Source organism: Streptomyces sp. NPDC043878 (assembly GCF_056435735.1).
Genome location: NZ_JBWKDW010000019.1, coordinates 50,470 through 107,183, shown reverse-complemented (window position 1 = coordinate 107,183; position 56,714 = coordinate 50,470). Strand labels below are relative to the sequence as shown.

Here is a 56,714-nt window from a genome sequence, read left to right as displayed (position 1 = left end):
GTCGGAGTTGAGGGGGGCCTTCACGTCGCGGATGCCGAAGTTCTCGTGCGCCGCGTCCGAGACGGTGCCGGCGACGGACGCGGTGAGGTCGAGGGCGTACAGCGGCTGTCCGCCCATGCCCGCGGGCCACCACACCTTCGGCGAGGTCAGGTGCAGCCCGGGGACCTCGGCCGGAGCGAAGGTGACCGTCTTGGTCGCGTGAGCGGCCAGGGAGACGGACTTGCTGAACGAGATCGCGCCGACGCCGCCCGAGACGGTGGCGGTGACGGGCGAGTCCGAGTCGTTGCGGGCCCGGGCCTTGACCGTCAGGTCCGCGGTGGAGAGGGACGGCACATCGAGATCGGTGACGACGTGCGCGTCGCGCAGGGCGACCGGGCCGCCGCGCCGCACCAGCACATCGCGCACGATCCCCATGTTCTCGTCGGGCGGCGGCTGCAGCCAGTCGATCCAGCCCATGGTGAGGTTCTTGCCGGGGTTGTTGGGCTGGATGCGGAAGGCCACCGTGTTGGTGCCCGCGTCCACCAGTGAGGTGACGTCCAGCTCGTGGCGGGTGTACGCGCCCGCCACGTCGGCGGCCTTGGCGACCTGCTGCCCGTTGACGTAGACGTCGGCCGCCGAGATCACCCCGCTGAAGTCGAGATACGTGCGCTCGGAGGTGTCGGCGACCGTGAAGTCCGAGCGGTACCACCAGGGAACCTGGAAGTCGGCCTTGGGGATCTGCTGCTGGTTGGTCGAGTAGAACGGGTCGGCGTACTTGCCGTCCGCCAGCAGCGCCGCGAGCACCGTGGAGCGGGAGCCCGCCGGATACCAGCCACTCGCCGGATAGCCCGGGGAGGAAACGGCGGCCGCGGAGTCGGTGACCTTCGCGGTCGACTGGATGGCGTAGCCGGACAGGGCGGTGGCACTGCCGGCGCGGGAGGCGACGGCGGTGGTCTGCGTCCGGTGGCGGGGCGGTGACGCGTCGCGGGCGCCGGCCCACGCGCTCGTGGAGAGCGTACAGAGCAGGCCCAGGGCGACGGCTGCCGTGGCGAGGCGGCGTCTGGCGGCAGGGCGGTGGAACACGTCTGTCTCCTAGGGAGTGGGGGGAGCATCCGCGCTACGGCACTGCAAGTTAGGAAACTTTACTAACTGCTTCTCAAGCTAGGGGCGCGGGCGAGACGTGTCAATCACCGTTGCCGGTGGGCGAGTTGGTCAGGACGCCGATCGTCGCTCGAACACCACGTCCCGCGCGGTCCCCAGAGCCGTGGCCACCGCGCCCAGCAGCACCGCGTCCTCACCGAGCCGGCTGGGCACGATCTTCGGCCGCAGGGGGGTGAGCGCGCGCAGGTTCTCCCGTACGGGGCGCAGCAGCAGGTCCACGCTGTGCCCCACCCCGCCGCCCAGGACGACGAGATCAGGGTCGAGCACAGCCGCGGCCGCCGCGACCGTGTGCGCGATCCGCTCGCTCTCCAGCTCGACCGCCTTGACCGCGGCGGGATGTCCCTGCCGGGCCGAGTCGAAGACCGCCTTCGCGGTGAGCTGCCCGGTCATCCCGAACCTCCGCGCCGACTCCACGACCGCCACCCCCGAGACGGCGTCCTCCAGCGTCCGAAGCCGCTGCTGCCCGGGCCACGGCAGGAACCCGATCTCCCCGGCACCGCCGTGCGCCCCGGTGAACACCCGGCCCTCGCTGACCACGCCCATGCCGAGCCCCGTACCGATCATGATGTACGCGAAGAGCCTGCTGCCCGCGCCGACGCCGTACGTGTACTCGCCGAGCGCCGCCAGATTGGCGTCGTTGTGGACCTCCAGCGGTACGCCCAGCTCCTCACGCATCCGGTCGACCAGCCCGGCCCGCCCCCAGCCCGGCAGATGCATCGCGAAGCGCACCCGCCGCCGATCCGCGTCGTAGACGCCCGGCGTGCCCACCACGGCGTGGGCCACCTCGGCATGGGCGACACCGGAGTTCGCGACCACCTGCCGGGCCGTGGCGACCACCAGATCGGCCAGGGCGCCGGAGGAGCGGGCCCGGTTGCGCACGTCCGCGCGGGCCACCAGCTCGCCGTCCAGGTTGGCGAGCGCCACCCGCAGCCAGCCGCGCCCGATGTCGATGCCGAGCGCGTACCCGGCGGACGGGTCCGGGGCGTAGAGGACGGCGACCCGGCCGCGTTCCGGCGCGTGCGTGCCGACCTCGTGCACCAGGCCAGCCTCCGCCAGGGCCGCCAGCGCGCTGGAGACGGTCGGCTTCGACAGGCCGGTCTCCCGGGCGAGTTGCGCGCGTGAAGCGGCGCCGGCGGAACGCAGCCGGTCCAGGAGCAGGCGCTCGTTGGTGCTGCGCAACCGCTGGCGGTTCCACGGCTGGTCGGGCTGCGCTGCGACGTCACTGGCGGGCATCGCACCATTCTCACGCATGTGGGACACCCTCTTGACGCATCTAGTAAGGCTCCTTAACTTTATCGCGCAAGCGAGAGTCTGTGCCTGAGAACAGGCTCTCAGCCTCGCCGGGCGAGCCAAGGGGAGCCCTGCGTCGGCCGGATACCCGCCGCCCTTGATCCGTCGGCCGCCGAGTGGCGTCGGTCGGCACGTCTGCCTCTCCCCGCGTCCCGCTTCAGGAGGACCCATGTCCGGTAGCCCGCCGCCCGAGGGTGGCTTCGTCCGCCGTCTCGGCCTGTTCCAGGCGACCACCATCAACATGAGCCAGATGTGCGGCATCGGGCCGTTCGTGACGATCCCGCTGATGGTCGCCGCGTTCGGCGGCCCGCAGGCGGTGATCGGCTTCCTCGCGGGCGCGCTGCTGGCCCTCGCCGACGGCCTGGTCTGGGCCGAACTGGGCGCGGCGATGCCCGGCTCCGGCGGCAGCTATGTGTACCTGCGCGAGGCCTTCCAGTACCGCACCGGACGGCTGATGCCGTTCCTGTTCGTCTGGACGGCCATGATCTTCATCCCGCTGATCATGTCCACCGGCGTGGTCGGCTTCGTGCAGTACCTCGGCTATCTGGCACCGGACATGGGCAGGACGACCGGCGACCTGGTCGGCCTCGGCATGATCCTTCTGGTGGTCGTCCTGCTGTGGCGGGGCATCGAGCACATCGCCCGGATCACGGCCGTGATGTGGGCCGTCATGATCACCTCGGTCCTCCTGGTGATCGTGGCCGCGGCCACCGACTTCAGCGCGGACCTGGCCTTCACCTACCCGGCACACGCCTTCGACCTCACCGGCAACCACTTCTGGCTGGGCTTCGCCGCCGGCCTGACGATCGGCATCTACGACTACCTCGGCTACAACACCACCGCGTACATGGGCGCCGAGCTCAAGGACCCGGGCCGGACGCTGCCGCGCTCCATCATCCTCTCCATCGTCGGCATCATGGCCATCTACCTGCTGCTGCAGATCGGCACGCTCGGCGTCATCGACTGGCACCGGATGACGGACGCGGACGACATCGCCTCGACCTCCGTCGCCTCGGCGGTCCTGGAGAAGACCTGGGGCAAGGGGGCGGCCGACACGGTCACGGTCCTCATTCTGATCACCGCGTTCGCCTCCGTCTTCACCGGCCTTCTGGGCGGCTCCCGCGTCCCGTACGACGCGGCCCGCGAACGGGTCTTCTTCCGCCCCTACGCCAAGCTGCACCCCAGGCACCGCTTCCCCATGCTGGGCCTGGCCACCATGGGGGTGGTGACGGCGATCGGTTTCCTCATCGGCCGCCACACGGACCTGGCGACCCTGATCCAGCTCCTCACCACGGTGATGGTCCTCGTCCAGGCGCTCGCCCAGATCGCCGCGGTGACGGTCCTGCGCAGGCGGCAGCCGCACCTGCGCCGCCCGTACAAGATGTGGCTGTACCCCCTGCCCAGCCTGCTCGCCCTCGTCGGCTGGCTGGTGATCTACGGCTACGCAGACAAGAACTCGCCCGGCCGCCATCCCATCGAATGGTCGCTGGCCTGGCTGGGTCTCGGCATCGTGGCGTACGTGTTGTGGGCGCGCTTCGAGAAGGTCTGGCCGTTCGGACCGAAGGAGATCACGGAGGAATTCCTCACCGCGCCGGTCCCGGACGCGGAGCCCGCGCAGTCGTAGGAGAGGGGCGGGCGCGCGTACGCCGGGGTGGTCGGCCCGCCCGGGTCCGAGCCGGCCATCCCCGTATGCACGCCCGATGACGGCGGGAGGTACGGGCTCGGCTGCTCCGCGCAGCGCAGCGCACCGCACCGCACCGCCCGGCGGATCTCCGTCGTCGGACCGCCCTCGTGGGACGGGCGCTCCGGCGGCTCGACACCTTGCCGGGTGGCTCGGTTCCGAACCGTTGACGGCTGAGGGCTGTGTCGTGTGCCGGTAGTTGATCGTCAGTGGTTGCGTGACTTCCGCTGCTGGTGCGTCAGTTCCTCGCCGGGGCCCGAAGTTGGAAGCCTTGCCCGGTAGCTTTTGGGTGCACCTACCCCCTGCAAAAAATCATGGGATCGGTCGCTGATCTTGGGATCGGGTCGGGGGTGCGGGTGGCGCCCGGCGACGTGTCCCCGGTGCAGGCCGCGGTCGGCGATGCCGTGGACGGCGTCTAGGCAAGCGGTACCGGCGACGCCAAGGACGCCAAGGACGCCAAGGGTCAGGAGGCGGGATCCGCCTTCACCGCGTCTCGTTCCCCCCTGGCAGGAGTCGTGGCGCCCAGTCGTCGCACCGCCCCTCGCTCCAACCCCCGGGTGGTGGATCACACCGCCACACTCTTCGGTAACGTATGGATATGAGCCATCCGCACCCAGAACTCAAAGCCGCCCCACCGCTGCCCGAAGGCGGGCTGCGGGTGACCGCCTTGGGCGGCTTGGGCGAAATCGGTCGCAACATGACCGTCTTCGAGTACGCAGGCAAGCTGTTGATCGTGGACTGCGGCGTGCTGTTCCCCGAGGAGAACCAGCCCGGGGTGGACGTGATCCTGCCCGACTTCACCTCGATCCGGGACCGCCTGGACGACATCGTGGCCGTCGTGCTCACCCACGGCCATGAGGATCACATCGGGGGCGTGCCCTATCTGCTGCGCGAGCGGGCGGACATCCCGGTCGTCGGCTCGAAGCTCACCCTCGCGTTCCTGGAGGCCAAGCTCAAGGAGCACGGAATCAGGCCCCGCACGGTGCGCGTGCGTGAGGGCGATCGGCGTGGCTTCGGCCCGTTCGACTGTGAGTTCGTGGCCGTCAACCACTCCATCCCGGACGGACTCGCGGTGGCCCTGCGGACCGGAGCCGGCCTGGTGCTGCACACCGGCGACTTCAAGATGGACCAGTTCCCCCTGGACGACCGGATCACCGACCTGCGCGCCTTCGCCCGTCTCGGCGAGGAGGGCGTGGACCTGTTCCTCACCGACTCCACCAACGCCGAGGTCCCCGGCTTCACCACCTCCGAACGCGAGCTGAACCCCGCGATCGAACAGGTCATCCGCACCGCGCCACGCCGTGTCATCGTCTCCAGCTTCGCCAGCCATGTGCACCGTATCCAGCAGGTGCTGGACGCCGCCCACCAGCATGGCCGCAAGGTCGCCTTCGTGGGCCGCTCGATGGTTCGCAACATGGGCATCGCCCGCGATCTCGGCTACCTCAAGGTCCCGTCCGGCCTGGTCGTGAACGCCAAAGAGCTGGAGCAGCTCCCGGACCACCGGATCACCTTGGTATGCACGGGCTCCCAGGGTGAGCCGATGGCCGCCCTGTCGCGGATGGCCAACCGCGACCACGCGATCCGCATCGGCAAGGGCGACACCGTACTGCTCGCCAGTTCCCTCATCCCCGGCAACGAGAACGCCATCTACCGGGTGATCAACGGTCTGACCCGGTGGGGTGCCAACGTCGTCCACAAGGGCAACGCCAAGGTGCACGTCTCCGGCCACGCCAGCGCCGGTGAACTCGTCTACTGCTACAACATCGTCCGGCCCCGCAACGTCATGCCCGTCCACGGCGAGTTCCGCCACCTTCGGGCCAACGCCGACCTCGCCATCCGCACCGGTGTCGATCCCGACCGGGTCGTCATCGCGGAGGACGGTGTCGTTGTCGACCTCGTCGACGGGCGCGCCTCCATCACCGGCAAGGTGCCCGCCGGAAACGTTTACGTGGACGGCATGGAGGTCGGCGGCGCGACCGAGGCATCCCTCAAGGACCGGGTGACCCTCGCCCAGGAGGGCGTCATCACGGTCGTGGCCATCGTGGACGCCGACACCGGAGCCCTCGCCGAGGCCCCCGACTTCCTGGCGCGCGGCTTCGTCCACGACGACACCACCTTCGAGCCGGTCATCCCCGTCCTCGAGAAAACGCTGGCCAACGCCGCCAAGGAAGGCGTAGGTGACGCCCGCCAGCTGGAACAACTCATCGCCCGCGCCGTGGCCAACTGGGCCTTCCGCACGCATCGCCGCAGGCCGCTGATCATCCCCGTCATCATCGACGCCTGACCGAGTCCCCGCCGCGGATCCCCGCTCCCCCGCCGGGGCGGGGATCCGTCGCCGTCGGCGACGGCGCCCGCGCATCAACGAAGGCCAGAGAGGTGACCGGATGGGCCCGCGCTTCGAGGAGATCGACTGGCGACCGACACCGATCGGCGAGATCAGTCTGCGGCGCCGCCGCCACCCGGTCTCGGGAGAGAGCGTGTACGAGGTGAAGCTCGGCGACGAGTTCCTCATGTCCAGCCTCTTCACCACCGGCGAGATCGCGCTCACAGAACTCGGACTGGCCGAGCTGCCCGACACCGGACGGCCCGAACTCGACGTGGTCGTCGGCGGACTCGGGCTCGGCTACACCGCCCTTACGGCCCTGAACGATCCCCGGGTGCGCTCGCTGACCGTGATCGAAGCACTCCCCGAAGTCATCGACTGGCACCAGCGGCACCTGGTACCCCTCGGAGCCCAGCTCACCTCTGACGCCCGATGCCGCCTGGCGCACGGCGACTTCTTCGCGCTGGCCGCCGACCCCCGCGGCCTGGACACCGAGGCCCCCGGCCGTCGCTTCCATGCCGTCCTGCTGGACGTCGACCACTCACCACGCCATGTCCTGCACCCACGCCACGCGGCCCTCTACCAACCGGCCGGGCTCCGTGCCCTCGCCGAACACCTCCACCCCGAAGGAGTGTTCGCCCTGTGGTCGAACGACCCGCCCGACGAGGAGTTCACCTCCGCGCTCCAGGAGGTCTTCGCCCTGGCGGCGGCCCATGTCGTCGACTTCGCCAACCCGCTGCAAGGCGGCACCTCGACCAACACCGTCTACGTGGCCCGCAAGGCACCGGGCGCAGCGTAGGACGACGGCTCGGCCGGATCTGCCGTGCCACTCCAGTAGGGCACAACGACAGCTCCCGGTAGTAGCCCGGCACCAGCACGGCCCATGCGAGGACACGGCCGTTGTGGGGCGGCAACATCAACCTGTGCAGCGACTGCCCTGCGCTGAACCGGCCGTACAAGCCGTCACCGGCCTACCCACGGCCCCGGTCGACCACCCGGTCCGGAACTCGGGGTTTCCAGGCACGTCAGGGTTGTGAGGTACGTCAGGGTTTCCAGGTACGCAGGCAGGAGGCGATCCGGTCGGCGGTGCATCGAGGACTGTTCAGCTCATGAGCGAGCGCGGTGAGCTGTTCACGGGTGGGGTTGACGGGGACGTTGCCGGCCTCGAGGTACATGACGGCGACGGCACAGGCGACAGTGAGGTTGGAGCGCTCCAGCCAGCGGCAGCGGCCCAGGCTGTGCACCAGGGCGGCGGCTCGGGCGTAGGGACCGTCGTAGACGGGGGTGTCGAGGAGCTCAGCACGGTGGCGGGCGACTGCGGCGATGGGCACGCCGTAGTCGTCGGGGGCAGGGTCGCGATGCCCGGCCCGTTCCGCCACTTCGAGGATCCAGGATTCGTCGACGTGCAGGATCACGCGGTGGTACCCGGCTGAGGATCGGCGTACGGGGCGTCGAACTGCTCTTCCAGACCGTCGAGGAAATCGCCGTGCCCATCGATGAGCCGCTGGGCAGCCGTCATACCGGCGGCCCGGGCGCCGGTGGTGTCCTCGACGATCAGCCGCTCCACGTACTTGTTGAAGTCCAGCCGCCGGGCGCGCGCGGCGGCCTTGCCGGCTTCCAGTACGTGCTCCTCCAGCCTGATCTGCGTCTGCTTCTTGGCGGAAGTCACCCTCGGATGGTAGCAGGGTGGTAGCAGGAGAAGTCCTGGAGGAAACGTCGGCCGATCACCGACTCGTGGTTCGGTGCCTCCATGCCGCCGACAGCGGAGATCGCGTCGAGCTCCCGGCATTCCCCGGTACAGCGACGAAACAGGCGCGCAGAGCGCTGTCTCCCGGCCTGGCTGACGCCGTCGTCTGTGGCCACCGGCAAGCGTGCGAACCGCCGACCGGAGGGGCCGATGTGCGCTTGGGGTACTCCGGGTGTCAAGATGAAGCAATGTCCAACAACGTATTCTTCGACATCACCATCAACGGCGAGCCTGCGGGCCGGATCGTCTTCGAACTCTTCGACGACGTGGTTCCCAAGACCGCCAGGAACTTCCGCGAGCTCGCCACGGGCGAGCAGGGATTCGGCTACGAGGGCTCTTCCTTCCACCGCGTCATCCCCGACTTCATGCTTCAGGGCGGCGACTTCACCGCCGGCAACGGCACAGGCGGCCGCAGCATCTACGGTGAGAAGTTCGCCGACGAGAACTTCCAGCTCAAGCACACCAAGCCCGGCCAGCTCTCCATGGCCAACGCGGGGCCGAACACCAACGGCTCACAGTTCTTCATCACGACCATCGTCACCGACTGGCTTGACAACAAGCACGTCGTCTTCGGTGAGGTCGTCGAGGGCATGGACATCGTGAAGAAGATCGAGGGCCTGGGTTCGCGTTCCGGCACCCCTTCGGCGAAGATCACCATCGCCAAGTCGGGCGTCGTCGCGGGCTGACCTCTTCGCGTACGCGTCTGAGCCCGGCGACCTCATGACTCGTCCCGCTTCAGGCGCAGCGAGACGCCCCGGCCACACCAGCTGACGGCGAGCACGAAACCGCAGGCCGCAGACCGCCCCGAAGACCAGGCAGAACCATTGCAGCCGCCCGGGGCGGTCGGGTGCTGGAAGCCGACGGCCACCGCGTCAAAGAGCACCACGCGGCTGTCCGTCACTTCCAGCGACTGCTCTCAACGCGCGGGGCAGCACGCATCAGCTGCCGCCCGCGCCTTGTCTCCTGCTCAAGGATCTCGGGATCCGACCGCCGATCCCGCCGGCACCCGGCCGGGAAACGGATGTTGCCCATCCGCAGCTCCGCTCCCGCCCACTCGCTCCACACCTCGAAGCGCCGCCCGCGTGACTCCACTGCCCTCCTGGTCCATGCCCACGTAAAGCCACCGCCTCGCAGGTCGGCTCGCTAGGGTCACAGGCATGACGACACCCCTTGCCGACAGTGCCTTCGACTCGCTCCGCCTCGACGCCGTGCCCGACGAGGAGGCGTTGCGTCGGGCGTACGAACTCCCCGGCGAAGCGGCCGTCCGCAAGCAGATGACCGAACTCACCGAGCACACGCGGCGATTGATAGGTTGCTCATCGCTGGTCCTGGTCGCCAGCGCGGACGCCGAGGGCAACTGTGACGTCTCGCCGCGCGGCGGCCCTGCCGGGTTCGTCGCTGTCCTGGACGCCCGGACGGTGGCCATTCCGGACGCGACCGGCAACAAGCGGCTGGACACCTTGCAGAATGTCATCGCCACCGGACGGGCCGGGCTGCTGTTCGTCATCCCCGGTCGGACCACCACCCTGCGGGTGAACGGCCGGGCTGTCGTCTCCACCCGCCCGGAACTGCTGTCGCAGCTGACCGCCGTGGGGAAGCCGCCGGCCAGTGCGCTGGTGCTGGGGATCGAGGAGGTCTACCCGCACTGCCCCAAGTCGCTGCTGCGCAGCGGGGCCTGGAAGCCGGAGCAGTGGCTTTCGGCGGACGCCCAGCCCACCTCGGCCGAGGTGACGCTGGCCCAACTGCGGATGCCGGAGCTGACGATCGCCGACATCGAGCAGGCGGAGGCGGACTCGCTGAAGTACCGGTACGAGTAACGGGTCGACCTACGAGTGAACACCAGCCGGCCGAACCCTCAGGCCGGCACCGCCCTGATATCGATCGCGGGTCAGCCCGTTGGTGCCCGGGGCGCGGAGGACGCCGCCATCGCGTTGGCGGCGTCCTGGAATCCGCGGGTGAAGCGGTTCCTGCTTCGCGCCTGAGCCGCACCTTCTCCTCGATGCGCGCGTCCGTTCCTCCCGTGATGTACACCCCCTTCAACCTGTGGCATGCTCCGGTCAAATCTGCGAAGCTTCCTTCCGCGATGACGCAATCGCTGCGCGCACCCCACGCGGCCGCCCGTCGGCACACCCAGTCCGGCCGGGCGTCCACCGAGCAGGCCGGGATCCCGGCCGCCGCAAAAGGAGTTCCGTGTGAGACCGACCCCCCACAAGGCTTTCGCCGCCGGCGTGTTCGCCGTCGCCGCGCTGGCCGCCGTGTCGCTTCCCGTCACCCCGGCCGCCGCCGCGCCCGCCGCGGCGCCCGTAGCCGCCGCCTGCACCCCGGCCCAGGTGGTCGCCAACGGCGGTTTTGAGAGCGGCACTTCGTCCTGGACGACATCCTCGACCAGTGTGATCACCAGCCGCACCGGGCAGAGCGCGCACGGCGGCACCAGCTTCGCCTGGCTCGACGGCACCGGCACAACGCACACCGACACGCTCTCCCAGAACGTCACCATCCCTTCGGGATGCTCCCACGCCACCCTGACGTTCTGGTTGCACGTCGACACCACCGAGACGACGTCGTCCACCGCGTACGACAAGCTCACGGCGAAGATCGGCAGCACGACGCTGGCCACGTACTCGAACCTGAACAAGGCCACCGGCTATGTCCAGAAGTCCTTCGACGTGTCCGCCTTCGCCGGCCAGACCGTCAGCCTCGCCTTCACCGGCGTCGAGGACTCCAGCCTCCAGACGAGCTTCGTCCTCGATGACATCGCCCTCGACACCTCGGGCGACACCACCCCGCCGGCCGACTCCACCCGTACGCCGGCCGCGCCGTCGTACACCGTCAGCCTGACCAGCAACACCAGTGGCACCGGCTGGACCGGGCACGAGAGCACGACCTTCACCAACGCCTCGGCCACCCCGCTCACCGAGGTCTACCTGCGGCTGTGGGACAACTACCACGGCACCTGCTCGGCGATGCCGATCGTCGTCAGCAACGTGACCGGCGGCACCTCGGGCGCCCTGTCGGTCGGCTGCACGGCCCTGCAGATCGCCCTGCCGACCCCGCTGGCACAGGGCCAGTCGACCAGCATCGGCTTCGACCTCCAGATCACCGTCCCCAGCGGCGCCGACCGGTTCGGCTACGACGGCGCGTTCAGCATGATCGGCAACGCGCTGCCGGTGCTCGCGGTCAAGGACGGTTCGGGCTGGCACCTCGACCCGTACACCAACAACGGCGAGTCGTTCTACTCCCTGGCCGCCGACTTCAAGGTCACCCTCGACCACCCGACGAGCCTGTCGGTCCCGGCCACCGGCACCTCCGTCGACACCCCCGGCACCAGCGGGCGCACGGTGACCACGGCGACGGCGTCCAAGGTCCGCGACTTCGCGTGGGCGGCGGGCCCCTTCACCAAGATCTCCGGTACGTCGGCGGCGGGCACCCCGATCAACATCTACTCCGTCTCCGGCATCAGTTCCTCCAGCGCCCAGTCGATGCTCACCACCGCCAGGTCCGCGGTGGACGCCCACGCGGGCCGCTTCGGCGCCTACCCGTACGGCGAGCTGGACGCCGTGATCGACAACAACTTCTGGTTCGGCGGAATGGAGTACCCCGGATTCGTCCTCGACCTCGTCAGCACCACGGCACTCACCCATGAGATCGGACACCAGTGGTTCTACGGGATCGTCGGCGACGACGAGTACAACAACCCGTGGCTGGACGAGGCGTTCACCGACTACGCCACCGACCTCGCGCAGGGACTGACCGGCACCAACTGCTGGAACAACGTTTCCTGGGCCTCCTCGGCGGAGAACATCACCAACTCGATGGCCTACTGGGACGCCCACTCCTCCCGCTACTCCACCGTCGTCTACGGCTACGGCAAGTGCGCCCTGCACGACCTGCGCCGCGTCCTCGGTGACACGGCAATGGCCAAACTCCTCAAGGACTACGCCACTTCGCACTGGTACGGCGTCTCGACGACGGCCGAATTCAAGGCTGCGGCGCAGGCCGCCACGACCACGGACCTGACCTCGTTCTGGACCACGCACCGCATCATCGGCTGACCGGAGGGGCGTTCGCCGCGTCAGCCGAGCCGGCCGGCGAACGCCCCGTACCCCCACGCACCGAGGAGGACGAACGTGGCCTCCTCATCCGCGGCTCGACCACGGCGCCGACGACTGACCGATCAGGCGGGCCGACGACCCCGGCGCCGCGCGGCGGGCAGCGTCCGCGGGTTCACGGGGAACAGGTGCGCCACGCCCTCCGCGCATAGGTCGAGGGCGAGTTCGCAGAACATGGCGTTGGCCCAGCCGAACGACAATCGTCGCCGGAGACCCGGCCGAAGCCGTCACACGGCACTGGCCGGCAGCGGTGACATCACGTCGATGTTCCGAGGCAGCTGGTGGAGGCCCGTCCTGGCCGGTCGGGGCTACGGACGGAGCACGATCTTGCCGTGGGTGTGCCCCCGTTCCAGCTCGCGGAACGCGTCTCGCACACGCTCCAGCGGGTAGGTGCGAGCGATCGGCACCTCCAGCTCGCCGCGCGCGGCGAGCCGGGCCAGTCTGCCGAGCACGACCGCGCAGGCCGCCGAGCCTTCTCCGTAGGTCCGCGCACCGATTCGGGCCGCGGCCTGCCAGTCACGGATCGTGTTGATCCGCTCAGGGCGCACGCCCAACTCCACGGCCAGTTCCACGTAGCCGTCGCCGAACGTGTCGATGAACGCGTCGACGTTCCCGTCGGCGGCCTGCCGGATCCGCTCGGCCGCGCCTTCCCCGTACGCGACCGGGATGACACCACGGTCCTTCAGCCAGGCGTGGTTCCGCTCGCTCGCCAGGCCGATCACGGTGGCGCCGTGTCGCCGCGCGAGTTGCACGGCAAGCGATCCGACGCCGCCTGCCGCGCCGGACACCACGACCGTGTCGGCCGGTCCGGGATCCACCGCGAACACGGTGGCGTAGGCGGTCGTGCCGGCCACGTACAACGACCCGGCCACGTCCCAGGGCAGCCCCTCGGGACGGGAGACCAGGTTGACGTCGTCGACCACGACGAACTCGGCATGGCTCGCTCTGCCATGGGTGAAGCCCAGAACCTCGTCGCCCACCGCGAAGCCGCGCACCTGCGGGCCGGCCTCCAGCACCACGCCGGCGAGATCGCTGCCCTGCCCGGAGGGGAACGTCGCCGGCCAGCGGTCGTGCCGCGCGCCCTCGCGGATCATCACTTCGCCGGGCTGGATCCCGGCCGCGCGCACCTCGACCAGCACCTGCCCGGGGCCGGGTGCGGGGCGCTCCACCTCCTCCACCCGCAGCACATCGATGTCGCCGTACTCGTGGAACCGGACTGCCTTCATGGCATGATCACCGCGTTTCGTGGTCGGCAAGCCTTGGACGGGCACGCGGCGGATGCCGCACATCGACCGGTGGGCCCGGGCCCGTCGCCCTGTCACCAGACCCGCCGAGATCGCCTACGACCTCGGCGATGCCCGGCGGACACCGACGCCGGGAAGCTGGTGCGAGTCGCCGGGTGACCGTGGGCGATCGAGGAAGGCTCCCGGCCCCGCAGTACGAACGCAGCCTGGTCCGAAGCGAGGTGCACCGCAACGCCGGCTGGACGCGGCTCGTCACCCTCGCCATGCCGACCTGCGCCTTTCACGCGGCAACGAGGCTTCGGCGGCGAAAGATCGGAATGCGGAACGGGTCCACCGCGCCCCGGGCCCGCCGGCCGCTTCGTCTCCCTCCGGGCCACGGGCTGGTCGCAGTGGCGGCACAGGCGTCAGACCGTCGCCCGACACGGCGAACACCACCGACGGCTCCACTCCTGGGCGGGGTAGTCCACCGGGACCACCCCCGACACGCCGGGCAGGGCCGACTACGTCCTGGTCGACGCCTCCGAGCAGGCCAGACGCGGACGGCTCCCGGAGTACCAGCGGCATTCGGCACCGTCCGTCGTCAGACCAGTTCGGGCCGTGGTACCGGCTGCCGGGCGAGTACGGTCCCCGGTTCCCACGACGCGGTGGTCCGTGCGTAGCTGTAGACCACCGAGGTCATGGCCAGGAGGAGCAGGGGGCCGGCCAGCCAGGAGTGGACGGCCATCTCCACAGGCAGATAGCGGTAGGACACCAGGAGCGCGACGAAGACCGCCGAACCATGGGCGACCAGTCGGGTCCCCGACCGGTCCCAGCCGTGGTCGAAGGCGCGCACAGCCCCTTCGATCGTGAGCGTGAACACCACGCCGGCGATGAGGTCGGCGCCGTAGTGGTAGCCGAAGCCAAGCGTCGCGGCAAGGGTGGCGACCAGCCAGAACGTGCCGCCGTAGCGCAGTGCGCGCGGTCCCTTACGGGAGTGGATGAAGATCGCGGTGGCCCACGCCGTGTGCAGGCTCGGCATGCAGTTGCGCGGGGTGATCTCGTCGAACGGCATGCCGTGCGGGGCGCCGACCGGCGGCAGTGCCCGCGGCCACACGTCGGCCACGGCCCAGGGCACGCTGGGCGGCATGGACTGTGCCCACAGGCTGATTCCCTCCCAGTGCTCGGCGCCGGTGCCGTAGGCGAAGACCGGGCCGACCACCGGGAAGATCATGTAGAAGGCCGGCCCGAGGAGGCCGATCAGGAGGAAGGTGCGCACCAGGTGGTGGCGCGGGAAGCGGCGATCGGCGGCCACGTTGCGCAGTTGGTACAGCGCGACGAGGACCGCGGCGACGGGGAGCTGGCCGTAGACGAAGTCGAGGACGTTGAAGCCGATCGGGCCGGAGGCGGTGACGATCCGACCCACGAGCCAGGAAGGGTTGCCCAGCGCGTGGTCGGCGGTCGCCACGTACTGGTCGAGCACCATGGGACGGGTCCTGGAGGTGATTGCCAGCCAGGCGTCGCCGGTCTTGCGGCCCACAATCAGGAGCAGGGCGAGTCCCACGCCCTTCAGCAGCAGGACGCGTTCCCGGCCGGTACGGCGGGTGACGGCAAGGACCGCACAACCCAGGATGACCCACAGCGCGCCGTTGCCGAAGGGGTGGCCGTCGATCACCCTGATGCCGGCCGCCGAGCGGACCACCCAGAAGGCGACGTCGACGCCCATGGCCGCGCCGAGCGCGACGCACCGCTGCCGCCAGGTGAAAGTCACCAACATCAGCGCCATACCGGCGTACAGCAGGCCGCCGGATTTGGGCGGAAGGAGCACCTCCCGCCCCAGGGTGGTGATCGGCCCCGGCAGACCGTAGTGGCGTACGGCGAATTCGAGCGCTGTGAGGAACCCGAGAACCGCAACCGCCACCACAGCCCATAGCGCCACTTGTGGTTCACGCCGTATATGTATCACTTCAGACCGATTCACTAGATGCTTCCTACGCCCACCCGTTCTACCCGTCCGGGTAAGAGGGAAAGAACACCCCGCAGGTTCCGGACCCGCTCCGGCCTTCGCGCCGACGCGACCGCCCTCGCTGGAACCACCAGTCCGCCCCTTCCCGAATCGGCCCCACTCCGTCCTCCCCCGGACCACCTCACCACACCGCCGGAGGAGATCGAACACTCCGGCAGCGTCCCTCTACCCCGCCGCGCTCCTCACAGCCCCGACCGCGTCACCGGGCCGACCGGCGTGAACAACCGTTCGAGCGGACGCGGAAACGCAGACTGGCCTGGCGACACAGAGCGACAGAATGCACGGGATCGCCATGAAAAACCAGGTGGCGGATCAAACCGCTTCACCCCGTCGAGTGTCCGTCCAACGGAGCGCCTGCGGGATCGTGACGTTGATCGCCAGAGTACCCACTTCCAGGTCGCCGCTCATGGTCGGATGATTTCATGCGCGTCGCCGCAGCCGGGCGACAGGGCGAGACCCCTGGATGGAAGAGCCGCAGCCGTCTCGTGACGCCGTCCGCGCCGTCGCAGGGGGTTCCCAGATCGCGAGCGATACCCCGTGTCCGATCGTCCGGATCGTCCCGTGGACGGTGGCCCTGCAGCCGGTCATCAGCAGGGAGGCAGCAGCTCCGTGTCATGCGCCCAGCCATAGGCGTCGAGGTTCACGTCGGTCACCCACACGTTCCGGTGTCCGGTGTCGTCGTCGGTGAGGAGCCAGATCGAACTCGTACGGGCATTGTTCGTGTACACGACGCTGTTCGTGTAGCAGGAGAAGGAGTGGATGCCCGCGTACAGCGTGCCGGCGCGTGACCGCGGCTCGGGGGTGTAGTACGTCCACTGATCGGTCGCCGTGGTCAGGAAGACCCTGGAGTACGCGGCCGACGCGGAGTACGTGCTGAGCGGATCTCCGGCCGGGACTCCGGCTGTGCCGCCCCCGCCGGGAAGGCGCCGGCCAGGAGCCCGGCCGTGGCCAGGAGTGCGAGCAGCCCGCTTCGGAGAGTACGCATGGGCATCGGTCTTCTCCCCTGGGTGCCTGCCACCGTGACGAGGTCCGCCCCGGCGGTCGGTCCTGGCGGGCAACGTAGGTTCCGCCGACGGGTGGCCGCCATGGTTTCGACTGGTGTCGAAAGGTGAGTGCCTGGCAGGCCTTTCCCCTCAGCCGAGCCCGCCGAAATAGCCCAAAGGGCAGCACACCGACCCGCTCCTGCCGGTCACTTCCGCTCCAACGCGGCCAGCCGCAGCTCAAGTTGGTCAACCCGGTGCCGTAGCAACGTGACCTGGGCTTCCAGGCTGACCTCCCGCTCCGCCCTGCGCTGGATGCGCGGTGACGCGGCGGCGCGCTCGATCACCGCGTCCAGCCGGACCAGGCGCTGTGGCCCGTTCGGGCCGTCCACCAGCCGGGACTGGATCTCGCCGTTGCGATACCAGGACCGCAGGGCGGAGCGGGAGACGCCGGTCTCGGCCTCGGCCTTGGCCAGCGTCACCCAGGGTGTCTCGTCCAGTCGCTCGAACAGCTCCAGCTCGTTCTGCCAACGCGCGAGCCGGTCCTCCCAGTCCGACGGTGCGTCCATCACACCCTCCCTTCGTCATAGTCACCCTGTCAAACGCAGTGTATTGACAGGGTTGGGACCATGGAAGCATGACTTTTGAACGGTTCACGGTGAAGGCCCGCAAGGCGGTCGTCGCGGCCCAGGAGCAGGCGCGACTGCTCAACCACCACCACATCGGCACGGAGCACATCCTGTTGGGGCTGCTCGACGTGCCGGACAGCACGGGGGCCAAGGCTCTCCACCAGCTCGGGTACGACAAGGAGACGGCGCAGGCCGATATCGCCGCGCTGGTCCCGCCCGGCACGGAGGAACTGAGCGGCCACATCCCGTTCGCGCCGCGCGCGAAGCAGACACTGGAACTCGCCCTGCGCGAGGCGCAGCAGCTGCACCACAACTACATCGGTACGGAACACATCCTGCTCGCCCTGGTCAGGGAAGGTGAGGGCGTCGGCGCGACGGTGCTCGCCGAGCGGATCAATCCGATCAGCAGGATCCGTGCCACGGTGCTGGCATCAGTGGAGGGATCGCAGGACGTAGCCGCCGGCCCGTGGCCGGCCGGCACACCCGCCACCGAGGACACCGTGACCGCCGCCAGCGCCCTGGCCGGTGGCGCGCCGGTCGGCAGTCATCACCTGCTGGAGGCGATGCTGCGCGCGGAGAACAGCATGGCGGCCAAGGTGCTGCGCGAACTCGGGGTCGACCCGGACGCGGTCGCCGCCAAGATCGACGAACTGGATCCGGAGACGACGACGGACGCGAACCCGGAGGAAGCCGCCGCGCGCCAGATGGAAATCAGGCTGGTCGACGATGAGGTGCACCTGATCCTTCGGGACCCGGCCACGGTCGCGATCGCCAAGAAGGTCACCGCGCTGTCCAACGGCCCGATTCGGGGCGTCGGACCGGTCGCCGGCCTGTTCGTGCCGCTGTGGCGGTCGACCAACCACCTGCTGCTGCAGATCGAGCGCATGCTCGAACCGGAACCCGCGGAAGAGGACGGATCGGCCGTCGGCAAGGCGGCCAAGGTGGTGCGTACGGTGCTCGCGCACCGGCTCCGCCGGTGAACCCGCTGATCAGCGGGCCGGAGCCGGTCGGCAGCCCGAGGCCGACCAGGTCACCTGCGCACCGTGCGCCCAGGTAGGAGCCCGAGCAGCTCAGAACACCCCCGGCTTCCCAAGCCGGGGGTGCGAGTTCGCGACCTGTTCGTGATTCCCACCGGCACCCGCGCCTTGCGCACGCAGGTCCAGAAGCGTCTGACCAAGCACGTCGCCGACCGGCTGCGGAGTCACCTGCGGCCCAAGGGCGTCGGCGTGGTCGTCGAGGCCGAGCACATGTGCTTGACCCCGCGTGGCGTCCAGGGCCGCCGGCTCCAGCACCATGACCTCCACCCTGCTCGGCCTGCTGCGCACCGACGGCCGCTCCCGCAGCGCATTGCTCGACCTGACCGGCGTAACCTCCTGACCCCGCCCACTCCGCCCCGGACAGCCGTCCGGGGCTCGACCGAAAGATCACGTCTCCCGTGGAAATCTGGATCAATCCCGCCTGTTCCAAGTGCAGTTCCGCGCTGTCCCTGCTGGACGCTGAGGGCGCCGAGTACACGGTCCGCCGCTATCTGGAGCAGCCACCGACGGAGGACGAGATCGAGCAGGTGCTGCGACGCCTCGGCCTGGAACCGTGGGACATCACCCGCACAGGAGAAGCCACCGCGACCCAACTGGACATGGACTCCTGGAAACGCGGCCCCGAGCACCGTGTCCGCTGGATCCAGGCCCTGGCAGCCCACCCGATCCTGATCCAGCGTCCGATCATCACCGCCGACGACGGATCAACCGTGATCGGCCGATCACCCGAGGCCGTGCGGTCGGTCCTCGACTGAGCGGCCCGGCTTTCGACCGGGTGACCGACGGACCGTCACGCACCGGGCGGACGCACACGTGGTGATCGATCACGCCGGCCGCCCATCCGCTGCACCGCTCCCCCATGGCGGTGCCGACTTGGAGGGCCGTGTCCGGCGGCGCGCTGTGTAGACGGTCGCCGTCATCGGCGCCGTCACGGGCCCGGTGCCGAGGCGGGCCGCCGGGCCCGGTGCCGAGGCGGGCCATCGGGCCCGGTGCCCAGGCGGGCCATCGGGCCCGGTGCCCAGGCGGGCCATCGGGCCCGGTGCCCAGGCGGGCCATCGGGCCCGGTGCCCAGGCGGGCCATCGGGCCCGGTGCCCAGGCGGGCGCCGGGCACGGTACCCAGGCGGGCGCCGGGCACGGTACCCAGGCTGGCCGCCGGGCACGGTACCCAGGCTGGCCGCCGGGCACGGTGCCCAGGCTGGCCGTCAACTTCTGTGTGACGACCGGGAGGCGGCCCCGCGCGACTGCCGCCAGCAGGCCGGGTGCCCGCGTCGTTCGTCGCGGCGAGCGACCCCCGAGACCCGGTTCGGCCATCGCCCCGGCACCCACGCCGTCCTCCCGGCCGGGGCGCAAGTGGGCTGGTGCGCGTGCGCGCATTTTGTATGCGACCGCACTACCCGCGTCTACGCTGCGGTCAGCCGTGGGGCTGTGCGCAGGACCTCGGGCGAGACAGGGACGAGGGGGAATCGCGTGAGTGGGGACGTTCGCTTCGCCGTCTTGGGCTCCTTGGAGGTCACGGTCGGCGACATCTGGCTGAAGCTGGGCGGACCCGTCCCCCAGCGCATCCTGACCACCCTGCTGCTGGAGCCGGGACGCCTGGTCCCGGTCTCCCGGCTCGTTCAGGCGGCCTGGGGCGACCACCCCCCGCGCACCGCCGAGCACCAGGTGCGCAAAGCCGTCGCCGATCTGCGCCAGCGCATTCCGGGCGGCAACTCCCTCCTCCTGACCGAGGGATCGGGCTACCGCCTCGACGTCGCCCCCGGGAACCTGGACCTCAGCGTGTTCTCACTGCGGCTGCGCCAGGCACGCGAGGCACAGGAGAGCGGCCGCGTGGACGAGGCGGCACAGCACCTGAGGGCCGCGCTCGCGCTGTGGCGGGGCCCGGTGATGTCCGGCAGCGGCGGCCCGGTGATCGCCGCCGCCTCCGCCGTGCTGGAGGAGCGCCGGCTGGCCGCCATCGAGCAGCTCGTCGAACTCAGGCTCGCCCAGGGGGAAGCGGGAGAACTCGTCGGAGACCTGCGCCAGCTGATCACCGAGCACCCGCTGTGGGAGACCCTGCGAGGCCATCTGATGGTGGCGCTGTACCGCTCGGGGCGCCAGGCCGAGGCCCTCAGGGAGTTCTGCCAGGTCCGCGACCTCCTCGCCGAGGAACTCGGCATAGATCCCAGCCCGCACCTGATGCGCCTGTACGAGGCGATCCTGCGCGACAGCCCCGAACTGGCCGCGCCCGCACCGGCCGCGGCCCCGGCGCGCGAGGAGACCGTACCCCGCGCCCAGTCGCCGGCCGGCGCGGCGCACACGGTGGCGGCGCCCTGCACGCTGCCGTACGACCTCATGGACTTCACGGGCCGCGAGCGCGAACTCGGCCACCTGCTGGAGTTGGCCGAGCCGCCCGGGGACGGGGCCGTGCGCATCGTGGCCATCGACGGCATGGGCGGCAGCGGGAAGACCTCCCTGGCCGTGCGGGCCGCACACCGCCTCACCGACCGCTACCCCGACGGGCAACTCTACGTCGACCTGCGCGGCTTCACCCCCGGCGAGCAACCCCGCCGATCGGCGACAGTCATCGGCACGTTGCTGCGCACCCTGGGCGTGCCCAGCGAGCACATTCCCGACGACGGCGACGGCCGGGTGCAGTTGTGGCGGGCCACCGTGGCCAGGCGCAGACTGCTGCTCGTCCTGGACAACGCCCTCGACGCCGCTCAGATCCGGCCGCTGATACCGGCGTCGGCCGGCTGCCTGGTGGTGACCGCGAGCCGCAACCACCTGGCCGGACTGGACGGCGCCGACCGGCTGTCCCTGTCCACGATGTCGCCGTCGGACAGCCTGGAGCTGATCAGGACGGCGCTCGGGGAGCAGCGCGCGGCGGCTGAGCCGCAGGCCGTGGCGGAGCTGAGCGCGCTGTGCGGTCGGCTGCCGCTCGCCCTGCGCGTGGCCACCGCACGGCTGCGCAGCCGGCCCCACTGGAGCGTGCGGTACCTGGTCGACCGGCTGGGTGACGAGGCCCGGCGGCTGGACGAGCTGACATCGGGCGAGCACAGCGTCGAGGCGACCCTGCAGCTGTCGTACCAGGCCCTGGACGACGAACTGCGCGACGCCCTGCGGCTGCTGGGTCTGCACCCCGGTGCCGAGACCGACGCACACTCGGCGGCGGCGCTGCTGGGGGTGGGGGTGCGGGAGGCCGAGGACGCACTGGAACACCTGCTGGACATGAACCTGGTGGAGCAGTACGAGACAGGCCGGTACGCCTTCCACGACCTGGTACGCAGCTTCACCCGCCGGCTGCTGGGACACAACCCGCAGGAGGAGCGGGCGGCCTTGGGGCGCCTGCTCGCGTACTGCCTGGCGGTGACGGAGACGGCCTGTCGCACCCTGTATCCCGGGCGAGCCCGCATCGCCGCCCGCTTCGCCGACGCGGCGCCCTTCCAGCAGCCACCCCTCACGGATGCCACCCAGGCCGAGGCACTGTTCGAAAGGGATCACGTCATGCTGCTGGCCGCCGTGGAGCGCGCGGAGCAGGAAGGCTTCGACCACCACGCCGTCCAGCTGGCCCGGAACCTGATCTTCCATCTGAACTCGCGCAGCCACCTGCACGAGTACCGGCGGGCCGCCGGCGTCGCGGTCCGCGCCGCCCGCAGACTCGCCCAGCCGCACACACTCGGTCTGAGCCTGACGAACCTGTCGGCCGTCCTGTGGAAGCTCGGCCGGTTCCGGGAAGGGGTCACGGCCGTCACCGAAGCCCTCGACATCGCACAGCGCCTCGGCGACCGCGGCGGCGAGGCCATGTGCCTGGACCAGCTGGGGCTGCTGCACAGCTGCCTGGGCGATCTCGGGGAGGCCCGTCGCTACCTGGAACAGGCCATCACCCTGCACGCGGACCTGCCCGACCACCGCCAGCGCTCCTACGCCTGGTGCAACCTGAGCACCGTACTGACCTGGCAGGGACACCCCGAGGAAGCGGCGGCGGCCGCACAACGCGCCACACTGCTCTGCCAGGATTCCGAGGCCCGGAGTGAAGAGATCATCGCCCTGACCGACCTGGCCGCGGCCCGCCTGGCCATGCAACAGCCCGCCGCGGCCCTCATCCCCCTGCAGCGGGCGCTGGAACTGGGCGACGAGTCGCGCATGCCGGAAGACCTCGCCCTGACCCTCGCCCTGGCCGCCGACGCCAGCGAACGACTCGGCGCGGTGCGGGAGGCCACCCACTACGCGGCTGAGTCCCTGCGGATCATCCACTCCAAGGGAGGCGCGACACGCAACGCCACCGTGGAGAACACCCTCGGCGCCTACCACTGCCGGCGCGGTGACTACCCCATGGCGCTGGCCCTGCACACCAGCGCGCACACCCACGCCACCGCCATCGGATACCGGATCGAGATCGCCCGCGCCCTGAACGGAATGGCCGAAGCCCTCGAAGGAACCGGTGAGTTCCGCCAATCCGGAATCCACCGGCACCAGGCATACGAACACTTCACGGCAATGGGAGTCCTCCCCAACCCGTCACTGACGCTGTGAAGGACTTTTGATCACGTCAGGGCATGGAGGTCGCGGGACCCGTCCCGTTGGCCAGGAACCGCTGGCCGGCCGGGGTGTGGGCCGGGTGCGCCGGATGCACCGGCGCGACTCCCAGAAAAACCGCGGCCCCGAACGCGGCAGTCACGGCCATCATCACGAACTTACCGAACATGTCATTCCACCTCTTCGCTCTTGCTGCCGTCCTGATCACCGTCGGCCGTCTCCCTGTGACGCCGACAGCCGAATGCTCCCTCGCCCCCATCCCGATCACATCCCGAACGGGTACCGGGAAAAGCCCCCCGCCTGTGCAGGCTGACGGTCATGGTGCGCCAACCGTCAGCCGCGGGCGGCGGCGAGGCCCGCACGCGGCGAGGACTGGCCGCCGCCCGCCGGAGTCAGCCACAGCGGCAGGCGACGCAGCCCGTTGACCACGATGGAGTCCAGATACTCGGGTTCGCCGTCGAGCCTGATGTCGCCGACCTGGGCGAGCAACTCCCGCAGCACGGCCCGGATCTCCAGCTTCGCCAGCTGGGTGCCCACGCAGTAGTGCGGGCCGGCGCCGAGGGCCAGGTGCCGGTTGGGGCTGCGGCGCACGTCGAAGACGTCCGCGTCGGTGAAGTGCGCCGGGTCACGGTTGGCGGACGTCAGCCAGCAGACCACCAGCTCGCCGCGCCGGACCAGCCGACCGCCGAGTTCCACGTCCCTGGTCGCCCGGCGCATGATGTGCGTGGCGCTCGAGGTCCACCGGAGGATCTCGTCGATCGCGGTGTTCACCACATGGTCGAAGTCCTCGCGCAGCAGCGCCAGTTGGTCGGGCCTGCGCAGCAGCGCGAGCATCCCGCCGGACATGGCGAGCCGTACGTTCTCCGTGCCGCCGACCAGCAGGTTGTCGCAGTTGAGGACGACGTCGTCGAGCGGCAGGAGTTCGCCCTGGTAGGTCAGGGTGGCCAGCACGCTGACCAGGTCCTCGCCGGGTACGGCGCGCCGGCGCTCCACGAGGTCGCCGAAGTAGTCCAGGATCTGCAGGTGCGCGATGCTGCGTTCCTCCGCCGTACCCGCGCAGAACGCCTCCGTCGACCACTCCACGACCGCAGGCCGGTCCTCGTCGGGGATGCCCAGGAACGAGCAGACGACCTCGATGGGCACCTTCGCGGCGACATCCCCGACGAAGTCGATCCGCGCGGCCTCGACGGCCGACCGGACGGCCGAGTACGCCGCCGAGTCCAGGAAATCCGCCAGCCGGCGCAGGTTCCTGGGCGCGAACCAGCCCGCGGCCGCGCCACGCAGCGCCTGGTGCCGCGGCGCGTCCGACAGTGCCAGGGTGCGGTCGCTGCCGGGGTCCTCGCCCTGGGCCAGCGGGCGCAGCAGGATTCCGGAGGACGAGCTGAAGGTCTGCGCATCACGCAGGACCTGCTTCACCTCGTCGTAGCGGGTGAGCGACCAGAAGGCCGGAAAGACGCCGGGGTCGTGCCGCACCACGGGTTCGTTCTCCCGCATCCGGCGCCACAGTGCGAACGGGTTGCCGTGCCGGTAGGTCTCGCCGTCGACGAGCCGCCCGATGTCGTCGACGGTGTGCGTGTGGTCGGTCACGATGCCCTCTCCCAGGAACTGCGGCCGGCGGCCGGGGCCGGATGCGTGTACCGCGCGAGTTCGGCGGCGATGAGTGCGGCGGGCGGATCGTCCCGCAGGTAGAAGTGCCCGCCCGGCGTCACCACCGGTACGAACGGGCCGCTCGTGTGCTGCCGCCACTGCCGGAACCGGGAGCGGATCTCCGGGATGTCGGCCTGTCCGACCACGGCCACCAGCCGTGCGCCGATCCGCTTCCCGATGTGCTCCCGGTACCCGGCGACGAGACGGAGGTCGTCCTTGATGTAGTCGAGGATCAGTTCCAGCAGTTCCTCGTCCTGCCGGATCTGCGGACTCACCGGTTCGTAGCGCTCGAGATAACGCAGTACGTCCGCGGAGTCCTCGTAGGGGACCGGTGGCCGCAGCGCGGGCGCCGCGGCGGAGGACACGACCAGCGTGGGTACGTCGGCTCCGGCGGCGCGCAGGCAGTCGGCGACCTCGAAGGCGACGTAGGCGCCCATGCTGTGCCCGAACAGCACGGAGTAGCGTTCCTGGCCCGTGAGGATCTCCTCGGCCACGGACTCGGCGAGTTCACGCAGCCCGGCCGGCGGCTCGTCCAGGACACGGTCCTCCCGGCCCGGGTACTGGACGGCGTGCACCCGGGCCGTGGGCAGCAGCGACTGCCAGGGCCTGAAGAACGACGCGCAGCCGCCGGCGTGCGGGAAGCACAGTACGGCCGGATGTGCGTCGCTTCCGCGGGCCGCGGCGCGTGCGGCAGGCACCGGGCCCAGCTTCCGGATGGCGGTGGCCGGTGCCACCGAGGGCCCCCTCACGACCGTGTCAGCAGGTCGACCTGCTGGGGGATCGTGCCGCAGCGGTAGACCTGCTTGACCCCGACGGGCCGCCCGGCGATCTTGCCGAGGGCGCGGGAGAGCTTGAGCACGGTCAGGGAGTTTCCGCCGAGGTCGAAGAAGGTGCCGCTCTCGTCCTCCCCCACCGGGACACCGAGGACCTGTTCCCAGACCTGCGCGACCTGATGGGTGAGGGCGCCGGCCGGGGCGGGCGCGCACCGAGTGTCCTCCGTGGCCGCCCGCGCCTGGTCAGCCGTCGCCGTGCCGCTCACCGTCACCGCTTCGTGCGCCGTCACTGCGTCCTGCGTCGTCTCCCCTTCCGCCGTCGTCTCCGCTTCCGCCGTCGTCTCCGCTTCCGCCCTCGTCTCCGCGTTCCCGGTGCGCGCCGACGCCAGCAGCGCGGCCCGGTCGATCTTGTCGTGCGCGGAGCGGGGCAGCACGTCGGTGAACAGGATCCGGTCGGGTACGACGGCGCCGCCGAGCGTCTCGGTCAGGAACCTGCGCACCGAAGCGGCGTCGGTCTGCGCGCCCGCCTCCCTGACGGCGAAGGCGTAGCAGGTCGACGTCCCGCTGTCGTAGGCGACGGCGGCGGACTGGATGCCGGGATGGGCGGCGAGCGCCTCCTCGATCGTCTCCAGGTACACCCGCACTCCGCGGATCTTGACCTCGTTGTCGAGCCGTCCCACGAACTCCAGTTCGCCCTGCTGCGACCAACGGCCGAGGTCGCCGGTGAGGTAGACCCGTACGGTCTGTCCGGCCTCGTCCCGCACGTCGACGAACCTGGCCTTCGTCCCCCGCTCGTCGCCGACGTACCCGCGGGTCACGCTGCGGCCGGAGACGGCGATCTGGCCGACGGCGCCCCGCGGGACCTCACGCAGGCCCTCGTCCAGGAGGTGGATGCCGGTCCCCGGGACCGGCACTCCGACGGCGGGTTCGGCGGGCTTGTCGTAGACGCGGTAGGTGGACCAGACGGTGCACTCGGTCGGCCCGTACTCGTTGCCGAGGGCGACCGCGGGCAGCAGGGCGAAATGCTGGTCGATGACGCTGCGGGCAAGGGACTCGCCGGCGCATATCACCAGCCGCAGCGAGGCCAGGTCCCGGGCCAGGCTCTCGTCCTCCCGCACGGTGTGCAGAAGCTCGGCGTAGAAGCTCGGCACGGTCAGCGTGTGGGTCACCCCGTGCCGGGCGACGAGTTCGACGAGCGCCTCCGGGACGCGACGCTCCTCCTCCCCGGCCACGACCAGTGTGCCGCCGGCCGCGAGGGTGCCCCAGACGCCGGCCACCGACGAGTCGAAGTGGAACGGCGACAGCAGCAGGAAGACGGGGCTGCCGAACCCCTCGTACACCGCGAGCCGCGCGGCGTTGGAGACGGCCAGGTTCTCCTGGGAGACGGACACGCCCTTGGGCCGGCCGCTGGTGCCCGAGGTGTAGAGCACGTACGCCTCGTCCTCCGGCACGAGCACGGGGGCCGCCACCTCATGGGATACCGGTCCCGGCGCCGCCGCATCCGCGCGGGGCCGCTTCGCCCGCCTCCCGGTCAGCGGATCGAGCACCACCGAGAGGCCGGAGGAGGACCTGACGTGCCGGGCGGTGTCCTCGGGCGCGGCCGGGTCGAGGAACACGAAGGACCGGCCGGACAGCCACACGCCCAGCGCCAGGGCGACCGTGGAAACCGTCCGGTGCGAGAGGATCCCTGTCCGGCCGGAAGCGGAGGAGTCACCGTCCGCGCTCACGGTGCGGGCCAGCGACGAAGCCGCCGCGGCCAGTTCGCCGTACGAAAGGGTGTCGTTCCCGCAGATCACGGCGGGACGGTCCGGGTGCCGTCCCGCCCGCTCCATGACCGCGTCGCAGACCCGCTGCCCGCGACGGGGCACATGAAGCTCGTCGGACGTCGTTGCGCGAAGCTGAAGTCTCGTCATGCACGCCATCCTCCGCAGCCCCTTCCGGAAATCCTCCCGGCGCGGTCCGGGAACGGATGGGGAACGCCCCGGTAACGCCCCCTCCTACGGTGTGGCCGTCGATGACCGACTGCGCCATCAGGGGAAAGGGACGCGGTGTACACCTCATTCGCCGAAAAACTCTCGGAACCGGATCTCATAGACCTGGGCAACGAGATATACGTGGTCCGCTTCGAGGTCATGAAGGTCACCTCGGTCCGGGCCGCGGTGCAGGACCTCCTGGACCGCGGAGTCATCCGCCGGGGGCAGACCCTGGTCGACAGTTCGAGCGGCATCTACGGTCACGCCCTCGCGCTGGTCTGCCGCGAACTGGGCCTGAAATGCCACATCTTCGCCTCCGTGGCCGTCGACGCGGCCATCCGGACCCAGCTGAAGTACCTCGGGGCGACCTACACCCAGGTGCCGCCCTCCGGCGACGACGGCCTCCAGCACGACCAGGAGACCCGCGTCCGGCTCGTCCACGCCTATCTGAAGGACAACCCGGACGCGTACTGGATGCAGCAGTACCACGACGACGTGCACTACATCGGCTACGAGCGCGTCGCGAACACCCTGGTGAAGGAACTGGGCTCCAGCGACCTCACCCTCGTCGGCGGGGTCGGCACGGGCGCCTCCACCAGCGCGATGGCCCGCTATCTGCGCCAGGCCGGCAGCGACGCCCGGCTGGTGGGCATCCAGCCCTTCGGCAGCCGCTCCTTCGGCTCGGAGACCATCCCACTGGACGGGTTCATCATCGCCGGCATCGGCAGCGGCATCCGGTTCGGCAACATCGACTACCGCGCCTACGACGACATCCACTGGATCGACTTCGACGTCTCCGCCGCCGGCTGCCGCCGGCTGCTGTCCACCACGGGCGTCTTCGCCGGCCTGTCCGCGGGCGCGGGCTGGCAGGTCGCCAACCACGTGCGCGCCGGTCAACCCGACGGCGGGCCCATCGTCTTCCTGGCCGCCGACCCCGGACACCGCTATGTCGACAGGGTCTTCCCGCCCGACGGCCCGATCGAGGCCGACCCCGACCACCACCCCCGGATCATCACGGACCTCGCCGACCTGACCGGCCCCTGGAGCGCCATGAACTGGGCTCGCCGGCCCTACGACGTCCAGGACGACCTGCCGGTGTACCCGCTGCCGTCCTGAGCCCTCCGTACCCGAACGCCCGGTATCCCACTGTGAGGCCCTCCCCCATGACCAACGTCGCCGTCATCAACTACAGCCCCCAGAGCGACTACGCCGCCATGCTCCCGGAACTGGCCGGTGCCCTCCATGTGTTCAGCCACCACGAGCTGGCCGGCACCGAGAGCTTCGCCCACTACGAACACGTACCCGACTGTGAGTTCGTGCCCTACGCGGAACTGCGGATCAGGCAACTCGCCCACGACAAGCAGTTCACCCACCTGATCACGGACAACGAGTACGACCTGGAGCGGGCCGCCCGCATCCGTGAGGACCTGAAGATCCCCGGCCAGTCCGTCGCCGGCGCCCTGTCCTTCCGGGACAAGGCCGTCATGAAGCAGGTCGCAGGCCGCACCGTGCCGACGGCCCGGTTCGCCCGCCTGGAGTCGATCGTCGACCTGACCGACTTCATCGCGGCCCACGCCTACCCGGTCGTGGTCAAACCGGTCAAACAGGGCGGATCCCGCGACATCTCCGTGCTGCGCGGCGAGGAGGACCTGCTGGCCTTCAGCCGCCGGCACTGGCGCGAGGACCTCATGGTCGAGGAGTTCGTCCAGGGGCAGATGTACCACGTGGACGCGGTACTGGCCCCCGGCTACCGGTTCGTGGCCGGCTCGCGCTATGTCCGCAGCTGCCTCGGCGTCTTCTCCGGACAGAACAACGGCTCGATCCAGCTGCACCCCGAGGACGCCTTCGCGCGGCGCCTGGAGGACTTCCTCGACCGCGTCCTCGAGGCGTTCGACACGCCCGACATCAGCGCCTACCACCTGGAGGTGTTCCACACCCCCGACGACGAACTCGTGCTGTGTGAGATCGCCTCACGTGTCGGCGGCGACCGCATCCCCGCCCTCACGCGCCTCACCTACGGCGTGGACCTGCACTCCAGCTGGCTGCGCCAGTCCTGCGGGCTGCCGGTCGACCCGCCGCCGGCCACGCCGCCCGCCCAGGTGCACGGCTCGCTGTCGATCCTTCCGCAGGGCCGCCCGGTGCGCGCCCCTCAGCGGCCCCCTTTCGCATGGGTGCGGCACTACGAGGTCAACGACAACCTCGCCCCCGACGCGGTGGCACAGAACAGCACCTCGTTCCTGTGCTTCGTCATCGTCGGCGGCCGTGACCTCGACGAGGTCGAACAGCGGCTGCTCACCGCGGAGAACTGGCTCATGGAGCATGTGGAGGAGGTCCCCGCGTCATGAAGACCTGGCGCCGGACCTCGTCGGACGGGCGCGCGCTGCTGCTGGCCGTGCTGCTCACCGGCCTGACGACGTTCATGTTCCTGCCGCTGCTGGCCATCCACTTCACCGCCGAGGGCCTGCCCACCGGGCGGGTGGGCTTCCTCGTGGGCCTGCTCGCCTTCTGCAGCCAGGGCTTCTCCCTGGTGTGCGGGCTGATCGTGGACCGGCTGGGCACCCGCCCGGTGCTCACCTTCGGCTTCGGCCTGCGGATCGCCGGCTATGCGCTGCTCGCGCTGGGGGACGGCGACCACCTCATCCCGCTCGTCGCCGGCATCGTGGCCATCGGCGTCGGCGGCTCCCTGCTGGGCCTGACCATCAAGACGCTGCTGGTGCGGGAGGACAGCGTGGAGCCACGCGAGATGCTCGCGCTGCGCTCCACCTTCGTCAACGTCGGGGTGGTCGCCGGACCGGCCCTCGGCGCGGCGCTCTACCCCCTCGGTTTCCCCTACATCCTCGCCGCCTGCGTGCTCTCCCACCTGCTTCTGGGCATACGGCTGACCGTCCGCCCCACGGCGCGGACCCGGCCCGGACCACAGGCCGCCGCAGCCGCCGCCGAGGACGCCCCGCCCGCCGCCGGCACACCGCAGTGGGCGCGCTGGCGCTGGATACCGCTGTGCCTGCTCGGCGTCGCCTTCTGGGCGATCTACAGCCAGCTCAACGTGCTGATGCCGATCACCGCGAAGGAACTCACCGGCAGCACCGGTGCCGGCGCGGTGGTGTTCACGCTCAACGGTGTCCTGTGCGTCCTTCTGCAGTACACGCTGCTGCACCACGTGTTCCGCAACGCCACCACCCGCACCCTGCTCGCCGTCGGCTTCCTCGCCTTCGCCTGCGCCTACGCGGTGTTCATCGCGCTGGCCGGCTGGTCCTCACTGCTGGCCTTCGTCCTTCCGGTCACCGTCGCCGAGATGCTGATCGCCCCCAGCCTCGACGAACAGGCCGTCAAGGTCACCTCCGTCCGCCGCACCGGGCTCGCCCTGGGCACGATGAGCGCCGCCGGGGCCGTGGGCAGCCTCCTCGGCTCCAGCCTGGGCGGCTACCTCATGCAGACACTGCACGGCGGCACGGGCCTGTGGCTGGTGCTCGTCGTGTTCTCCCTCGCCGCCGCAGCCACCTGTTTCCTCCTACCGAAGGTGCACACGCAGCATGCCTGACACCCAGCCCACAGCCGTCCTGCTCAACCCCCGCGACCTGGTCGTCACCGCGGCCGAGAAACTGGGACTCTCCCTGATCGTCGTCGCCGACCCCGAGGCGCCGCTCCCCGACAACGCCCCCGAACCGATCCTGCGCAGTCCCTGGATCAGCGACCTCGACCAGCTCGTCGAGCAGCTGCGCGCCCTCGACCTGCCCGCCCCCGTCAGTTGCTTCGGCTTCGGCGAACTGGGCTCCGCGGCGTCCGCGGTGATCAACGAACGCCTGGGCTGGCCGGGCAACCCGTCCGAGGCGCTGGCCGCGTTCAAGGACAAGGCCAGGCTGCGGGCCGAGGTCGGCGACCGCGCCGGAACGCCCGTCGCCCACATCACCTGCACGACCGGGGAGGAGCTGCGCGCCGCCGTCGAGCGGATCGGCTACCCCTGCGTGGTCAAGCCGGTGGACGGCACCGGCAGCTCGGGCGTGCAGTACCTCGCGGACCGGGAGGAGACCGAACGCCACCTGGCCGCCCTGTGCTTCGACACCCCGCACCTCGTCGAGGAGTTCCTCGACGGCGCCGAGTACAGCGTGGAGGCGGTCAGCACCCCCGAGGGACACCGCATCCTGGCGATCACGGAGAAGACGACCACCGGCGCGCCCCACTTCGTCGAGACGGGACACACGCTGCCGGTACACCTCGCTGCCGGCGACGAGACCGCCGTCCACGACCTGGTCACCGGGATGCTGGACGCGATCGGCTACCGCTACGGCCCCTCGCACACCGAGGTCATGCTCACCGAGCGCGGCCCCCGCCTCATCGAGTCCCACGGCCGCCCCGGCGGCGACCGCATCAGCGACCTGCTGCTGCTGGCCCTCGGCGAGGACGTGTTCGCGCAGACGATGAGCGCCGTCCTCGGCCTGCCGGCGCCCGAACCCGCCACCGGGCAGCGTGTCGCCGGCATCCGCTTCGTCACCTTCGACCGTACGGTCCCGATGCCGGGCACCAGCACCGAACTCGTCGCCTCACTGCCGGGTGTCGCCGAGACGGCCATCAGCGTCGAACCCGGCCGCCGGCCGCCGCAGGTCCGCAAGTCAGGCGACCGGCACGGCTTCGTCGTCGCCACCGGCGGCACACGCGACGAACTCGAGACCAACCTCGCCCGCGCGGTGCGCACCCTCACCGCGACGGCCTGAACACCTTCTCCCTTCCCTCAGCCCTCCCAGAGACCGATAGGTGCCCCAACGTGCCGTACAAGATCCTCGTCCTCGTCTCCGAGGCGTCCACGTTCGAGCTCGACAACCACTCGATCATCCCCAGCGCCCTGCACCGGGAGGGCCACGAGGTGCACATCGGTGACATCGACACCCTCGGTGTGCACGACTCGGTCGTCGTCTGCGACCGCATGAAGGTCAACGACGAGTTCACCTCCGGCGGCGACTTCCCGACGCTGAGCGAATCCGGTGTCTCCGCCGAGGAGTTCGACCTGGTGTGGGTCCTGGCGGGCACCCACCCGGAGGCGGGCAACGACTCCTTCCAGCTGCTGTGGCTGCTCAACCAGCGGGTGCCGTTCGTCAACGACGCCTCCGCGCTGTTCTTCCTCAACACCAAGACCAACCTGGTGGCCATAGTGCCCGGCGAGCACCTGCCGCAGTCGTACGTGACCAACGACTACGACTTCCTGAACAACCTGGTCGAGTCCGACCCCGACCGCTCCTGGGTCGTCAAGCCCACCAACGACGGCTGCGGCGCCGACGTCTTCGTCGTCAGCAGAACCGACCGCAACCGCTCGGCCCTGCTGGGCTCGGCCACCGGCAACGCGGCGTCGCGCTACGGCCGCTACGGACGCGACATCATCGGCATGGCCAAGCGGCACACGGCTGTGCAGGAGTACATCCCCAACGTCCGCGACAACGAAAAGCGCGTGATCATCGCCGGCGGGGAACCGGTCTCCGGTTTCCTGCGCTTCCACCCCGAACACGACCACCGCTCCAACGCCACCCTCGGCGCCCGGTTCGAAAAACTCGAACTGAGCGCCGAGGAGGACCAGTTCGTCCGCGCCCTGGGCAAGCGGCTGATGGACCTCGGGATCTTCTACTCCGGCATCGACATGGCCTACCCGTACGTCATCGAGGTCAACATGGTCAATCCCGGCGGCTTGAGCTACCACCAGCTCGCCACAGGCGAGGACCGCTCCTCCGAGGCCGTCAACACCGTGCTGGCGGCCCTGCGCACGGCCGGGAAGCTGTCGTGAGCGCCTGGTCCTGGCTCGACACCCGGGCCGTGGCCGCATGGGAGGACTTCGCGCGGGGACAGGAAGCCGACTGCGACCGGGAACGCTTCGACAAGGCCCTGCGGCGGCCCGACTGGCAAACCGCCTACCCGCCGCAGGTGTTCACCGCCGACGCCGCCTCCGAGACCATCACGACCGGGGTGCGCCTCGCCGAGCTGATCTCCGGCTTCCCGCACCGGGTGTTCGGCGAGGACCTCACGGCGTGGACCGCCTACCTCGACGTGCCCGCCGAGGACGCCACCCTCATGACCCAGGCGCTGCGCCGGCCCCGACTGCGGCGCGCCGCCACCGCCTTCATGCGCCCGGACCTGGTCCTCACCCACGACGGCCTGAAGCTGGTCGAGCTGAACGTCGCCGCCTCTCTGGGCGGCCTGAGCACACTCGCTCCGTACACGGCCGCCACCCGCGCGTCCGCCTACGCCGCCTTCCTCGCCCAGCGCGGAGTCGCCCTCGACGCCCCGGACACGGCGAAGATCTGGCTGGACGTCTTCACCGGCCTGACCCGGGCCCGCGGCGAAGGACCGCTGCGCGTGTTCGAGGCCACCGCCGACCCGTCGGACCTCGACGGGGGCCGCCGCTTCTTCGTCGACATGCTCCGCACCGCCGGTCACCACGTCAGCTGCGGACTCGTCACCGACCTGGACCTCACGGACACCGGCGTCACCTACGACGGCGAACGGATCGACGCCGTCTTCACCGCCTACACCTGGCACGAGACCAAGCAGTTCGTCCCGCCCGCGCTCACCCGCAGGCTCATGGAACACGACACCGCCGGCCTGGTGGACTTCATCGGCTCCCCCGCCGCCGCACTGTACGACAACAAGGGCAACCTGGCGCTGCTCCACGACCCCGACCATCACCACCTGCTGACCGCTGAGGAACACGCCCTGGTCGCCCACCACGTACCGGCCACCTTCCGGCTTCGCCCCGACTCCCTCAACCGCGCGCTCACCCACCGCGACCTGCTCGTCTGCAAGCCCGCCTCCGCCTACGGCGGCAAGAACCTCCAGTTCGGCGCCGCCATGAGCGACCAGGAGTGGGCCACCCTGATGCGGACCCGGCTGGCCGACCCCCACGAACGCTACGTCCTCCAACAACGTCAGCACCCCGTTACCGTCCACATCCCCGGAGCACACCCGGCCGAACGCGAAGTGGTCCTGGCACCGCTCATCTTCGGCGGCACCCACGCCGGAGTGTTCCTGCGGCAGGCCCCACCACGCCCGCGATCCACGATCAACGCCTCCAGTGGCGCGGAGGTGGCGGCACTACTGACCGTCCGAGACAGCCGGAACAGCTGAAGCGAAGGAAACCGAAGCATGCTGCGCATCGCCGTCCCCAACAAGGGCTCGCTGTCCCAACCGGCCATGGAGATACTCCGTGAGGCCGGCTACCGGCAGCGCGACGACAGCAAACAGCTCGCCCTCGTCGACCCCGTCAACGAGGTGGAGTTCTTCTACCTGCGTCCCCGCGACATCGCCGTGTACGTCTCCGCGGGCCGCCTCGACCTGGGCGTCTCCGGCCGGGACCTGCTGATCGACTCGGCCGCCGCCGCCGAGGAGACGCTGTCGCTCGGCTTCGCCCGCTCCACCTTCCGCTTCGCCGCCAGGCCCGGCACGGCCACATGCGTCGAGGACTTCGACGGCATGACGATCGCCACCTCCTACGAGGGCATCGTCGCCAAGCACCTGGCCCAGGCCGGAGTCTCCGCCTCCCTGGTACACCTCGACGGCGCCGTCGAGAACGCCATCCAGCTGGGCGTCGCCCAGATCGTGGCCGACGTGGTGGAGACCGGCGCCAGCCTCCGCAACGTGGGCCTGGAAGTCATCGGCGAACCCATCATGACCTCGGAAGCCGTCGTCGTCCGCCGCGCCGGCACGGACATCTCCCCACCGGCGCAGCGTTTCCTGCGCCGCCTCAAGGGCGTCCTGGTCGCCCGCTCCTACGTCATGATGGACTACCACTGCCCGGCCGAGCACCTCAACGAGGCGATAGCCCTCACCCCCGGCCTGGAATCACCCACGATCTCCCCGCTGCGCACCGGCGACCACGTCGCGGTCCGCGCCATGGTCCCCACCAGCGACGCCCAGCCCGTCATGGACGCCCTCTACACCCTGGGCGCCCGAGCGATCCTCACCACCGCCATCCACGCCTGCCGCCTGTAGCGACCAGCCCTCGGGAGGGGCAGGACAATCGGCTGCGCATCGCGTCCCGAGTGTCGGACCGGTCATCTACTGGGTGAGAGGTCGGGGCCGGCCGAAGAGAGTGACTCCTCACAGATCTTCAGCGCTCCGGCGAAGTCTCCCCGCCACATCAGGACGGCCGCGCGCACCACCTCGGCCAACGAGCGCGGCTCGCCGCTGCCCACCAGTGACGCCGCCTCCAGGGCGTCGTCGGCGTAGGCCGCCGCCTCGTCCAGGCGCCCGAGCCACAGGTAGGCGTACGCGGACGCGGCGAAGAGATCGGCGAGCACGAGGCTCTGGCCGGTGCGACGGGACACTTCCAGACCTCGGCGGAGATGGCGCAGTGCGGGGCCGTAACGTTCGCGGAGCATCTCCGTCCAGCCCGTCATGACGAGCGTGTCCGTCTGCCCGGCCAGTTCCTGGTCGTCGGTGTCGTCGAGCACTTCCACCACGGGGTCGAGGTAGTCGGCCGCCCGGGCGTCGCCGGCGAAGGTGTGCGCCAGGGCCAGGAGCGCGGCGACCGGCCCGCCGGCCGCAGATGCGGCCGAGCCGGACCCGGGGGCCGGCCGCACGGGTTACCGTCGTCGCACGGGCGCCCCGGCGCCGGACTGACCGCCGTCGACCCGATGATCACCGAGGAGAACCATGACGTTCACGCCAGTGCCCTCCGGTACCTACGGCACCCGGCAGCCCGGGGCCCTGGTCCGCTGGATGAACAAGTTCACCATGAAGCGGATCGTCCGAAAGGGCGGCGGCAGGATGATGGGCATGGACGCCCTCGTCCTGACCACCACCGGCCGCAAGAGCGGCGAGCCCCGCACCTCGCCGGTCGCCCGGTTCCCCGAGGAGGACGGCACGTGGCTGATCGTGGCGTCCGCCAACGGCGCCGCGAAACACCCCGCCTGGTACTACAACCTCGCCGCCCACCCGGACCGGGCCGTCATCGAGATGGACGGCCGCCGCACCGAAGTCACCGCCCACCAGCTCGAAGGGACCGAACGTCACGAGGCGTGGCAGCGGATCACCGCCGCCCAGCCCCGGTTCGGCCAGTACGCCACGAAAACCGACCGCGAGATCCCCGTCATCCGGCTGACGCCCCACGCCCGGTGAGCGAAACCCCAGCCCGCGATGCCGGCGCGGCCTTCACCACGTTGCCTGTCCTGTTGCGGCTTGCCGTAGGTGAATAGGCTTTGGTCATGACCGCTGAGTGGTATGTCCTCGTCGAGGAGGACACCCGTGAGACCAGACGTGCCGAGGGCGAACAACTGAGGCTGCATCGCTGGAAGTTGGCGGCCACTCAGCACATCGGCGAGGATGAGGCGCAGGCTGCCGCGGCGGCCGAGGAACTGGCTCTCCGTCACCTGCCGGCACTCCTGGCCCGTCACGCCCGGCCCGGCGACGAGCCGGCCCGGCACGCGTTCCTCGCCCCGGACGGGACGTGGCTGGTGCTCCTGAGACAACGGCACCGGGAATGCCACATACGGGTGACCACCGCCAGGCTCATGCATACCCGCGAGGAGAAGGAAGCCCCGCCGAAGAGCTTCAGGGACAAGCTACGCAGCGCCTTCGAAGGCCCACAGCCGCCCGAGCCGACCGGAAGACCGTGGCGTCCGACCGGGAACACGTGAGCAGGCTGTCACCCGTTCTCCCGCCCCACCACGAAGCCGTGCTGGTCGTCCGTCAGGATCCGCCGCATTCGCTGCTGTCACCGCCGGACCGGCACAGCGCTCCGGGGTTGATGGAGGGATGTCCGGGGCGGACTGCGGGGGCGCTTCACGGTCTGCGTCGTTGAGCCCGACGCCGGCCACGAGCACCAGGACGAGTCCGGCGAGTGCTCGGGCGCCGCTGCTGATGATCGTGCGGGCCCTGCCCAAAAGGAACGCGGTGACCAGGACGATGCCGCCGACAAGGCCCCTACCGGATGGTGGTGTCAGCTCTGGCAGGCGCAGCGCGACGCGGTCTTGGCCTCGGCCACGGTGAGGGCGGGGTCGCCGGAGGTCTCGGCCGGCGTACAGCAGGCGTCGACGCCGCAGCAGGCGTCCGCCGACTCCTCGGCTGAGCGGGCGGTTTCGGCAGCCGGGGGCTTGGTGGCGCGCACGATCGCGGAGTGCATGCCGTCTGCGACCAGGTGGGTGGGGGTGATCTCGACCTCGGTGAAGCCGGCGTCCTCCAGGCCGGCACGGTATTCGGCGAAGGACAGCGCGCCGGCGACGCAGCCGACGTAGTCGCCGCGGTCGGCCCTCTGCTGAGTGGTGAGGGCGTCGTCGGCGACGACGTCGGAGACACCGAGCCGGCCGCCGGGCCTGAGCACGCGGAAGGTCTCGGCGAAGACGGCGGGCTTGTCGACGGACAGGTTGATCACACAGTTGGAGATGACCACGTCGATCGTGTTGGCGGGCAGCGGGATGGACTCGATGGTGCCCTTGAGGAACTCGGCGTTCGACACGCCGGCCTTCGCCCCGTTGGCCAGGGCCAGGGCGAGCATCTCCTCGGTCATGTCCAGTCCGTACGCCTTGCCGGTCGGCCCCACGCGGCGGGCGGACAGCAGAACGTCGATGCCGCCTCCGGAGCCGAGGTCCAGGACGCGCTCGCCCTCGCGCAGTTCGGCGACGGCGGTGGGGTTGCCGCAGCCGAGCGACGCGGCGACGGCCTCGGCCGGGAGGGTGTCGCGCTCGTCCGCGGCGTAGAGGGTGGAGCCGAAGTTCTCGTCGACTTCGACCGGGGTGGGCCCGCAGCAGCCGGTCCCGCCTTCGATGACGCTCAGGGCTGCCGCCGCGTACCGCCGACGGACGGTTTCACGCAGGTCGATGGACTGTTCTCTCATGACTCACTCCCGGATGACGGACCACGGCACGCCCGTGAACGGCCTGTATTGACGTTCATTGATGCAAGCTTGCACCCTGGATCGAAAGGCGTCAACATAGAGGTATGTCGAAACAAGAGCTTGAGGTGCTCGGCCAGGACGCCGTCTGCTGCCCGGGCCTGTCCGCCGCACCGCTGGACGAGGACCAGGCCGCCGATCTGGCCAAGGTCTTCAAGGCACTCGGCGACCCGGTCCGGCTGCGCCTGATGTCGATGATCGCCTCGCGCGGACCGGGCGGCGAGGTCTGCGTGTGCGAGCTGACCCCGGCGTTCGACCTGTCCCAGCCGACCATCTCGCACCACCTCAAGCTGCTGCGGCAGGCCGGGCTCATCGACTGCGAGCGGCGCGGGACATGGGTCTACTACTGGGTACTGCCCGGTGTCCTGGACACGCTCGCCACGTTCCTCACCGCCACGCAGCCCGCCGGGGCCGACGCGTGAGCGCTCCGCTCGGCCGCCGTGTCGCGGCCGAGGCGATCGGGACGGGGCTGCTGGTGGCGGTGGTGGTCGGCTCCGGCATCCAGGCCACCGAGCTGTCACGCGACGTGGGCGTGCAACTGCTCGCCAACTCCCTTGCCACCGTCTTCGGCCTGGGTGTGCTGATCACCGTGTTCGGGCCCGTCTCCGGAGCGCATTTCAACCCCGCCGTCACCCTCGCCGCCTGGTTCGCCGGCCGCCGCGATCCGAGCGGCCTCAGCGCGAAGGACGTCGCCGCCTACGTGCCCGCCCAGATCGCGGGCGGTATCGGCGGCGCGGCCCTGGCCGACGCGATGTTCGCCAGGCCGCTGCTCCACTTCTCCACCCATGACCGGTCCGCCGGGCACCTGTGGCTGGGCGAGGTGGTCGCGACGGCCGGGCTGATCCTGGTGGTCTTCGGCCTCTCCAGAATCGGGCGCGCCGCGCTCGCCCCGGCCGTGGTGGCGTCCTACATCGGGGCCGCCTACTGGTTCACCTCGTCCACGTCCTTCGCGAACCCCGCGGTGACCATCGGCCGGGCCTTCACCGACACCTTCGCCGGTATCGCGCCCGCCTCCGTCCTCCCGTTCATCGCCGCCCAGCTGCTCGGCGCCGCGCTCGGGCTCGGGCTCGTGGCCGCCGTCCACGGTCGCGGTCCAGCCCCCGTCAGCCGCGCGCTCGCGGCACAGGGCGAGCCCGAACTCGCCTCCTCCTGAACCCCTCCCGCCATTCGAGAGAGACGTCCGTCATGAGCACTTCCGCCCCGCGCCCGTCGGTGCTGTTCGTCTGCGTCCACAACGCCGGCCGCTCCCAGATGGGTGCCGCCTTCCTCAGCCACCTTGCCGGTGACCGCATCGAGGTCCGTTCGGCGGGCTCCGCACCCGCCGACTCCGTCAACCCGGCGGTCGTGGAGGCGATGCGAGAGGTCGGCATCGACATCTCCGCCCAGACCCCGAAGGTCCTCACCACGCAGGCGGTGCAGTCCTCGGACATCGTGATCACCATGGGCTGCGGAGACGCCTGCCCCGTCTTCCCCGGCAAGCAGTACCTCGACTGGCGACTGGACGACCCGGCCGGGCAGGGCGTCGAGGCCGTACGCCCCATCCGCGACGCGATCGAGACCCGGGTCCGCGCGCTGATCTCGCAGGTGACACCCGACTGACAGCGGGCCCGTCTCGCTCGAGGCCAGGCCGGACAACATACACCTCAGAGATCCCGCGAGCCGCGATGAGTCCGGCGGCGTCCGACGGTCGTACTGTCGAAGCCCTGTCACCGAGGAGGACCCGGATGCGCAGCGTGACCTATTCCATGGGCGTCTCACTGGACGGCTACCTCGTCGGGCCGGACGGTCGCTTCGACTGGACGGCGCCCGACGAAGAGGTCTTCCGCTTCGTCACCGACGAGGTACGAGGTCTCGGCGTCCACCTGCTGGGACGACGGCTGTACGAGACGATGCTGTACTGGGAGACCGCCGACCAGGATCCATCCCTCGACGACTCGGTGCTCGAGTGGACCGCGATCTGGAAGGCGCTCCCGAAGGTGGTGTTCTCCACCACGCTGCCGGCGGTGCAGGGCAATGCCCGCCTGGTCTCCGGCGGACTGGTGGAGGAGATCGAGAGGTTGCGAGCCGAGGCGGGTGAGGGCAACATCGCGATCGGCGGCGCGGCTCTCGCCGCCGAGGCCGCCGCGTCGGGACTGATCGACGAGTACCGGGCCAGGGTCTATCCGGTGCTGGTCGGCGGTGGCGTTCCGTTCTTCCCCCAGCACGAGCGCCGGGTGGATCTCGAACTCGTCGAGACCCACACCTTCCGCTCGAAAGTGATCTACCTCCGCTACCGCGTGGCGCGTCACTGACGTTCGAAGCGTGGCGTCGTACGGGCAGACGCCGCAGGATCCCTGGGGGATGCCGGCAGAGCGGGGTGCGCGCGAGGGACGGCCGCCCGGTACGCAATACTCACCCTGTGAAGTCGAGCATTACGACCGGGAACGGGTCGGTCACGATACGGCGGGCCGTCGCACGTGATGCCAAGCGGCTCACGCGGCTCGTACGTGGCTCACGCGCCTACGAGGGGCAGTACGCGGCCATGGTCGAGAACTACCGGGTCGGCCCTTACTACATCGAGACGCACCGAGTTTTCGTGGCCGTCGCCGCCGACGAGGGAAACCGCGTACTCGGGTTCTACTCGCTCGTCCTCGACCCGCCGGAGCTCGACCTGCTGTTCGTCGCCGACGAAGCGCAGGGGCGTGGCATCGGACGGTTGCTCGTCGCCCACATGCAGGGCGAGGCCCAGTCCGCCGGGCTCGACCGCGTCCGGGTGGTGTCCCATCCTCCTGCCGAGGGCTTCTACCGCAGCGTGGGTGCGCTACCGACCGGGATCGTGCCCGCCAACCCGCCTGCCGTCGCGTGGGCCCGCCCAGAGCTGGAGTTCCTCCTTCCGCTGCCGTGACGACGAGCAAAGTCGGGGAAGGTCGGGGAAGGTCCGTCACGGCCCCGATCCCTCGTGGGACTCAGTACGCAATCGGCCACCGAACGGCGCGGTGGGAGCGCGGTCGGCCTCCTTCAGCGCCACCGACGGATGCGAGCGGTCACCAACTCCCCCGCTGCCGTGAACGCCCGTTGCAGGGTGCGTACGGAGATCTGGTCAAGCCGGGTTGATGGCCGTGGGCCCTGTGCCAATCACGCCCAGCCAGCGCCGGAGGCGTCCCCCGCTTGCAAAGGACACGTTGCAAAGGAATGCTTGCAACGTGTCCTTTGCAAGGCTACGCTCGGAAGCATGAACGCGCCCCAGGACCCGCAGGTCCGCAGTCTCGACGCCCGCTCTCTCCGCGGGCTCGCGCACCCACTGCGCATGCAGCTGCTGGACGCCCTGCGCTTCGGCGGTCCGGCCACTGCGTCCCAACTCGCCGAGCAGCTGGGCGAGTCGAGTGGTGCCACCAGCTACCACCTGCGACAGCTCGCCTCCTACGGCTTCATCGAGGACGCTCCCGAGCGGGGCAAGGGGCGGGAACGCTGGTGGAAGGCGGTCCACCAGGGCCTGCGCTTCGACGACGCACTGCTCACGGACGCCAACCCGGACGTTCGCGGGGCCGCCGACATGTACCTCCACGAGGTCGCGACCACCCAGACGCGGGACCTCTCGACCTGGCTCGGCAACCGCCAGGCATGGCCCGAAGAGTGGAACCGCACCTGGGACATGAGCAGCGCGACGCTACGACTGACGCCCGAACTCACCCGGGAACTCGTCGAGAAGATGCACGCCCTCGTCGACACCTATCGCGACCGGGCCACCGGCGAAGACGACGCCGACACCGCCCAGGTACGCATCCACACACGCGCTTTCCCCCTCGCCACGGAATGAGAGGCCACAGCCCGATGCGACCCGAGGCACACCTCGCCCTGCACCAACTCCGCGTCGCCGAACTCCGTACCGAAGCCGACGCGTACCGCCTCGCCGCCGCGGCCCGGTGCCCGCGGGCCCTCCGTAGGCGCCTCGGCTGGACCCTCGTGGAGCTCGGCCTACGACTGGCCGCCTCGCCCAGGACGGCGGCCGCTGTTCTTTAGCTCAGGGCCGGTGTAGAAGTAGCCGACGCCCGGACAGCGGAAGATCTCCAGGCAGACGCCCTTCTCCCGTGTCGCCCGGCGCAGCGCGGCAACGCGTTCGGGCGGCGCGAAGGCGTCCGGTTCGGCGGCGTGCAGGTGCACTCTGCAACCTGGACCAGCGGATGCGGGAAGGTCGGCAGTGGCGTGCAATCGTGCCGCACCTCGGCGCCGGACTGCCGCAGCCGGACCGCCGCATCCACCACTGTGAGCAGCGCCCTCGACACCCGCTCTACCGGATGACGCCCACGCTGTAGGGGTTGTGCGGGGTACCGCCCAGCAGATGGGCCCCCGCGGACTGGACGACCTGGTCCTGGGCGATGACGTGCTGGCACATCGTGTTGCAGTCCCGCAGCCAGCGGTCGAGCACGGACGGCCGGTAGATCGCGGCGGTCGCCACCAGGTCGAAAAGCCCGGCGACGACCGAGCGGGCGGTACGGAAAGCACCCACGCGGGCCAGCACGGTCGCCACCTGCTCGTCACGGGTGGGCACATCACCGGCCTCGAGGATCTCCCACTGCTCCCGAAGACTGCCGTAGACGGCGTACCGGGCAGCCGACAGGTCCATCTCCGCCTGAGCGATGACCGTCTGAACGCGGTAACTCTCCGCCCACGGCTGCCCGGTGGCACGGTCGATGCGGGTGGCGGCCAGCCGGCGCACATGGTCGATCGCGGCACGTGCCACACCCAACGGCACACCCGGCATGTTCCGCAGCACCGCGTCAGGAGCGGCGTTCGCACCGGTGACCCGGGGGGCGGCGAAACTGAACGTGTGGTCCTCCGGCACGTACAGGTTCTGCGCGCGGTAGTCCCGGCTGCCTGAGCCGGCCAGCCCTGTGGTGTACCACGTGTCCTGAACCTCGAAGTCCCCGGCGGGCGCCACCACGATGCGCCAGTTTCCTTGGGCTCCGGGCGGGCCGGGTTCCAGTTCACCGCCGCGTGTGACCAGAACACCGGCGACGACCCAGGCGCTGTGGGTGATGCCGCTGCCGAAATGCCACTGTCCGCTGACCCGGTATCCGCCGGGCACCCGCTCGGCGCGCCCCATCGGCATGATCGCCCCGGCCGTCACCGCGTCCGGATCGGCCAACAGCCGGCGCGCGACATCCTCGCCGAGGAAACCGGCGTAGATCGGCGTGTCCATCCCGATCATCGCGCACCACGCGGCGGAAGCATCCCCCATGGCCAGCGCCTCGATCACCTCCGTCTGCTGCACCGCGTCCAGCTCCGGTCCGCCCCACGCCCTGGGCCGCGCCATCCGGAACACACCCGTCCCGCGCAGCAGTCCGACGATGTCGGCGGGCAACTGGCGGCAGTTCTCCATGTCTTCGGCTCGCTCACGCAGACGAGGCGCGACGGCGCGAGCCCGCGCAAGGATCTCCTCCGCGGAAAGGGAGGGCTCCCGTACAGCCGGAACGGACTCCAGGACATCGATCAGACTCATGCGGCACTCCCCCAAGGTTCAGTACTTCCGGTGCGTCCGACGCGTGCGGTCCGTCAGGTGCACGCGTCACGTGCGGTTTGGTTCACAGGGTGATCGCTCAGGCGTATCGGCCCGGGGCGATCACATGGTGGGGGTCGACGGCGTCCTTCAGACGCCGGGCGAAGGCCCTCGCCCCGGTATGGGCGGCCGGCCGGCCGGCCCACTCGGTGTGCTCGACATCCAGGCGGTACGGGATGAACCCCTCGGCCGTGAAGAGTTCGTAGAGCCGGTCCAGCACCCGGTGGGCGCGCGCCGCCTCCTCGCCCTCGCGGGCGAACCTCATCGTCACCACACAGTCGACGACATCCGCGCTCAACGCGTTGAGGGTGACCCCGCAGCGGATTCCGCTCTCCCCACGCACCTGCTCGATCAGTTCGTCCACCCGTCCCAGCGCCGCGCCGGTGAACGGCACCAGCGGCAGGAAGAACAGGAACCCGCCCTCGGTGTCGAGGCGGCCCGCGGGCCGGCCCGTCTTCGCCTCGAACAGGACATCCGCCGGATCGGGGTCACCGGCATAGGCGCGCTCCACGCGGACGGCGACGTCGTGATTGTCCGCGGCCGGGTCGATGGCGTCATTGTCGGACACGGCGCTGAACAGCCCGCAGGATACGGCCTCGTCGACGATGACGCCGGTCAGTGCCTCCACGGCCTCCCGGGTCCCGTCGACACACACATGAACGAGATACTGCCCGGGCGCACCGCCGTACGACCTTGCCGCGGCCGCGTTGTAGATCTTCACCACGCCACGTGCCAGCCCCTGGCTCACCCAGCGGCGTATCGCGGCGGTAGCCGTCTCCACCCTGTCCGGGGTGAAATTCAGCCGGACCACACGCAGCGCCTCCGGCCTCGGCAACAGGCGCACCGTGGCCGCCGTGACCACACCCAGATCCGACTGGACGAACAACTGCACCAGCGACGGACCCAGCCCGTGCGCGTAGACGGGCGTCGGACGACCCGGCTCGGGCCACCAGCCCACCCGGATCAACTCACCGTCGGGCAGGATGATTTCGAGGCCGGTCAGATCCTCCACCCGCTGATGACGCAAACCCACGCCACGATCCAGGGCATTGCCGACGACGCTGGTGTGCGCGGAGGAGGCGGTCACGTTCAGCATCCGCTCGCTGCCCTCCAGAAGCCGGGCCAGGCTCGCCTGGGTCACCCCCGCTTCCACGACGGCCCAGCCCTGCGCGACATCGATGGCGCGGACCTGGTTCAGGCCGGACAGGTCGAGCACGACCGCGCCGTCCCGCGCGGGTTCACGCGACCCCAGCCCCCAGTTGCACCCCGTGCTGAACGCGTGCAACCGCGCGGGAGTGTCGGCGCCGGCGAAGAGTTCCACGACGCGTCGGGTCTCCTCCGCCGACCGCGGTCGCACCACTCCGTGCACGGCCCGCGACCGAAACAGACCGACATTCGGCCCGAGCGGGGAGACCGGCGCCCCGGACGTCTCCACCCTCGGGTACGTGACACGCTCCGCGCCCACCACCCCAGCGACCTCGCTCCACACAGCCGAAAGGTCGGCAGCGGCAGCGGTCCCATACCCCTCAGCCACCTCAGGGTCCACAGCCACCTCAAGAGCCTCAGGCGCCTCAGGAACGACAGTCATCGAAACACCCCACAATGGCTCAACCGTGACAAGACGACAGGAAGCGAGAGGCCGGCGCAGCGACCCCATCTGCCAAAGCGAACAGTCGGCCGCCTTACGGACCTGATTCCACCGGCCATCCGCGGCTGCCACGCTACGAACGCCAGGGCATCCGCGGTCTCCCGAACGCGCACACGGACTGAAAACTCCGCGCACACCTCAGTCTTCCGAAGAACCCGCCCCCGACCTCCTGCTCCGCCCCCGCATCGGGCCCGCGAGGGGTCATCCCGCAGCCCGAAGGGAACAGCGAGCACCCGCTTGCCCGGTGAAGACACCGAGTGCCCGGCGGACCACACAGCCACCACCCCTGACCCGACACCTTCTACGGCGCCGCTTCCACGGCGGCGGCTTCTACTGCGGCGGCGCGGCCGACTACCCCACTCACGCCCCACTGACCAGCTGACGCCTGCCCGATGCCGGTGGGCACGGTCAGTAGAGTGCGGCCATGTGGAACCGCAGCTTTCTCATCCTCCACGGCGTCGAGAACCACCGGCCGGCCGAGCACTGGCAGCACGACCTCGCCCAGCGGCTCAGGGAACGCCAGGAGCAGGTCTTCTACCCTCAACTGCCCGACCCCGACCGGCCGGTACTCGCCGCCTGGACCGAGGCGATCGAGGCCGAACTGGGCATGATGCGCGGGGAGCGCGTCGTCGTCTGCCACAGCCTGGGCTGCGCGGCCTGGCTTCACCTCGCGGCCGCCCGCCGTGGCATACCCGCCGCCGATCGCGTGCTCCTGGTGAGTCCGCCGGGTCCGGCGACGTTCTCCTGGGACGTGATCGCGGGGTTCGCCCCGGCGTCTCTCGATCTGACCAGCCTGAAGCTCTCTGCGGCAACGCCTCGGTTGGTGTGCTCCGACAACGACCCGTACTGCCCGGAAGGCGCCGCCGGCGTCTATGGTCAGCCACTCGGTTGCGACGTCGACCTGTTGGCGGGCGCCGGGCATGTGGCCGTCCCGGACGGCTACGGCCCCTGGCCTTCCGTACTGGACTGGTGCCTGGATCCCACCACACGCCTCACCCCGAACAACCCCGACCGGCTCGGGACGAGGTGAACCTGGTGCCAGCTCCGACCCCCCGGTGACGCCGCTAGGTCTTCGGGGCCGTCTCCGGACGTTCGCCACGGGCCAGCTCGCGGTAGAGCTTGCGGGCCTCGTCGCTGGGACGCACCCGCTGCGGGGGCCGGACCCCGGCGCGGGGTGCTGGGACACAACGGTGGCGCGCCGTCGCGGTGCCGGCCTCGCTCTTCGGTATCTCGTCACCGTGGTCGCCTCCCCGAGCGCCGGCTCCCGCGGTTCTACGGGGCCGCCCTCATCGCCGTGACGGCCGCGGCGCGCGGCCGGCCATGTCGACGGTAGCGACGGGACGGCTCACGCCCGGTCAGTGGACGCGGTGGCAGCGCCCGCAACCTCCCCAGCGGCGCCGGTGGTTGCAGCGACGGCAACCCTGCCCTCGACAGAATGCCTAGCATTGCTAGGATGTCGTCATGTCCGCCATCAGCGAGCGCCGCGAACGCGAACGCGCCCAGCGTCATCAACTGATCATCACAGCCGCGCGCGAACTCGCGGAGGCCGAGGGCTGGGAGGCGGTGACCACGCGGCGGCTGGCTGAACGGGTCGAGTACAGCCAGCCGGTGCTGTACAGCCACTTCGACGGGAAGAACGCCATCGTGAGCGCCGTCGCCATCGACGGCTTCAGCGAACTCGCCGCTCACCTGCGCCGCGCCCGGGAGGCCGCCCCCGAACCGGGACAGACCTTGCACGCGGTCTCTCGCGCCTACCTTCGCTTCGCGACGGAGCGACCCGCCCTGTATGAGGCCATGTTCGTCCTGCCCACCGACTTGAAGTTCGCGAGCACCGAGACGCCGCCCCCGCTCAGGGCCGCCTTCGACGAGTTCGTCAGCTGCTTCCGCCCGGACAACGACCGACGCGACCTGTTCGCCGAAGTCATCTGGAGCGCGTTGCACGGCCTGGCTGTCCTGTCGGCCGGCGGCCGCATCCCCCCGGCCGGCCAGGAGGAGCGGCTCGCTTTCCTCATCGCCCGGATCGGCGACACGCCCAGCGGGCCGACCACGCCATAAAGGTCGGGAGGAAGTGGCGGCGTGGCAAGTTTTGATCTTGTCACTCGTCGTCGGAGTGCTGGGACAACGCTGGTAGTTCCACAGTGATACGGATCCCGCCGACGGAGCGCGGCGTGAGGGTGAGTACTCCGTCGTGTGCGTCGGTGATGGTTTTGACGATCGCCAAACCGAGGCCGACGCCTGCGTGGTCGGTGTGTGTGCGCTCGGTGCCGCGCCGGAAGGGTTCGGTGAGTGTCGCGGCCAGCTGTGGGGTGAGCTTCTCGCCGGTGTTGTCCACGGTGAGCACCACGGACGTGGGGCGGACGCCGGTATGGACCCACACGGTGCCCTCTTCGGGCAGGTTGTGGACGATGGCGTTGTGCACGAGGTTCGTGGTCAGCTGCAGCAGGAGCGCCTGCGAGCCGAGCGTGGGTGCGATGTCGCCGCGGGTCTCGATGGTGACACCGTGCTTTTCCGCGAGAGGCAGGAGTGTTTCGGTGGCTTCTTCCGCCATGAGGGACAGGTCGACGCGTTCTCGGGTGAAGGACTTCCGCTCGGCGCGACTGACCAGGAGCAAAGCCTCCGTGAGGTCGATCGCCCGAGCGTTGACGGCGTGGAGGCGGTCGAGGACCTCGCGTGCGTCGTGGTCCGGATCGGCGCGGGCCACGTCGAGAAGCGCCTTCGAGATCGCCAGTGGGGTGCGCAACTCGTGCGAGGCGTTGGCCGCGAACCTCCGCTGTTCGGCGACGTGTGCCTCAAGCCCGGCGAGCATCGTGTCGAAGGCGTCGGCGAGTTCGCGGAACTCGTCCTCGCGGCCCGGCAGCCGGATCCGGTGGGAGAGTGATCCGTTCGTGGCCATGCGTGTGGCGTGGGTGATGCGGGTCAGCGGGGCGAGCATGCGGCCGGCCAGGATCCACCCTCCCAGGAGACCGAAGGCCAGCAGGAACACCAGTACCGCGGCCGCCCGCGGAGCGAAGACGTCCAGGAGGGCGGACCGGATGGGGAAGACACCGTGCGTGGGCCTGTCATCGGGGTTGATGAGCATCGCGCGGTCGGGCACGTAACGCAGGAGGAACCACCACACGGCGGCGAGCAGCAGGACGCCGGCGAGCATGAGGAACGCGGCGTAGCTGAGGGTGAGTCTGACGCGGACGCTCAGCCCGGGTGCCCTATCCACGCTCGTCTCCCTGGTGACCGGTCCCAGGTCGCGGGTCGACGCGGTAGCCGACGCCCGGCACCGTGGCGATGATCCCGGGTTCGCCGAGCCGCTTGCGCAGTGCCGAGACCGTGATGCGTACGGCGTTGGTGAAGGGGTCGGCGTTCTCGTCCCACGCGCGCTCCAGGAGTTCCTCGGCGCTGACCACACCGCCTTCGGCGGCGACCAGGACTTCGAGCACCGCGAACTGTTTCCTGGTCAGCGCGACGTACCGCCCGTCCCGGTAGACCTCTCTGCGGAACGGATCCAGCCGCAGACCTGCCATCTCCCGCACGGGAGGCCGGTTGTGGCCACGTCTGCGGTCGAGTGCCCTGAGCCTGAGTACGAGTTCCTGGAGTTCGAACGGCTTCGTGAGGTAGTCGTCGGCGCCGAGTTCGAACCCAGTGGCTTTGTCGTCGAGACGGTCGGCTGCGGTGACCATGAGGATCGGCATGCCGCTGCCGGAGTCGACGATGCTCGTGGCGATGTCGTCACCGGTGGGCCCGGGAATGTCACGGTCGAGGACGGCGATGTCGTAGGCGTTGGTCCTCAGCAGTTCCAGAGCGGTGTCGCCGTCACCCGCGATGTCGGCCGCGATCGCCTCCAGACGTAGGCCGTCGCGGATGGCCTCTGCCATATAGGGCTCGTCCTCTACGATCAGCACACGCATGCTCCGATCGTACGAGTCGGCGCATATCGTCGGCGTATCCAAAATCGCATACGTGCCGGCAACACCACGTCGCCTTGACTGGCGGAATGAGCCACGTCCCACCGTCAGCACGAACAAGGAGTCGCCGGATTCGCCGGCTCACCGGCGTCGGCCTGGTCATCGCCCCAGCAGCGATCAACGCCGTCCCCGGCTACCGGACGCCAAGGTCCTCGTCCTCCGCGTCCGCACCGCTGGTGAGGTTCTCCACGGCGGCATCACCCGCGTTCTCCTCGGCCGCACCACCGTCGACGGCGCCTCGCGGTGAGGGCGGCCGGTGTGCACCGGAACACCAGAAGCAGCTGCCGCGCGCAGCGGCCCGCACGTACGCCTTCGACAACGCGGCCGCCCGATGGGTGGCCACCGCCGCGACCGTTCCCCGGGGGTCAGGGGACGCGGTCGACATCGGGCACTCCGACGCGACGGCACGGCTGACCACACCGGGTGCCGTCGCGTACGGACAGCGCCAGCTCTGTGCGCACGAACCCCCGCACCACGATCCGCGCACCGGCGCGACCACTCGCCGTTGCCCGCGTACGGGTGCCAGACCCGCCCAGGACCGGAGGACGCAGCAGTGACCGGCATCGAGCGAGGACACACGACGACGCACGTGACCACGGCAGAGGCCGGGCAGGGCGGCACCGGCCGCCCAGAAACCGGCTCAAGTACCCGGCGCGCAGGCATCCACCGCATCCACCGCCTCATCCGGGCCGGCTCCCGGCCGGAACCCTGGAGGCGCGGCCCGGTGCTCGCGACGCTGGCACTGCTGCTCGGCCTGCTCATGCTGCTGCACGCGAAGATCCCGAACCGGATCGGGAACCTGGGCAGCCTGGTGGAGAGCGTCCTCCCGTGGTTCGGCCTGTTCATCCCGGTGCTGCTGGCCGGTGCGCTGTGGCGCCGCTCCGCCTCCGCGGTGGCCGCGCTGTTGTTGCCGGTCATGGTGTGGCTGAACCTCTTCGGCGGGCCGCTCAGCGACAAGTCCCACCCGGGCGGCGACCTCACCGTGGTCAGCCACAACGTCAGCGCCGACAACCCCGACCCGGCCGGCACCGCCCGCGACCTGGCCGCCTCCGGCGCCGACGTTGTGGCCCTGGAGGAGATCACCCCGCAGGCGAAGACGCTGTACGAGAAGGAGCTGGCGAGGGCCTACCCGCACCACACGGTGCGGGGCACGGTCGGACTGTGGAGCAAACTGCCGCTGTCGGACGCCCGGCCGGTCGACATCGAGACGGACTACGGGCCGCTGGCGGACACCAAGCCGGTCGAGATCAGGATGGCCGACGCGCGGGCACTGCGCGCGACGGTGGCCACGGAACAGGGTCCGCTGGCGGTCTATGTGGCACACCTCGGATCCGTACGGGTTAATCCCAGGGCGGGCTTCTGGACCGACTCACGGGACAGGAACGCCCGGGCGCTCGGCAAGGCGGTCGCCGCCGAGCGAAATGGGCGGGTGGTGCTGCTCGGCGACCTGAACGGCACCATGGACGACCGCGCGTTCGGCGACCTCACCTCGCAGATGCGCTCGGCCCAGGACTCGGCCGGAGACGGCTTCGGCTTCAGCTGGCCGGCCGAGTTCCCGGTGGTACGGATCGACCAGATCCTGGTCCGCGGCGTGAAACCGGAGAGCTCGTGGCTGCTGCCGGCCACCGGCAGCGACCACCTGCCGGTGGCGGCCCGCATCAGCTGGTGAACATCCGGGACGGCCCCGAAGCTGTCCCGGATACCCGGATACGCACCTCAGTGGCACGCTCCACGTCAGGACGGGGCGAGGACGCAGAACTCGTGGCCCTCCGGGTCGACCAGGCACGTCCACGGGACGTCGCCCTGGCCGACATCGAGGTCGGTGGCGCCGAGAGCCCGCAGCCGGGCCACCTCCGCCGCCTTGTCGTCACCGGGGTACGGCAGCAGGTCAAGATGGACGCGGTCCGGCACGGTCTTCGCGCCGGGCGTGCGGAGAAACTCAAGGTACGGGCCGACATCCTTGGCGGAGCGCAACTCCGCATGGTCGTCCGTCACCGCATGCAGGGTCCAGTCCGTCGCCTCACCCCAGAAGCGGGCCATGGCCCGCGGATCCGCGCAGTCGACCACCACCGCGGCGATCGGTCCGGTGTCCCGGTAGATCTCCCGAGGCTCCAGCACGCAGAACTCGTTGCCCTCGGGGTCTGCGAGGACCGTCCACGGCACCTGTCCCTGGCCCACGTGGACGGGCGTGGCACCGAGAGCCCGGAGCCGGTCGATCAGCTCCGCCTGGTGGGCCGCGGAGGTGGTGGCGAGATCGAGGTGCACACGGTTCTTCGTCGTCGTCTTGGGCTCCGTCACCGGAACCACGTCGATGCCGACGGCGACCGGGTCCGGCCACACGAGGCCACCGGCGGGTCCGACGTAGGTGGTCACGCCCGGGCTGTACGCGGTCCAACCGAGCGCTTCCGCCCAGAACCGGCCGACCGCGGAGGCGTCAAGTGCCTTGATGATCACGTGAACAGGTCGCAGTGCCATGCCGGCGATCCTATGCGTCCGCCTGCAGAGGCATCCGCGGGCGACCTCACCGAACGGGAATCGGTTCTCCGACCGGCGCGGCGTTCAGCTGACCGCCCAGTGCGCGCGGCCTTGCCCTCCCCGCACCCCGCGGCTGCCGGTTGCGTCGCCGAGTTCTTCCGACTCCACGGGCCCCAGCCGGGCGGCTGCAGTCACCGACGGGCAGGCGCGGGGGTCCTCGGCGGTGCCCGAATCGTGCCCTGCCCGTGCGGCGCACGCCCCGCCGCCCTTGTCCCCAGCGCACGAACCGGCCGTATCACGCGATGCCGTCGGCTGTCCCTGCTTCCGGCTTCGCCGGCTTCCGGGCCAGGAGGTACGCCTGCTGACCTTGCCGGGGCTTCTCCTGCTCGTTCGGCTCACGGATCAGCCGGGCATCCACCATCAGCCCGGTCTCGTTCAGCAGCTCGGCGATGCGGTCGGGAGACACCCAGTAGACGTCGAGGGAGAGTTCGTGCCCGTATGCGTTCTCCAGGTGCCGCAGTCTGTCACCGGCCTTGAAGGCCAGGAGCAGATGGCCGCCCGGAGCCAGCACGCGGTGGAACTCTGCGAACACGACCGGCAGCGACTCCGGAGGGGTGTGGACGATCGAGTACCAGGCGACGATGCCGCCGAGACAGCCGTCCGCCAGGTCCAGGTCCGTCATCGACCCTTCGTCGAAACGCAGGTTCGGATGCCTTCGACGGGCAACCGAGACCGTCTCCGGAGACAGGTCGACGCCGAACGCGGTGACGCCGAGGGACTGAAGATGTGCCGTCACGTGACCGGGCCCGCAGCCGAGGTCAGCGACCGGCCCGGCGTCGAGAGCGCGCGTGAGTTCGGCGAACGTGCTGATCATCCCGCGGCCGTACACGTCGTCCTCGAACATGGGGGGCACGAGCTCGGCGTAGGCGACGGCAACAGTGTCATAGGCCACCCGGGTGGCGTGCAGGTAGGACGGCTCGTTCACAGCCGAGGACACCAACACCCTTCCTGATGTCACCAGTTGTCGAAGTCCACCCGCGCGCCGCGCCGGTATGCCTCGCTCGCTGCCTGGCCAGGCTGCCGGACGAACCCTCGGGCCAGGCCACGGCTCAGTGCCGTCTGGGGCCCGGCCCCCACGGCTCAGGGCCGTCTGGGCCCCGGCCCTCACGACTCAGTGCCGTCTTCGATCAGACGGCTGTGGAGCTCCTTCGTCATGGCGTGGATAGCGCGTGTCAGCTCGGTGTTGGTCTTGAGCTCCAGTTCCTGCTCGATGAAGTCGTGATCGGCCTTCATCTGCTGGAAGGCTGCCTGCCGATTCTGGCCGATCATGACGAACGTGGAAAGGAAGATCGCTTCCAGCGACACCACCAGCGTCAACGTGGGCCAGGGGCTCGACTCGAGGAACAGCATCCACAGCGCAAAGATGACCGCGTGCAGGTAGACGAAGGGCATCGAACCGGCGAAGCGAGTGATGGCGTCGGCAGCGCGCAGCTGCGCGTCCTCCGCACGGCGCTTGCGATGCGCGACCACCGCTGGATGGTGCCGGTTCATGCCGTTCCGCTGCTCGCTCACGCGCGTCTCCCACCATCAAAGCGGCCCAGGTCCACCCTGCGGCCTGTCCGACACCGAAGTCACCCGATGTGCATCCTCGCAGCACAACGGCGGCCGTATGACCAGCCGCCAGGGAGTAGCACCCATACGCTCCGAGCGTCGGGAGACCACCTCCCGCCTGCCGGCTTGTTCCAGGGCCCCTTCGGGACTCGGTCACTTGCCGTGACGACATGAGAGTTGGTCGTCCGACTTCCAGAGCGGTGGCCGCGCCGTGCTCTACCGCGCGTGTCTTGGGGCCGCTCGCACGCCAGAGCAACTTCTCGGAGTCGCTGTCGTGGACCTCGACCATTCCGGCCTTGTCCGCGGGACACCTCGGGAATCGCACCGAGATGCGGGTGTCGTCGATCCGCATGCCGACCAGGATCGTTGTCGCCGGATCGGACAGGTAAACTCCCGTGCGGTATCGCAGCCTTGGCGGAGCCGTTTCGACCGTGCGGGAAAGAAGGGGCGCCGGATGCAGCAGCCAGAGGACAGGCTCCTGGCGGAAGCCCTTGGTCGCATCAACCCGGGCGGGAAGTTCGCCGCCCGGTTCCTCAGGAATGACGTCGGCGAGTTCGACCGCGAGCTGCCTCTGGGTTTCGATCTTGCCCTTGAGCATGTCCACACCCTGGTCGCTCAGCTCTCCGGTGACGCGGACCCCGAGGTGCTGGAAGCGGGACCCGACCGAGTGACGCTCCGCGTGATGACCGGTGGCGGGGCGCTCGGCATGAACCCGGTGGTGGTCACCGTCGATGCGACTCGCAGCGGTGAGCGGACCACCACCCTGCATGTGCGGGCCGTCGCGAAAGAGGGTCTGATCAAGCAGCGTGCAGGCCAGAAGGTGGCCGAGGGCATCGCGGCGGTGCTGGACGGAGCCGGCCCGAGTCGGTGAGCACCCCGATCCGGAGGCTGCTCGCAGGACAGCACCTCTGTCGATCGCTACCTCGGCGTGGCGCCTACCTACGCCCCACCTCCCATGATGCGGTCGGGTGCGGTTCGCGCGGCCACACGTTCACGCTCCGGAAAGCCGGTGTTCGGACTCGTACGGTCAGGTCCGCGTCGGGCGGCGCACCCATTGCCGGGGCTTTCCCCTACGGCGAGTTCCTGCGGGGCCGCCGGGCTGTCGGCGATATCTCCGCCCACGCAACTTTCGTTCCAACTCATCGTGCAGGCAGTCAGGTTGAAGAAGGCTCGCCGGTGATCACGAACAACGCTGTCTGCTAGATTCGCGAAGAACTCGGCCCTGGGCCGAGTACGGGCGGACGTCGGCCGCACTTGGGCGCCGACAGGCGGCAAGGGCATCGTGCGTGATGGCTCCGCACGCCTCAGGAACGGCTTCTGCCGTCTCAGTCGGCACTGTTGGAGGGCTATCGTGCACCTCCAGTTGGGATTCGGGGACCTTTGATGACGACAGCGACAGGAACACGCGGACGGGACGGCTCTCGGCGCCGGCCGCTGGTTCTGGCGGCGGCGGTACTCGCGGTGGCCGGGACCATCGCCCTCCCGGTGACAGCACAGGCCAGGGGGGAGAACGCCCCGGACGGAGTGGTGCGGCAGGGGGATTTCGCGGCTGCGGCGGCGGAATTCGACGTGCCGGAACGGGTTTTGCTGGCAGTGGCCTATCAGGAGTCGGCGTGGGACGCGCACGCCGGTGAACACAGTGCTGGTGGCGGCTACGGTCCGATGCATCTGACCGACGTGACGGCAACCATGCTGGCCGGCGGGGACGCTGGTGCGGCGGGCCGGGCTGACCTGGCGAAGATGGCCGCGGATCCGGCGTTTCACACCCTGCAGGCGGCGGCACGGCTGACCGGGCTTCCGCAACAGCGGTTGCGGACCGACGCGGCAGCGAACATCCGCGGCGGAGCGGCACTGCTGGCGTCGTACCAGAAGACCGGCGGCGGCAAGACCTCCGCCGATCCGGGGCATTGGTACGCGGCCGTGGCCCGTTACAGCCAGTCGACCCAACTGCGGGGCGCGCAGGCGTTCGCCGACCGCGTCTTCGCCACCATGAAGAAGGGCGCCGGGCGCACCACGACGGACGGGCACCGCGTCGCACTGACGGCCGACCCCCAGGTCAGCCCGGCCACCAAGCAGCTGGCCCGGCTGCACCTGAACGCGGCGGCGACGGCGAACACCGAGTGCCCCGCGACGGTGGACTGCACCTTCGTGCCCGCCGCAGCGTCCAACGGCCAGGTCTCCAACCGGCCGGCCAACGGGATCAGGATCGACTCGATCGTCATCCACGACACCGAGTCCTCCTACGCGTCGGCCATCGCCACCTTCCAGAACCCCGGCGGGAGTGCCGCGCACTACGTGATGCGGTCCTCGGACGGCGCGGTGACGCAGATGGTGCCCACAAAGGACCTCGCCTTCCACGCGGGCAACTACTCCACGAACATGCACTCCGTGGGCATCGAGCACGAGGGATACGCCACGCACGGCGCGACCTGGTACACCGAGGCGCAGTACGAGGCGACCGCCGACCTGGTGAAGTACCTCTCGGAGCGGTTCGGCATCCCGCTTGACCGGCAGCACGTCATCGGCCACGACAATGTTGTCGGCCCCACCTCGAAAACCGTGTCCGGCATGCACTGGGATCCGGGCCCGTCCTGGGACTGGGAGCACTTCATGGCCCTGCTCGGCGCCCCGATCACCGGCAGGCACGGAGTCGGCGCCCTGGGCTCGGTGGTGACCATCGCCCCCGGCTTCGCGACTAACCAGCAGAGCGTCCAGATCTGCCCCGCCGACGATCCGACCGGCGCCACCACCACGTGCACGCAGGTGCAGCAGCCGTCCAACTTCGTCTATCTGCGCACCGCTCCGAGCGATGACGCACCGCTGTTCGGCGACCAGGCGATCCACCCGGGCGCCGCCGGCACCGACCGGATCAACGACTGGGGCAGCACCGCCCAGGCCGGACAGCAGTTCGTCGTCGCTGACAGGAGCGGCGACTGGACGGCGATCTGGTACAGCGGCAGCAAGGTCTGGTTCCACAACCCGTGCGGCGTCAACACCGTTCCCGCCGCCGACGTGACCGTCGTCAGGAGCGGTCAGGCCCCCGCCGACCCGCCCGTCAAGGTCTACGGCTCCAGCTACCCCGACGCCGCCGAGTACCCGGCGGGGCTGTCACCCTCCACGCAGGCCCCGTTGAGCATGTACACCATCCCGTCCGGCCAGGCCTACGTCGCCACCGCGCCTGCCGCTCCCACCGACGACTACTTCAAGTCCAGCGGCACCGTCGTCATCGGCGGCAAGTCCATGTTCACCATCCAGTACAACCACCGCACCGCCCTGGTCTACGACGGCGACGTCACCGCCACCCCCTCCCCCGGCACAACTCGCGACTGATCCCGCATCCCGCGCGGCGGCGCCTGAAGCCGTCCTGAAGCTCATCTGGCTGGGCATCGGGGAGCCATCAGCGAATCGAAAAGGGGCTCGGGGGGGGGGGGGGGGGGGGGGGGGGGGAGGGGGGGGGGGGGGGGGGGGTGGGGTGGGGGGGGGGGGGGGAGGGGGGCGGGGCGGCGAGGCGGATGCCCGACGGCTCTGAG

The 56,714-nt window shown here is 70.2% G+C and carries 53 protein-coding genes and 1 pseudogene (1 of these 54 running past the window's edge); 31 read left to right on the top strand and 23 right to left on the bottom strand.

The genetic code is table 11. The features are described from left to right. Nucleotides 1–1,062 carry the 5' portion of a glycoside hydrolase family 2 protein gene (locus AC07AZ_RS25440; protein ID WP_478851528.1) on the bottom strand. Its footprint begins 1,659 nt before the window's first position, so the window shows 1,062 of its 2,721 coding nt (coding positions 1–1,062); its start codon is at nt 1,060–1,062; its stop codon lies off the left edge, out of view. Between the two features lie 129 nt (nt 1,063–1,191). Further along, a complete protein-coding gene (locus AC07AZ_RS25435; RefSeq protein WP_478851526.1) occupies nt 1,192–2,373 on the bottom strand; it encodes an ROK family protein in 1,182 nt (393 codons plus the stop codon). A gap of 226 nt (nt 2,374–2,599) precedes the next feature. On the opposite strand from AC07AZ_RS25435, the gene AC07AZ_RS25430 reads away from it, so the two are divergent. The 3 genes from AC07AZ_RS25430 to AC07AZ_RS25420 all read left to right on the top strand — a co-directional run bounded on the left by AC07AZ_RS25430 (nt 2,600) and on the right by AC07AZ_RS25420 (nt 7,233). Then, complete coding sequence (locus AC07AZ_RS25430; RefSeq protein ID WP_478851524.1) at nt 2,600–4,054, top strand: APC family permease; 1,455 nt, start codon at nt 2,600–2,602, stop codon at nt 4,052–4,054. Between the two features lie 655 nt (nt 4,055–4,709). Continuing rightward, entirely contained in the window at nt 4,710–6,395 is a 1,686-nt protein-coding gene (locus AC07AZ_RS25425) for a ribonuclease J (protein WP_478851522.1), read from the top strand. Between the two features lie 100 nt (nt 6,396–6,495). Further along, entirely contained in the window at nt 6,496–7,233 is a 738-nt protein-coding gene (locus tag AC07AZ_RS25420; protein WP_478851521.1) for a polyamine aminopropyltransferase, read from the top strand. A 244-nt stretch (nt 7,234–7,477) separates the two neighbouring features. On the opposite strand, the gene AC07AZ_RS25415 is transcribed toward AC07AZ_RS25420, so the two are convergent. Together AC07AZ_RS25415 and AC07AZ_RS25410 are read right to left on the bottom strand one after the other, a co-directional pair. Then, on the bottom strand, nt 7,478–7,849 hold the full coding sequence (locus AC07AZ_RS25415; RefSeq protein WP_478851519.1) for a fic family toxin-antitoxin system, toxin component: 372 nt from the start codon (nt 7,847–7,849) through the stop codon (nt 7,478–7,480). After that, nucleotides 7,846–8,103, bottom strand: coding sequence for a hypothetical protein (locus AC07AZ_RS25410; protein ID WP_478851517.1), 258 nt, complete (start codon nt 8,101–8,103; stop codon nt 7,846–7,848). Before AC07AZ_RS25410 ends, AC07AZ_RS25415 begins: the two co-directional genes overlap by 4 nt. Before the next feature lie 266 nt (nt 8,104–8,369). Between AC07AZ_RS25410 and AC07AZ_RS25405 the strand changes: the two genes are divergently transcribed. The 3 genes from AC07AZ_RS25405 to AC07AZ_RS25395 all read left to right on the top strand — a co-directional run bounded on the left by AC07AZ_RS25405 (nt 8,370) and on the right by AC07AZ_RS25395 (nt 12,233). Further along, nucleotides 8,370–8,867 carry a peptidylprolyl isomerase gene (locus AC07AZ_RS25405; protein WP_478851515.1) on the top strand — a complete coding sequence of 166 codons (498 nt, stop codon included), beginning with the start codon at nt 8,370–8,372 and terminating at the stop codon, nt 8,865–8,867. Nucleotides 8,868–9,338: 471 nt separating this feature from the next. Continuing rightward, on the top strand, nt 9,339–9,998 hold the full coding sequence (locus AC07AZ_RS25400) for an MSMEG_1061 family FMN-dependent PPOX-type flavoprotein (protein WP_478851514.1): 660 nt from the start codon (nt 9,339–9,341) through the stop codon (nt 9,996–9,998). 375 nt (nt 9,999–10,373) lie between these two features. Next, nucleotides 10,374–12,233: a M1 family metallopeptidase gene (locus AC07AZ_RS25395; RefSeq protein ID WP_478851512.1), complete on the top strand. Its 1,860-nt coding sequence runs from the start codon at nt 10,374–10,376 to the stop codon at nt 12,231–12,233. Between the two features lie 365 nt (nt 12,234–12,598). Here AC07AZ_RS25395 and AC07AZ_RS25390 read toward each other — a convergent pair whose 3' ends face one another. The 4 genes from AC07AZ_RS25390 to AC07AZ_RS25375 form a co-directional block, all read right to left on the bottom strand. Further along, a complete protein-coding gene (locus AC07AZ_RS25390) occupies nt 12,599–13,516 on the bottom strand; it encodes an NADP-dependent oxidoreductase (protein WP_478851511.1) in 918 nt (305 codons plus the stop codon). 598 nt (nt 13,517–14,114) lie between these two features. Next, nucleotides 14,115–15,434, bottom strand: a complete 1,320-nt coding sequence (locus AC07AZ_RS25385; protein ID WP_478851509.1) for a phosphatase PAP2 family protein — start codon at nt 15,432–15,434, stop codon at nt 14,115–14,117. 689 nt (nt 15,435–16,123) lie between these two features. Then, entirely contained in the window at nt 16,124–16,264 is a 141-nt protein-coding gene (locus AC07AZ_RS25380; RefSeq protein WP_478851508.1) for a hypothetical protein, read from the bottom strand. Between the two features lie 461 nt (nt 16,265–16,725). Continuing rightward, on the bottom strand, nt 16,726–17,085 hold the full coding sequence (locus AC07AZ_RS25375) for an excisionase (RefSeq protein ID WP_478851506.1): 360 nt from the start codon (nt 17,083–17,085) through the stop codon (nt 16,726–16,728). A 68-nt stretch (nt 17,086–17,153) separates the two neighbouring features. Between AC07AZ_RS25375 and AC07AZ_RS25370 the strand changes: the two genes are divergently transcribed. From AC07AZ_RS25370 to AC07AZ_RS25355, 4 genes and pseudogenes are all read left to right on the top strand, one after another. Next, on the top strand, nt 17,154–18,125 hold the full coding sequence (locus AC07AZ_RS25370; protein WP_478851502.1) for a Clp protease N-terminal domain-containing protein: 972 nt from the start codon (nt 17,154–17,156) through the stop codon (nt 18,123–18,125). A gap of 63 nt (nt 18,126–18,188) precedes the next feature. Beyond that, nucleotides 18,189–18,362: pseudogene (locus tag AC07AZ_RS25365) on the top strand (hypothetical protein); the annotation flags it as partial. A gap of 218 nt (nt 18,363–18,580) precedes the next feature. Beyond that, nucleotides 18,581–18,937, top strand: coding sequence for an arsenate reductase family protein (locus AC07AZ_RS25360; RefSeq protein ID WP_478851500.1), 357 nt, complete (start codon nt 18,581–18,583; stop codon nt 18,935–18,937). A 713-nt stretch (nt 18,938–19,650) separates the two neighbouring features. Then, entirely contained in the window at nt 19,651–22,695 is a 3,045-nt protein-coding gene (locus tag AC07AZ_RS25355; protein ID WP_478851498.1) for an AfsR/SARP family transcriptional regulator, read from the top strand. A gap of 16 nt (nt 22,696–22,711) precedes the next feature. On the opposite strand, the gene AC07AZ_RS25350 is transcribed toward AC07AZ_RS25355, so the two are convergent. The 4 genes from AC07AZ_RS25350 to AC07AZ_RS25335 all read right to left on the bottom strand — a co-directional run bounded on the left by AC07AZ_RS25350 (nt 22,712) and on the right by AC07AZ_RS25335 (nt 27,031). After that, nucleotides 22,712–22,867, bottom strand: a complete 156-nt coding sequence (locus AC07AZ_RS25350; protein ID WP_478851496.1) for a hypothetical protein — start codon at nt 22,865–22,867, stop codon at nt 22,712–22,714. Between the two features lie 164 nt (nt 22,868–23,031). Beyond that, entirely contained in the window at nt 23,032–24,285 is a 1,254-nt protein-coding gene (locus tag AC07AZ_RS25345; protein ID WP_478851494.1) for a cytochrome P450, read from the bottom strand. Continuing rightward, nucleotides 24,282–25,043 (bottom strand): thioesterase II family protein, encoded by a 762-nt coding sequence (locus tag AC07AZ_RS25340; protein WP_478851492.1) that lies wholly within the window; start codon nt 25,041–25,043, stop codon nt 24,282–24,284. Before AC07AZ_RS25340 ends, AC07AZ_RS25345 begins: the two co-directional genes overlap by 4 nt. A gap of 47 nt (nt 25,044–25,090) precedes the next feature. Further along, nucleotides 25,091–27,031: a non-ribosomal peptide synthetase gene (locus AC07AZ_RS25335; protein WP_478851490.1), complete on the bottom strand. Its 1,941-nt coding sequence runs from the start codon at nt 27,029–27,031 to the stop codon at nt 25,091–25,093. 135 nt (nt 27,032–27,166) lie between these two features. Here AC07AZ_RS25335 and AC07AZ_RS25330 point away from each other — a divergent pair, with 135 nt between their 5' ends. From AC07AZ_RS25330 to hisG, 7 genes are read left to right on the top strand one after another with little or no spacing between them, the layout of a single operon-like run. Continuing rightward, nucleotides 27,167–28,207 (top strand): pyridoxal-phosphate dependent enzyme, encoded by a 1,041-nt coding sequence (locus AC07AZ_RS25330; RefSeq protein WP_478851488.1) that lies wholly within the window; start codon nt 27,167–27,169, stop codon nt 28,205–28,207. Nucleotides 28,208–28,254: 47 nt separating this feature from the next. Continuing rightward, on the top strand, nt 28,255–29,436 hold the full coding sequence (locus AC07AZ_RS25325) for an ATP-grasp domain-containing protein (protein ID WP_478851486.1): 1,182 nt from the start codon (nt 28,255–28,257) through the stop codon (nt 29,434–29,436). Continuing rightward, nucleotides 29,433–30,629, top strand: a complete 1,197-nt coding sequence (locus AC07AZ_RS25320; protein WP_478851484.1) for an MFS transporter — start codon at nt 29,433–29,435, stop codon at nt 30,627–30,629. Before AC07AZ_RS25325 ends, AC07AZ_RS25320 begins: the two co-directional genes overlap by 4 nt. Beyond that, nucleotides 30,622–31,800: an ATP-grasp domain-containing protein gene (locus AC07AZ_RS25315; protein WP_478851482.1), complete on the top strand. Its 1,179-nt coding sequence runs from the start codon at nt 30,622–30,624 to the stop codon at nt 31,798–31,800. Before AC07AZ_RS25320 ends, AC07AZ_RS25315 begins: the two co-directional genes overlap by 8 nt. A gap of 50 nt (nt 31,801–31,850) precedes the next feature. Continuing rightward, nucleotides 31,851–32,858: an ATP-grasp domain-containing protein gene (locus AC07AZ_RS25310; RefSeq protein ID WP_478851480.1), complete on the top strand. Its 1,008-nt coding sequence runs from the start codon at nt 31,851–31,853 to the stop codon at nt 32,856–32,858. Next, on the top strand, nt 32,855–34,195 hold the full coding sequence (locus AC07AZ_RS25305; protein WP_478851478.1) for a hypothetical protein: 1,341 nt from the start codon (nt 32,855–32,857) through the stop codon (nt 34,193–34,195). Before AC07AZ_RS25310 ends, AC07AZ_RS25305 begins: the two co-directional genes overlap by 4 nt. A gap of 18 nt (nt 34,196–34,213) precedes the next feature. Beyond that, nucleotides 34,214–35,059: an ATP phosphoribosyltransferase gene (gene hisG, locus AC07AZ_RS25300; protein WP_478851476.1), complete on the top strand. Its 846-nt coding sequence runs from the start codon at nt 34,214–34,216 to the stop codon at nt 35,057–35,059. 62 nt (nt 35,060–35,121) lie between these two features. Here the strand turns inward: hisG and AC07AZ_RS25295 are convergent, their stop codons facing one another. Then, nucleotides 35,122–35,649 (bottom strand): hypothetical protein, encoded by a 528-nt coding sequence (locus AC07AZ_RS25295; protein WP_478851474.1) that lies wholly within the window; start codon nt 35,647–35,649, stop codon nt 35,122–35,124. Nucleotides 35,650–35,722: 73 nt separating this feature from the next. Between AC07AZ_RS25295 and AC07AZ_RS25290 the strand changes: the two genes are divergently transcribed. Beyond that, nucleotides 35,723–36,187, top strand: a complete 465-nt coding sequence (locus AC07AZ_RS25290; protein WP_478851471.1) for a nitroreductase/quinone reductase family protein — start codon at nt 35,723–35,725, stop codon at nt 36,185–36,187. 86 nt (nt 36,188–36,273) lie between these two features. Further along, nucleotides 36,274–36,705, top strand: a complete 432-nt coding sequence (locus AC07AZ_RS25285; protein WP_478851469.1) for a hypothetical protein — start codon at nt 36,274–36,276, stop codon at nt 36,703–36,705. Between the two features lie 302 nt (nt 36,706–37,007). On the opposite strand, the gene arsM is transcribed toward AC07AZ_RS25285, so the two are convergent. After that, nucleotides 37,008–37,901: an arsenite methyltransferase gene (arsM, locus tag AC07AZ_RS25280; protein WP_478851467.1), complete on the bottom strand. Its 894-nt coding sequence runs from the start codon at nt 37,899–37,901 to the stop codon at nt 37,008–37,010. A gap of 104 nt (nt 37,902–38,005) precedes the next feature. Between arsM and AC07AZ_RS25275 the strand changes: the two genes are divergently transcribed. The 7 genes from AC07AZ_RS25275 (at nt 38,006) to AC07AZ_RS25245 (ending at nt 41,957) form a co-directional block, all read left to right on the top strand. Then, nucleotides 38,006–38,380: an ArsR/SmtB family transcription factor gene (locus AC07AZ_RS25275; protein WP_478851465.1), complete on the top strand. Its 375-nt coding sequence runs from the start codon at nt 38,006–38,008 to the stop codon at nt 38,378–38,380. Continuing rightward, nucleotides 38,377–39,111: an aquaporin gene (locus tag AC07AZ_RS25270; protein WP_478851463.1), complete on the top strand. Its 735-nt coding sequence runs from the start codon at nt 38,377–38,379 to the stop codon at nt 39,109–39,111. Before AC07AZ_RS25275 ends, AC07AZ_RS25270 begins: the two co-directional genes overlap by 4 nt. 32 nt (nt 39,112–39,143) lie before the next feature. Beyond that, on the top strand, nt 39,144–39,557 hold the full coding sequence (locus tag AC07AZ_RS25265) for an arsenate reductase ArsC (protein ID WP_478851461.1): 414 nt from the start codon (nt 39,144–39,146) through the stop codon (nt 39,555–39,557). Nucleotides 39,558–39,682: 125 nt separating this feature from the next. Continuing rightward, entirely contained in the window at nt 39,683–40,249 is a 567-nt protein-coding gene (locus tag AC07AZ_RS25260; protein ID WP_478851459.1) for a dihydrofolate reductase family protein, read from the top strand. A gap of 107 nt (nt 40,250–40,356) precedes the next feature. Next, complete coding sequence (locus AC07AZ_RS25255) at nt 40,357–40,842, top strand: GNAT family N-acetyltransferase (RefSeq protein ID WP_478851457.1); 486 nt, start codon at nt 40,357–40,359, stop codon at nt 40,840–40,842. A gap of 327 nt (nt 40,843–41,169) precedes the next feature. Then, on the top strand, nt 41,170–41,754 hold the full coding sequence (locus AC07AZ_RS25250) for an ArsR/SmtB family transcription factor (RefSeq protein ID WP_478851455.1): 585 nt from the start codon (nt 41,170–41,172) through the stop codon (nt 41,752–41,754). Nucleotides 41,755–41,768: 14 nt separating this feature from the next. Further along, entirely contained in the window at nt 41,769–41,957 is a 189-nt protein-coding gene (locus AC07AZ_RS25245) for a hypothetical protein (protein WP_478851453.1), read from the top strand. Here the strand turns inward: AC07AZ_RS25245 and AC07AZ_RS25240 are convergent. The 3 genes from AC07AZ_RS25240 to AC07AZ_RS25230 form a co-directional block, all read right to left on the bottom strand. Then, complete coding sequence (locus tag AC07AZ_RS25240) at nt 41,913–42,098, bottom strand: hypothetical protein (protein ID WP_478851675.1); 186 nt, start codon at nt 42,096–42,098, stop codon at nt 41,913–41,915. The genes AC07AZ_RS25245 and AC07AZ_RS25240 overlap by 45 nt on opposite strands. Nucleotides 42,099–42,225: 127 nt before the next feature. After that, nucleotides 42,226–43,437 carry an acyl-CoA dehydrogenase family protein gene (locus AC07AZ_RS25235; RefSeq protein WP_478851451.1) on the bottom strand — a complete coding sequence of 404 codons (1,212 nt, stop codon included), beginning with the start codon at nt 43,435–43,437 and terminating at the stop codon, nt 42,226–42,228. Between the two features lie 97 nt (nt 43,438–43,534). Then, nucleotides 43,535–45,082, bottom strand: a complete 1,548-nt coding sequence (locus AC07AZ_RS25230) for an FAD-binding oxidoreductase (RefSeq protein ID WP_478851667.1) — start codon at nt 45,080–45,082, stop codon at nt 43,535–43,537. Between the two features lie 484 nt (nt 45,083–45,566). On the opposite strand from AC07AZ_RS25230, the gene AC07AZ_RS25225 reads away from it, so the two are divergent. Both AC07AZ_RS25225 and AC07AZ_RS25220 read left to right on the top strand, forming a co-directional pair. Beyond that, a complete protein-coding gene (locus AC07AZ_RS25225) occupies nt 45,567–46,172 on the top strand; it encodes an RBBP9/YdeN family alpha/beta hydrolase (protein ID WP_478851449.1) in 606 nt (201 codons plus the stop codon). Between the two features lie 431 nt (nt 46,173–46,603). Further along, nucleotides 46,604–47,197: a TetR/AcrR family transcriptional regulator gene (locus tag AC07AZ_RS25220; RefSeq protein WP_478851447.1), complete on the top strand. Its 594-nt coding sequence runs from the start codon at nt 46,604–46,606 to the stop codon at nt 47,195–47,197. Between the two features lie 40 nt (nt 47,198–47,237). Here the strand turns inward: AC07AZ_RS25220 and AC07AZ_RS25215 are convergent, their stop codons facing one another. The 3 genes from AC07AZ_RS25215 to AC07AZ_RS25205 all read right to left on the bottom strand — a co-directional run bounded on the left by AC07AZ_RS25215 (nt 47,238) and on the right by AC07AZ_RS25205 (nt 49,441). After that, nucleotides 47,238–48,353 (bottom strand): sensor histidine kinase, encoded by a 1,116-nt coding sequence (locus AC07AZ_RS25215; RefSeq protein ID WP_478851445.1) that lies wholly within the window; start codon nt 48,351–48,353, stop codon nt 47,238–47,240. Next, complete coding sequence (locus AC07AZ_RS25210; RefSeq protein WP_478851443.1) at nt 48,346–49,041, bottom strand: response regulator transcription factor; 696 nt, start codon at nt 49,039–49,041, stop codon at nt 48,346–48,348. Before AC07AZ_RS25210 ends, AC07AZ_RS25215 begins: the two co-directional genes overlap by 8 nt. A gap of 190 nt (nt 49,042–49,231) precedes the next feature. Next, on the bottom strand, nt 49,232–49,441 hold the full coding sequence (locus AC07AZ_RS25205; RefSeq protein WP_478851441.1) for a hypothetical protein: 210 nt from the start codon (nt 49,439–49,441) through the stop codon (nt 49,232–49,234). Nucleotides 49,442–49,780: 339 nt separating this feature from the next. Here AC07AZ_RS25205 and AC07AZ_RS25200 point away from each other — a divergent pair, with 339 nt between their 5' ends. Next, nucleotides 49,781–50,767 (top strand): endonuclease/exonuclease/phosphatase family protein, encoded by a 987-nt coding sequence (locus tag AC07AZ_RS25200; protein WP_478851665.1) that lies wholly within the window; start codon nt 49,781–49,783, stop codon nt 50,765–50,767. A 65-nt stretch (nt 50,768–50,832) separates the two neighbouring features. On the opposite strand, the gene AC07AZ_RS25195 is transcribed toward AC07AZ_RS25200, so the two are convergent. The 3 genes from AC07AZ_RS25195 to AC07AZ_RS25185 all read right to left on the bottom strand — a co-directional run bounded on the left by AC07AZ_RS25195 (nt 50,833) and on the right by AC07AZ_RS25185 (nt 53,145). Next, a complete protein-coding gene (locus tag AC07AZ_RS25195) occupies nt 50,833–51,573 on the bottom strand; it encodes a VOC family protein (protein WP_478851439.1) in 741 nt (246 codons plus the stop codon). Nucleotides 51,574–51,868: 295 nt separating this feature from the next. Then, nucleotides 51,869–52,570, bottom strand: a complete 702-nt coding sequence (locus tag AC07AZ_RS25190) for a class I SAM-dependent methyltransferase (RefSeq protein ID WP_478851437.1) — start codon at nt 52,568–52,570, stop codon at nt 51,869–51,871. Nucleotides 52,571–52,737: 167 nt separating this feature from the next. Then, nucleotides 52,738–53,145: a DUF1003 domain-containing protein gene (locus AC07AZ_RS25185; RefSeq protein ID WP_478851435.1), complete on the bottom strand. Its 408-nt coding sequence runs from the start codon at nt 53,143–53,145 to the stop codon at nt 52,738–52,740. A gap of 493 nt (nt 53,146–53,638) precedes the next feature. Here AC07AZ_RS25185 and AC07AZ_RS25180 point away from each other — a divergent pair, with 493 nt between their 5' ends. Beyond that, nucleotides 53,639–54,055, top strand: a complete 417-nt coding sequence (locus AC07AZ_RS25180; RefSeq protein ID WP_478851433.1) for a hypothetical protein — start codon at nt 53,639–53,641, stop codon at nt 54,053–54,055. Nucleotides 54,056–54,567: 512 nt separating this feature from the next. Continuing rightward, the gene (locus AC07AZ_RS25175) at nt 54,568–56,514 is read left to right on the top strand and encodes an N-acetylmuramoyl-L-alanine amidase (RefSeq protein ID WP_478851431.1); all 1,947 of its coding nucleotides are present in this window, start codon (nt 54,568–54,570) and stop codon (nt 56,512–56,514) included. The last annotated feature ends 200 nt before the right edge of the window (nt 56,515–56,714 follow it).

What these genes read in the sequence shown, in the direction of transcription:
- AC07AZ_RS25315 (WP_478851482.1), top strand. Translation starts at nt 30,622, where the DNA reads ATGCCTGACACCCAGCCCACAGCCGTCCTGCTCAACCCCCGCGACCTG.
- AC07AZ_RS25390 (WP_478851511.1), bottom strand. Translation starts at nt 13,516, where the DNA reads ATGAAGGCAGTCCGGTTCCACGAGTACGGCGACATCGATGTGCTGCGG.
- AC07AZ_RS25290 (WP_478851471.1), top strand. Translation starts at nt 35,723, where the DNA reads ATGACGTTCACGCCAGTGCCCTCCGGTACCTACGGCACCCGGCAGCCC.
- AC07AZ_RS25350 (WP_478851496.1), bottom strand. Translation starts at nt 22,867, where the DNA reads ATGTTCGGTAAGTTCGTGATGATGGCCGTGACTGCCGCGTTCGGGGCC.
- AC07AZ_RS25435 (WP_478851526.1), bottom strand. Translation starts at nt 2,373, where the DNA reads ATGCCCGCCAGTGACGTCGCAGCGCAGCCCGACCAGCCGTGGAACCGC.
- AC07AZ_RS25195 (WP_478851439.1), bottom strand. Translation starts at nt 51,573, where the DNA reads ATGGCACTGCGACCTGTTCACGTGATCATCAAGGCACTTGACGCCTCC.
- AC07AZ_RS25210 (WP_478851443.1), bottom strand. Translation starts at nt 49,041, where the DNA reads ATGCGTGTGCTGATCGTAGAGGACGAGCCCTATATGGCAGAGGCCATC.
- AC07AZ_RS25225 (WP_478851449.1), top strand. Translation starts at nt 45,567, where the DNA reads ATGTGGAACCGCAGCTTTCTCATCCTCCACGGCGTCGAGAACCACCGG.
- AC07AZ_RS25430 (WP_478851524.1), top strand. Translation starts at nt 2,600, where the DNA reads ATGTCCGGTAGCCCGCCGCCCGAGGGTGGCTTCGTCCGCCGTCTCGGC.
- AC07AZ_RS25275 (WP_478851465.1), top strand. Translation starts at nt 38,006, where the DNA reads ATGTCGAAACAAGAGCTTGAGGTGCTCGGCCAGGACGCCGTCTGCTGC.
- AC07AZ_RS25230 (WP_478851667.1), bottom strand. Translation starts at nt 45,082, where the DNA reads ATGACTGTCGTTCCTGAGGCGCCTGAGGCTCTTGAGGTGGCTGTGGAC.
- AC07AZ_RS25400 (WP_478851514.1), top strand. Translation starts at nt 9,339, where the DNA reads ATGACGACACCCCTTGCCGACAGTGCCTTCGACTCGCTCCGCCTCGAC.
- AC07AZ_RS25235 (WP_478851451.1), bottom strand. Translation starts at nt 43,437, where the DNA reads ATGAGTCTGATCGATGTCCTGGAGTCCGTTCCGGCTGTACGGGAGCCC.
- AC07AZ_RS25265 (WP_478851461.1), top strand. Translation starts at nt 39,144, where the DNA reads ATGAGCACTTCCGCCCCGCGCCCGTCGGTGCTGTTCGTCTGCGTCCAC.
- AC07AZ_RS25260 (WP_478851459.1), top strand. Translation starts at nt 39,683, where the DNA reads ATGCGCAGCGTGACCTATTCCATGGGCGTCTCACTGGACGGCTACCTC.
- arsM (WP_478851467.1), bottom strand. Translation starts at nt 37,901, where the DNA reads ATGAGAGAACAGTCCATCGACCTGCGTGAAACCGTCCGTCGGCGGTAC.
- AC07AZ_RS25220 (WP_478851447.1), top strand. Translation starts at nt 46,604, where the DNA reads ATGTCCGCCATCAGCGAGCGCCGCGAACGCGAACGCGCCCAGCGTCAT.
- AC07AZ_RS25370 (WP_478851502.1), top strand. Translation starts at nt 17,154, where the DNA reads ATGACTTTTGAACGGTTCACGGTGAAGGCCCGCAAGGCGGTCGTCGCG.
- AC07AZ_RS25420 (WP_478851521.1), top strand. Translation starts at nt 6,496, where the DNA reads ATGGGCCCGCGCTTCGAGGAGATCGACTGGCGACCGACACCGATCGGC.
- AC07AZ_RS25285 (WP_478851469.1), top strand. Translation starts at nt 36,274, where the DNA reads ATGACCGCTGAGTGGTATGTCCTCGTCGAGGAGGACACCCGTGAGACC.
- AC07AZ_RS25375 (WP_478851506.1), bottom strand. Translation starts at nt 17,085, where the DNA reads ATGGACGCACCGTCGGACTGGGAGGACCGGCTCGCGCGTTGGCAGAAC.
- AC07AZ_RS25175 (WP_478851431.1), top strand. Translation starts at nt 54,568, where the DNA reads ATGACGACAGCGACAGGAACACGCGGACGGGACGGCTCTCGGCGCCGG.
- AC07AZ_RS25425 (WP_478851522.1), top strand. Translation starts at nt 4,710, where the DNA reads ATGAGCCATCCGCACCCAGAACTCAAAGCCGCCCCACCGCTGCCCGAA.
- hisG (WP_478851476.1), top strand. Translation starts at nt 34,214, where the DNA reads ATGCTGCGCATCGCCGTCCCCAACAAGGGCTCGCTGTCCCAACCGGCC.
- AC07AZ_RS25320 (WP_478851484.1), top strand. Translation starts at nt 29,433, where the DNA reads ATGAAGACCTGGCGCCGGACCTCGTCGGACGGGCGCGCGCTGCTGCTG.
- AC07AZ_RS25250 (WP_478851455.1), top strand. Translation starts at nt 41,170, where the DNA reads ATGAACGCGCCCCAGGACCCGCAGGTCCGCAGTCTCGACGCCCGCTCT.
- AC07AZ_RS25405 (WP_478851515.1), top strand. Translation starts at nt 8,370, where the DNA reads ATGTCCAACAACGTATTCTTCGACATCACCATCAACGGCGAGCCTGCG.
- AC07AZ_RS25180 (WP_478851433.1), top strand. Translation starts at nt 53,639, where the DNA reads ATGCAGCAGCCAGAGGACAGGCTCCTGGCGGAAGCCCTTGGTCGCATC.
- AC07AZ_RS25335 (WP_478851490.1), bottom strand. Translation starts at nt 27,031, where the DNA reads ATGACGAGACTTCAGCTTCGCGCAACGACGTCCGACGAGCTTCATGTG.
- AC07AZ_RS25245 (WP_478851453.1), top strand. Translation starts at nt 41,769, where the DNA reads ATGCGACCCGAGGCACACCTCGCCCTGCACCAACTCCGCGTCGCCGAA.
- AC07AZ_RS25325 (WP_478851486.1), top strand. Translation starts at nt 28,255, where the DNA reads ATGACCAACGTCGCCGTCATCAACTACAGCCCCCAGAGCGACTACGCC.